Source organism: Shewanella sp. Shew256 (assembly GCF_002196695.1).
GTDB classification, from domain to species: Bacteria; Pseudomonadota; Gammaproteobacteria; order Enterobacterales; family Shewanellaceae; genus Shewanella; species Shewanella mangrovisoli.
Window position 1 is genome coordinate 461,371 of record NZ_NAJR01000002.1, and the last position, 57,671, is coordinate 519,041.

At 49.3% G+C, this 57,671-nt stretch carries 49 protein-coding genes (1 of these 49 running past the window's edge); 33 read left to right on the forward strand and 16 right to left on the reverse strand.

What is annotated here, in order from left to right:
- The first annotated feature begins 45 nt into the window (after positions 1-45).
- The 6 genes from B5P39_RS04835 to B5P39_RS04860 all read left to right on the forward strand — a co-directional run bounded on the left by B5P39_RS04835 (position 46) and on the right by B5P39_RS04860 (position 5,629).
- Entirely contained in the window at positions 46-804 is a 759-nt protein-coding gene (locus tag B5P39_RS04835; protein WP_088210657.1) for a phosphatase, read from the forward strand.
- 37 nt (positions 805-841) lie between these two features.
- Positions 842-1,951, forward strand: a complete 1,110-nt coding sequence (locus B5P39_RS04840) for a sugar nucleotide-binding protein (protein ID WP_088210778.1) — start codon at positions 842-844, stop codon at positions 1,949-1,951.
- A gap of 346 nt (positions 1,952-2,297) precedes the next feature.
- A complete protein-coding gene (gene cysQ / locus B5P39_RS04845; RefSeq protein WP_088210658.1) occupies positions 2,298-3,104 on the forward strand; it encodes a 3'(2'),5'-bisphosphate nucleotidase CysQ in 807 nt (268 codons plus the stop codon).
- Positions 3,105-3,166: 62 nt separating this feature from the next.
- A complete protein-coding gene (gene mak / locus B5P39_RS04850) occupies positions 3,167-4,087 on the forward strand; it encodes a fructokinase (protein WP_088210659.1) in 921 nt (306 codons plus the stop codon).
- A 107-nt stretch (positions 4,088-4,194) separates the two neighbouring features.
- A complete protein-coding gene (locus tag B5P39_RS04855) occupies positions 4,195-4,929 on the forward strand; it encodes a YdcF family protein (RefSeq protein WP_088210660.1) in 735 nt (244 codons plus the stop codon).
- A 4-nt stretch (positions 4,930-4,933) separates the two neighbouring features.
- Positions 4,934-5,629 (forward strand): DUF2982 domain-containing protein, encoded by a 696-nt coding sequence (locus B5P39_RS04860; RefSeq protein ID WP_088210661.1) that lies wholly within the window; start codon positions 4,934-4,936, stop codon positions 5,627-5,629.
- A gap of 93 nt (positions 5,630-5,722) precedes the next feature.
- Here the strand turns inward: B5P39_RS04860 and B5P39_RS04865 are convergent, their stop codons facing one another.
- From B5P39_RS04865 to galU, 6 genes are all read right to left on the reverse strand, one after another.
- Positions 5,723-8,011: an OmcA/MtrC family decaheme c-type cytochrome gene (locus B5P39_RS04865; RefSeq protein ID WP_088210662.1), complete on the reverse strand. Its 2,289-nt coding sequence runs from the start codon at positions 8,009-8,011 to the stop codon at positions 5,723-5,725.
- 424 nt (positions 8,012-8,435) lie between these two features.
- Positions 8,436-9,413, reverse strand: a complete 978-nt coding sequence (locus tag B5P39_RS04870; protein ID WP_088210663.1) for a LysR family transcriptional regulator — start codon at positions 9,411-9,413, stop codon at positions 8,436-8,438.
- Positions 9,414-9,568: 155 nt separating this feature from the next.
- Complete coding sequence (locus B5P39_RS04875) at positions 9,569-10,012, reverse strand: bactofilin family protein (RefSeq protein WP_088210664.1); 444 nt, start codon at positions 10,010-10,012, stop codon at positions 9,569-9,571.
- 93 nt (positions 10,013-10,105) lie between these two features.
- Complete coding sequence (gene napF / locus B5P39_RS04880) at positions 10,106-10,591, reverse strand: ferredoxin-type protein NapF (protein ID WP_088210665.1); 486 nt, start codon at positions 10,589-10,591, stop codon at positions 10,106-10,108.
- 73 nt (positions 10,592-10,664) lie between these two features.
- The gene (gene galE, locus B5P39_RS04885; RefSeq protein ID WP_088210666.1) at positions 10,665-11,678 is read right to left on the reverse strand and encodes a UDP-glucose 4-epimerase GalE; all 1,014 of its coding nucleotides are present in this window, start codon (positions 11,676-11,678) and stop codon (positions 10,665-10,667) included.
- Positions 11,678-12,586, reverse strand: a complete 909-nt coding sequence (galU, locus tag B5P39_RS04890) for a UTP--glucose-1-phosphate uridylyltransferase GalU (protein ID WP_011717661.1) — start codon at positions 12,584-12,586, stop codon at positions 11,678-11,680. Before galU ends, galE begins: the two co-directional genes overlap by 1 nt.
- A 323-nt stretch (positions 12,587-12,909) precedes the next feature.
- Here galU and phhA point away from each other — a divergent pair, with 323 nt between their 5' ends.
- From phhA to ompW, 7 genes are all read left to right on the forward strand, one after another.
- A complete protein-coding gene (gene phhA, locus B5P39_RS04895) occupies positions 12,910-13,725 on the forward strand; it encodes a phenylalanine 4-monooxygenase (RefSeq protein WP_088210667.1) in 816 nt (271 codons plus the stop codon).
- An 82-nt stretch (positions 13,726-13,807) separates the two neighbouring features.
- Positions 13,808-14,146 (forward strand): 4a-hydroxytetrahydrobiopterin dehydratase, encoded by a 339-nt coding sequence (locus tag B5P39_RS04900; protein WP_069454624.1) that lies wholly within the window; start codon positions 13,808-13,810, stop codon positions 14,144-14,146.
- 274 nt (positions 14,147-14,420) lie between these two features.
- A complete protein-coding gene (gene tyrR, locus B5P39_RS04905; protein WP_011717658.1) occupies positions 14,421-15,959 on the forward strand; it encodes a transcriptional regulator TyrR in 1,539 nt (512 codons plus the stop codon).
- A gap of 337 nt (positions 15,960-16,296) precedes the next feature.
- Positions 16,297-17,283 (forward strand): fumarylacetoacetate hydrolase family protein, encoded by a 987-nt coding sequence (locus tag B5P39_RS04910; RefSeq protein WP_011717657.1) that lies wholly within the window; start codon positions 16,297-16,299, stop codon positions 17,281-17,283.
- 84 nt (positions 17,284-17,367) lie between these two features.
- Positions 17,368-18,018, forward strand: coding sequence for a maleylacetoacetate isomerase (gene maiA, locus B5P39_RS04915; RefSeq protein ID WP_088210668.1), 651 nt, complete (start codon positions 17,368-17,370; stop codon positions 18,016-18,018).
- Between the two features lie 98 nt (positions 18,019-18,116).
- The gene (locus B5P39_RS04920) at positions 18,117-18,713 is read left to right on the forward strand and encodes a nucleotidyltransferase family protein (protein ID WP_088210669.1); all 597 of its coding nucleotides are present in this window, start codon (positions 18,117-18,119) and stop codon (positions 18,711-18,713) included.
- A 466-nt stretch (positions 18,714-19,179) separates the two neighbouring features.
- Positions 19,180-19,842, forward strand: coding sequence for an outer membrane protein OmpW (gene ompW / locus B5P39_RS04925; protein WP_176399862.1), 663 nt, complete (start codon positions 19,180-19,182; stop codon positions 19,840-19,842).
- Positions 19,843-19,926: 84 nt separating this feature from the next.
- On the opposite strand, the gene B5P39_RS04930 is transcribed toward ompW, so the two are convergent.
- On the reverse strand, positions 19,927-20,670 hold the full coding sequence (locus B5P39_RS04930) for an SDR family NAD(P)-dependent oxidoreductase (RefSeq protein WP_088210779.1): 744 nt from the start codon (positions 20,668-20,670) through the stop codon (positions 19,927-19,929).
- 117 nt (positions 20,671-20,787) lie between these two features.
- Between B5P39_RS04930 and B5P39_RS04935 the strand changes: the two genes are divergently transcribed.
- The 11 genes from B5P39_RS04935 (at position 20,788) to B5P39_RS04985 (ending at position 33,082) form a co-directional block, all read left to right on the forward strand.
- Complete coding sequence (locus B5P39_RS04935; RefSeq protein WP_088210671.1) at positions 20,788-21,222, forward strand: YbaY family lipoprotein; 435 nt, start codon at positions 20,788-20,790, stop codon at positions 21,220-21,222.
- 69 nt (positions 21,223-21,291) lie between these two features.
- Positions 21,292-22,233, forward strand: a complete 942-nt coding sequence (metA, locus tag B5P39_RS04940) for a homoserine O-acetyltransferase MetA (RefSeq protein ID WP_088210672.1) — start codon at positions 21,292-21,294, stop codon at positions 22,231-22,233.
- Positions 22,234-22,626: 393 nt separating this feature from the next.
- The gene (locus B5P39_RS04945; RefSeq protein WP_088210673.1) at positions 22,627-23,817 is read left to right on the forward strand and encodes a thiolase family protein; all 1,191 of its coding nucleotides are present in this window, start codon (positions 22,627-22,629) and stop codon (positions 23,815-23,817) included.
- 132 nt (positions 23,818-23,949) lie between these two features.
- The gene (locus B5P39_RS04950; protein WP_088210674.1) at positions 23,950-25,449 is read left to right on the forward strand and encodes a CoA-acylating methylmalonate-semialdehyde dehydrogenase; all 1,500 of its coding nucleotides are present in this window, start codon (positions 23,950-23,952) and stop codon (positions 25,447-25,449) included.
- 163 nt (positions 25,450-25,612) lie between these two features.
- Entirely contained in the window at positions 25,613-26,770 is a 1,158-nt protein-coding gene (locus B5P39_RS04955) for an acyl-CoA dehydrogenase family protein (RefSeq protein ID WP_011717648.1), read from the forward strand.
- A 64-nt stretch (positions 26,771-26,834) separates the two neighbouring features.
- A complete protein-coding gene (locus B5P39_RS04960; protein ID WP_088210675.1) occupies positions 26,835-27,608 on the forward strand; it encodes an enoyl-CoA hydratase in 774 nt (257 codons plus the stop codon).
- Positions 27,608-28,759, forward strand: a complete 1,152-nt coding sequence (locus B5P39_RS04965; RefSeq protein ID WP_088210676.1) for an enoyl-CoA hydratase/isomerase family protein — start codon at positions 27,608-27,610, stop codon at positions 28,757-28,759. Before B5P39_RS04960 ends, B5P39_RS04965 begins: the two co-directional genes overlap by 1 nt.
- Positions 28,760-28,859: 100 nt before the next feature.
- Complete coding sequence (mmsB, locus tag B5P39_RS04970) at positions 28,860-29,762, forward strand: 3-hydroxyisobutyrate dehydrogenase (protein WP_088210677.1); 903 nt, start codon at positions 28,860-28,862, stop codon at positions 29,760-29,762.
- A gap of 19 nt (positions 29,763-29,781) precedes the next feature.
- Positions 29,782-30,540 carry an SDR family oxidoreductase gene (locus tag B5P39_RS04975; protein ID WP_011717645.1) on the forward strand — a complete coding sequence of 253 codons (759 nt, stop codon included), beginning with the start codon at positions 29,782-29,784 and terminating at the stop codon, positions 30,538-30,540.
- 207 nt (positions 30,541-30,747) lie between these two features.
- Positions 30,748-30,990: a hypothetical protein gene (locus B5P39_RS04980; RefSeq protein ID WP_088210678.1), complete on the forward strand. Its 243-nt coding sequence runs from the start codon at positions 30,748-30,750 to the stop codon at positions 30,988-30,990.
- A 58-nt stretch (positions 30,991-31,048) separates the two neighbouring features.
- A complete protein-coding gene (locus tag B5P39_RS04985; RefSeq protein ID WP_088210679.1) occupies positions 31,049-33,082 on the forward strand; it encodes a S9 family peptidase in 2,034 nt (677 codons plus the stop codon).
- 102 nt (positions 33,083-33,184) lie between these two features.
- On the opposite strand, the gene B5P39_RS04990 is transcribed toward B5P39_RS04985, so the two are convergent.
- Entirely contained in the window at positions 33,185-33,574 is a 390-nt protein-coding gene (locus B5P39_RS04990) for a MerR family DNA-binding protein (RefSeq protein WP_011717642.1), read from the reverse strand.
- A gap of 137 nt (positions 33,575-33,711) precedes the next feature.
- Here B5P39_RS04990 and B5P39_RS04995 point away from each other — a divergent pair, with 137 nt between their 5' ends.
- Positions 33,712-35,973 carry a heavy metal translocating P-type ATPase gene (locus B5P39_RS04995; protein ID WP_088210680.1) on the forward strand — a complete coding sequence of 754 codons (2,262 nt, stop codon included), beginning with the start codon at positions 33,712-33,714 and terminating at the stop codon, positions 35,971-35,973.
- 474 nt (positions 35,974-36,447) lie between these two features.
- Entirely contained in the window at positions 36,448-38,040 is a 1,593-nt protein-coding gene (locus B5P39_RS05000; protein ID WP_083757913.1) for an ABC-F family ATPase, read from the forward strand.
- 133 nt (positions 38,041-38,173) lie between these two features.
- On the opposite strand, the gene B5P39_RS05005 is transcribed toward B5P39_RS05000, so the two are convergent.
- From B5P39_RS05005 to B5P39_RS05035, 7 genes are all read right to left on the reverse strand, one after another.
- Positions 38,174-39,070, reverse strand: coding sequence for a DMT family transporter (locus B5P39_RS05005; RefSeq protein WP_088210681.1), 897 nt, complete (start codon positions 39,068-39,070; stop codon positions 38,174-38,176).
- 176 nt (positions 39,071-39,246) lie between these two features.
- Positions 39,247-41,937: an FAD-binding protein gene (locus B5P39_RS05010; RefSeq protein ID WP_088210682.1), complete on the reverse strand. Its 2,691-nt coding sequence runs from the start codon at positions 41,935-41,937 to the stop codon at positions 39,247-39,249.
- Between the two features lie 60 nt (positions 41,938-41,997).
- On the reverse strand, positions 41,998-43,017 hold the full coding sequence (locus B5P39_RS05015) for a sensor domain-containing diguanylate cyclase (RefSeq protein ID WP_088210683.1): 1,020 nt from the start codon (positions 43,015-43,017) through the stop codon (positions 41,998-42,000).
- Between the two features lie 342 nt (positions 43,018-43,359).
- The gene (locus B5P39_RS05020) at positions 43,360-43,734 is read right to left on the reverse strand and encodes a DP-EP family protein (RefSeq protein WP_088210684.1); all 375 of its coding nucleotides are present in this window, start codon (positions 43,732-43,734) and stop codon (positions 43,360-43,362) included.
- A 17-nt stretch (positions 43,735-43,751) separates the two neighbouring features.
- Positions 43,752-47,012: an nSTAND1 domain-containing NTPase gene (locus tag B5P39_RS05025; protein WP_088210685.1), complete on the reverse strand. Its 3,261-nt coding sequence runs from the start codon at positions 47,010-47,012 to the stop codon at positions 43,752-43,754.
- A gap of 418 nt (positions 47,013-47,430) precedes the next feature.
- Positions 47,431-48,759 carry a DUF4785 domain-containing protein gene (locus B5P39_RS05030; protein ID WP_088210686.1) on the reverse strand — a complete coding sequence of 443 codons (1,329 nt, stop codon included), beginning with the start codon at positions 48,757-48,759 and terminating at the stop codon, positions 47,431-47,433.
- A 10-nt stretch (positions 48,760-48,769) separates the two neighbouring features.
- The gene (locus tag B5P39_RS05035; RefSeq protein WP_088210687.1) at positions 48,770-49,627 is read right to left on the reverse strand and encodes a hypothetical protein; all 858 of its coding nucleotides are present in this window, start codon (positions 49,625-49,627) and stop codon (positions 48,770-48,772) included.
- Positions 49,628-50,126: 499 nt separating this feature from the next.
- Here B5P39_RS05035 and B5P39_RS05040 point away from each other — a divergent pair, with 499 nt between their 5' ends.
- The 7 genes from B5P39_RS05040 to B5P39_RS05070 all read left to right on the forward strand — a co-directional run bounded on the left by B5P39_RS05040 (position 50,127) and on the right by B5P39_RS05070 (position 57,091).
- Entirely contained in the window at positions 50,127-50,474 is a 348-nt protein-coding gene (locus B5P39_RS05040) for a hypothetical protein (protein WP_088210688.1), read from the forward strand.
- A gap of 167 nt (positions 50,475-50,641) precedes the next feature.
- Entirely contained in the window at positions 50,642-51,340 is a 699-nt protein-coding gene (locus B5P39_RS05045; protein ID WP_088210689.1) for a TetR/AcrR family transcriptional regulator, read from the forward strand.
- Positions 51,340-52,353, forward strand: coding sequence for an HlyD family secretion protein (locus B5P39_RS05050; protein WP_088210690.1), 1,014 nt, complete (start codon positions 51,340-51,342; stop codon positions 52,351-52,353). The genes B5P39_RS05045 and B5P39_RS05050 overlap by 1 nt, the downstream gene beginning before the upstream one ends.
- Positions 52,354-52,448: 95 nt before the next feature.
- Entirely contained in the window at positions 52,449-53,390 is a 942-nt protein-coding gene (locus B5P39_RS05055; protein ID WP_088210780.1) for an ABC transporter ATP-binding protein, read from the forward strand.
- Positions 53,380-54,501 carry an ABC transporter permease gene (locus tag B5P39_RS05060; RefSeq protein ID WP_088210691.1) on the forward strand — a complete coding sequence of 374 codons (1,122 nt, stop codon included), beginning with the start codon at positions 53,380-53,382 and terminating at the stop codon, positions 54,499-54,501. The genes B5P39_RS05055 and B5P39_RS05060 overlap by 11 nt, the downstream gene beginning before the upstream one ends.
- Positions 54,502-54,743: 242 nt before the next feature.
- Positions 54,744-56,030, forward strand: coding sequence for an acetyl-CoA hydrolase/transferase family protein (locus tag B5P39_RS05065; RefSeq protein WP_088210692.1), 1,287 nt, complete (start codon positions 54,744-54,746; stop codon positions 56,028-56,030).
- 230 nt (positions 56,031-56,260) lie between these two features.
- Positions 56,261-57,091, forward strand: a complete 831-nt coding sequence (locus B5P39_RS05070; protein ID WP_011717627.1) for an SseB family protein — start codon at positions 56,261-56,263, stop codon at positions 57,089-57,091.
- Between the two features lie 69 nt (positions 57,092-57,160).
- Here B5P39_RS05070 and B5P39_RS05075 read toward each other — a convergent pair whose 3' ends face one another.
- Positions 57,161-57,671: the 3' end of a S8 family serine peptidase gene (locus B5P39_RS05075; RefSeq protein ID WP_088210693.1), read on the reverse strand. The gene runs 1,055 nt beyond the window's last position; 511 of the gene's 1,566 nt are visible here — the last part of the coding sequence; its start codon lies beyond the right edge, outside the window; its stop codon occupies positions 57,161-57,163.

Sequence of the window (57,671 nt, forward strand, 5' to 3'; positions counted from 1 at the left end):
AGAACACAATAGTCAGTACGCAATAGTACAAGACAGAGGTGACCCATGCAGTACCCAGTCGATACCCATACCCATACCGTGGCATCAACCCATGCCTATAGCACTATCCACGATTATTTAGCGGTGGCGAAGCAAAAGGGGATCCGTCTGTTTGCCACCACCGACCATGGCCCGGCGATGGCGGATGCACCGCATTTTTGGCATTTTGTGAATTTACGCGTGCTCCCGCGTATGGTCGATGGCGTGGGGATTTTACGCGGCATCGAAGCCAATATTAAAAACCGTGAAGGTGAAATCGATTACTTTGGCGATTATTTGTCTCAGCTCGATATCGTGTTGGCAGGGTTCCATGAGCCGGTATTTCCGCCCTCGGATAAGGCAACCCATACCGAGGCGATGATTAACGCCATTAAAAGCGGCAAGGTCGATATTATTACCCATCCGGGTAATCCTGCTTATCCCATTGATATTGAGGCTGTAGCCGCAGCTGCCGCCGAATATGGAGTGGCGCTTGAAATCAATAATTCCTCCTTTGAAGTCTCTCGCAAGGGCAGCGAAGCTAACTGCACCGCGATTGCTAAAGCGGCAAAAGAATTGGGGGCCACCTTAGTGATGGGCTCGGATTCCCATGTGGCTTTTAGTCTCGGCGGGTTTGACCGTGCCTTAAGTATTATTGAAGCGGTTGATTATCCAAAGGATAAGCTGCTCAATCGCTCACCGATGGCACTGCTTAACTTCTTAACTCAGCGGGAGCATAAAAGCGTTGCCGATTTAATGCCGCTGTTTAGCGATGATATCGCTTGAGGTGCCGACGTTAAGAATGCAAAAAGATAACAAGGCGATGCATGTGCCTAATAGCGAGCCAGAATCAACAGTAACTGTATTGTTAACTGGCGCAGATAGCCAACTGTCTAAGGCTTTATTACGAGTGCTTGCCAAGGCGGCAAATAGATTCGATGGCCGCGTCTTTCGCGTGCACGCGCTTAGCCATTCCCAGTTAGATATCGGTGATAAACAAAGTGTTGCCGCTGCCTTTGCTCGCTTTAAACCTGAGTGTGTGATTAACTGCGCCGCCTACAATGCGGTCGATAGGGCGGAAATGGCGGCCGAAGAGGCTTATCGTGTCAATAGCCTTGGGCCTGAGTTATTGGCAAGCGAATGTGCGCTCTCGGGCGCGCGTTTGGTGCATATCTCCAGCGATTATGTGTTTAGCGGTGAGCCAGTGGGCATTGAGGAACTGGCGTTAAATCAGAACAGCTTAACCGATAGCAGCTTAAGTAATAGCAGCTTAAGTAATAGTGGTTTAACTGAAAGCGGCTTAATTGAACGCGGGTTAACTGAAAGCGCCACACCAGCGCCCTTATCTGTCTATGGCAAGAGTAAACTCGCGGGGGAGCAAGCGGTGCTGCGCATCTTGGCTGAGCGCGGGATGGTTATTCGCACCGCATGGCTGTACGGTGTCGATGGGCATAATTTTGTGAAAACCATGCTGAGGTTGATGACCTCTATGCCCGATAGACAGCCACTCTCAGTGATAAACGACCAAATAGGTTCGCCGACATGGGCAGATGCACTCGCGCATCTTATTTGGCAGTTGATAGCGAGTCCGTTAAACGTCGGTTGCGGATCAGGATTATTCCACTATGCCGGGCAGGGGCAATGCAGTTGGTATGAATTTGCTCTCGAAATCCAGCGCCAAGCCTTGGCACTGAAGTTATTAGATAAAGCCGTGCCGATTAGCGCCATAGATAGCCTAAGTTATGCGGCAAAAGCGCTTGGGAAAGGCAATAAACTGGCACCAAGACCCAGTTACAGTGCGTTAAATAGCGGTAGAGTACGCCAGTGCTTAACTGGGCAAAATTCGGCATTACCCCATAGCTCCGAGCTGTGGCGTGACTGGCGATGGCAGCTTAAGGCCATGCTTGAGGATTATGCCGCGCAAGTTCATTAAGCGTTATCTCTCATAATAAATGGTTGGAGATTAAGCCCTTAGTCTTGGTCTAAGGCTAGTGGTAGCTTCAAGTGGCCTCATCTTACTCTGCCGTTTTCTTTCTCTTCTTTGCAGTGTTTTCAAGGCTGTGAATACGAATGCAGCCTAGGCAATGTCTCTTTTCAGCGTATTCAGCTTGGCTTAGACTCGACTTATTTAGCATTTATGCCCATGGCGTAAGCCTTGCGCCTAAGTGAATTTGTCAGTGCCTTAGTCGATTTTGCTCGATGTATGATGAATTTGTTCTTAATTATCAATTGCTGCCAGTGGCATAATGCCGAAAAGCAAATTGAATACAGGTGGCTAAGTGACAGATAATACAGCGATGGCAGCGCATTTTTCGAAGGCTGATTTACTGCGGGTGGTAAAGATTGCCAATGCGGCAGGCGACGCCATCATGGCGATTTATGCCCAAGAGGATTTTGCCGTTACGCAAAAGCGTGATGAGAGCCCGGTGACGGCGGCCGATTTGGCGGCTCACAAAGTTATTTTAGCCCAGCTTACCGAGCAATTTGCGGGCATTCCCGTGATGTCGGAAGAAGCGGCTGATATTGCCTGGGATGAACGTCAACACTGGCAGACCTATTGGCTGATTGACCCTTTGGATGGCACTAAGGAATTTATTAAGCGAAATGGTGAGTTTACCGTCAACATTGCGCTTATCCACCAAGGTGTTGCTATTGCTGGTGTGGTTTATGCGCCCGTGCTCAATACTGTCTATTTTGGCGCCAGACACTTAGGCGCTTGGCGACAGGATGGGCAACAAGAGCGAGAGCTACAGGGCTGTAACCCGCCAAGACAAGTACCAATTGTTGTCGGCAGTCGTTCGCATCTAAGCCCTGATGTGGCGGAATATTTAAAGGATTTCGGTCAACACGAGATGTTAAGCGTAGGAAGCTCGCTGAAGTTTTGTATGTTGGCTGAGGGCAAGGCCGATCTCTACCCCAGATTAGGGCCTACGAGCGAATGGGACACTGCAGCCGCGCAGGCCGTGTTGGAAAGCGCAGGCGGCAAAGTTGTGTGTTATGACTCAGGTTTACCCTTAACCTACAATCAAAAACCTGACATATTAAACCCTTATTTTATTGCCACGGCGCCAGGCTGGGCAGAATAACGAACAATGCCAAGGACGTCTGTACTGACGCCTTGGTCGAATAACAGTGGAGTAAGTCATTCATGATACGCATGGGCATCGATTTAGGTGGCACAAAAATAGAACTCGTCGCCTTAAGTGAGGAAGGTAATGAACTGTTTCGTAAGCGTATCAATACCCCTCGGGATTATCAGGGCACCCTGAATGCCATCGTCGATTTAGTGAATGAGGCCGAAGCGACCTTAGGTGAAAAGGGCTCGGTTGGCGTGGGGATCCCGGGAGTCATTTCTCCCTATTCAGGATTAGTCAAAAATGCCAACTCGACCTGGATCAACGGTCATCCCCTCGATGTGAATTTAGGGGAACTGCTCGGCCGCGAAGTGCGGGTTGCTAACGATGCCAACTGTTTTGCGGTATCCGAGGCCGTCGATGGTGCTGCTGCGGGTAAATCCGTGGTATTCGGGGTGATCATTGGCACGGGCTGCGGCGCGGGTGTGGCCATTAACGGCAAAGTACACGCTGGCGGCAATGGTATTGGCGGTGAGTGGGGCCATAATCCGCTGCCTTGGATGACCAAGGAAGAGTTTAATACTACCCGTTGTTTCTGCGGTAATCCCGATTGTATCGAAACCTTTATTTCGGGCACTGGCTTTGTTCGCGATTACAACGAGGCCCTAAGCCGTGCGGTGAATGTACAAGCTGCGCCCGCCAAATCTGGTACAGATATTATGGCCTTAGTCGATGCGGGGGATGAAATGGCGATCGCGGCCTTTGATCGTTACATGGACAGACTCGCACGCTCACTCGCCCATGTGATTAATATGCTCGACCCGGATGCGATTGTCCTCGGCGGTGGCATGTCTAATATTGAGGCGATTTATCCAAGATTACCTGCATTATTAACTCGTTATGTTGTGGGAAGAGAGTGTCGAACACCTGTCGTACAGAACCTTTATGGCTGCTCTTCGGGTGTGCGCGGCGCCGCTTGGTTATGGGAAAAATAACCTACTAACGTTACTTTTTCCCTCGTGACAACGCATCGCCTTGGCGATGCGTTTTGCTTTCTTTTGATGTTATGATTGCGCTCCTTTGAATAATTGGGCACTAACGCATGTTTTGGGTTAAGAAAGTTGTCTCTCAGGCAATCATGCCTATTCCATTTATCCTGTTGTTATTACTGCTATCTTTGTTGGTTTGGCGCAAACCTAGGTTAGCAAAATGGGCGATTGGCGGTGCGTTTTCGCTGCTCCTAGTGCTCAGCAGTCAATTGAGTGTCGACTATCTCGTTAAACCGCTCGAGACTCAATATCCCATTAATTCCACGCCTATTGCTGGTACCTGTGTGGTCATGGTGCTGGGGTCAGTACACTCGGATATCCCAGGTGCTACTGCGGTACAATCTTTATCGACGGTCGCCTTAGCGCGGCTAACGGAAGGGCTAAGGCAACTCCAATTAGGTCAAGACTGCACCTTAGTGGTCAGTGGTTGGGAGGGCGAGCTAACGCAGCATCCCCATGCCGAAGTGATGGCAAAGGCGGCGATTGAACTGGGTGTGGATGCATCACGTATCGTTCAATTGCCCCTGCCGCGCGACACGATTGAAGAAGCGCACTATTTTAAAGAACACTTAGGTAATCAAGCTGTGCGATTAGTCACGTCAGCCTCCCATATGCCAAGGTCGATGGCGATTTTTAGCGGTCAAGGATTAACGGCGAGCGCCGCACCGACGGATTTTAGGGCCAGAGACGGTTTCTACTGGCGCTTGACTGCGGATAACTTGCTCGCTTCGCAACGGGCGATACATGAATACATAGGCCGTTTATGGCTCTGGATAAAACAGGGATAAAAATATGACGCAAGAGTCCGATGTTGTCTCGGTTCGCCCGCTCTCAAAACGTAATGGTTTAACTTTAACCATTATAGGAGCCAGTGCCTTTGTCTTAGGTTTTGGGTTATTTGTGCTATTTCCTGAGCTATTTGCCGTGGGCTTAGTGTTTTTCAGCCTAGGTGCGATTGCGTTGATCTTGGGCTTGGCGAAGGTCTATGAACCTGAGACCACCTTGAGCATGGATGAACAGGGACTGACCTATTTTCATCGCCGCGGCAAAGTCGCAATAAACTGGAGCAACATTCAACGGGTAGATATTCCTCGAGTCACTCAGAGTGTTGATACTATTGAGCTTTCCTATATCGGCATTAAGCTCAAACAGTTAAATCCTATCCTCGATAATATTTCATTGCGTCTTGCGGCGGGCTTATTGACTGAGCAGCGGCCATTACTGGTGACAGCAGCCTCACAGCAAGAAGATTTGGCAACCTTAGAAACCTATCTTGGCGCCGAATTTAGCCCTTTAGTGGTCGATGGCGATCGCTACCGTGGGGTATTAGCGATGTTTGGTCATCGCTGCGTGATGCTCAATACTCACCTTGGTTATCATCTTTATATTCCCCACGACAGTTTAGACCGTGACCCGAGAGAATTTATTAAGCTGTTAAGGCAACGCATTGCACAAAGTGCGACTCAAGTTGATACGACAACGAATTAATCTCTATGCATAAAAAAGGGGCTCCGAAGGAGCCCCAATGAGTTGCAGAGAGGAGACTCGGGTTGTGCAGGGGGCAACCCGAAGGTACTAGTACTAGTGTGCTACCTCTGCGTGTACCTTATCTATGCCATAGGTTTTACCTTCAGCATGGCAGGTCGCGCATGATTCTACTGGTAGGTTAGGATCGGTCACAGCATCGGCTTCGACAATCGCACCGTTACTTCTAAAGTGAGCTACGGCTGCTGCATCTGAGTGAGCGTGACAGGTGCGGCATGATTCAGCAACAGGGCTAATGTAGTTGCTGCCCACTTTGATAGAACGTTTGCCAGAAGTTAAACCACCGTCAGCTGCGAACAGGGTTGCACCATCTTTGTGACAGGCTGAACATGCGGTTTCTGGTGATGGATAACCTTCTAATTCGCCTGCTGCATTGCGGAAGATGCCTTCGACAACACCGAAGTTACCACTGTGGAAACGGTGAGCAACGGTGAATAGGTCTTTGTTGTTAAAGGTGACGTCTGGATTCACAACTAACTTGCCATCTTCGCCTTTGTAGCCTGTTGCACCATGGCCTGAAGCACCAGTGGTATCGTTGTGACAGTTCATACATTGATCGAAGGTGTAAACCCCGTGTCTGTAGCCTTTCGCATAGTCTAAGCTACCATGACATGCGTTACATTTCGCTTCTTCAACTGTGATGCGAGCAGGGTCATTCATACGGGCTACCGCAGGTGTACCGCCGCTTAAGTTAAAGAATTTCACTGCTGAAGTGTTACCTACAGGGCTAGTTGGACCATATTCAAGTCCTTCAGTATTACAGCTAACCACTTTACCCGCTTTGGCACAGAAGTTGGCTTCAGAACCGACGTAGATAGTGCCAGTTGCTTGTGCATCAGGGATATCTTTCACGAAGGTTAATACGCCACCTGACAGGGTACCGTTTTCCAGTTTCAGGCTAACGGCAGTAGGTTTAACGTCACGCCATGAGTATACAGTGCCATCGGTGGCCACATTACCCAGTAGCAAACCGTTCGCAGCAAGTATTGCTGTTGGGTTGCTGGTGGCATTGTAGGTTTTCAGGCTAGTGCCATCGGCAATGGCAGCGCCATTGAGTGTGACGTTAGCTTTTAGCGTTAGACTTTGCATGCCCGCAACTGCTGAAGTGCCTAGTGTCGCGCTGGTAAAATCGACAGTCATTAATGACGCATATTCAGCACGTTTACCGACACTGTGGACTGCTTCAGGCGTTAAGCTGCCGCTACCGTGACAGGATTTACATTGAGTGTCATCGGCTTGAGCTAAACCAAACTCAGAGTGGTTTTCACCGGTTGCGAAGTTAACATTGATATGGCAACCCACGCAGGCCTGAGCGTAGATATTGGTGTTATAGCTTGGTTCACCATCGTGACAAGACTTACATTCTTTCAAGTCTGATGGGAAACCAATTTCACCGAAGTATTCTTTGGCTTCGCCAGACAGATAGTCCGCATTATGTTCGCCCGCATGGATACGGTGGATCATAGGTGCAAAGTCGAATACCCAACCTTCAGCAAGTTGCGCATCACTTGGCACTTGGTCTGGGTTGTGGCAGGTTACGCAGTTTTTAACGTCTTGGTAGTTATGGTGGGCTTCAATCTTCGCGATATGGCCATCCACTTCACCGTGACAGTTTTTACAAGCCGCGCTCGATACTGTGTCTTTACCTGATGCCGCTAACTCATCGGTTGCAGGGATAAAGTCTACAGGCACTGAGAGCACCTTATCAGACAAGGCTACGCCGGCAGCGTTGACGATATTGTAAGCGCTTAAAAAGACTCTGTGTACCGCATTAGGATTGTCATTTGGATTGATGATTGGCGCCGCGCCATCATAGGTCCAAGTGGCAGTGTAAGTGCCTGGATTTGCAGTGTCTTCGGTTAATGTACACGCGTTTTTAGTACCGTTAAGGCCATTGAGTGTACAAGTTAAAGAGGTGCCCGCATTGTTTGCCATGGCATTGTTTTGCCATTCAATGGGAGCGCCCGTGCCCGAGGTGTTTTCATTCGCCGTTAACGAATAGAGGGCAATTTTGTCGAGTCCCATAAAGGGCACATCTTTGCCTGAGCTTTTTCCGGTTAAGCTGAACTTAACGCTAAAGCCTTCGCTACTGGTGACTTTAATGTCTGCTGGGCTGAGGGTGAATTTCAGATCAGTAATGGAGTCAGCGGTTTTAGCAAATGAGCCTGCAGGAAGTCCGGGTGTTCCTGGCGTGCCGGGGGTACCTGGTGTGCCAGGGGTTCCTGGTGCACCATCTTGCCCGTCTTTGCCGTCCCCGCAGGCGGTTAGACACAAGGCGCTGGTGAGCGCCAGTGCCAGTAGAGATTTATTGTAGTTTTTCATCATCGCGTCCCTTTTTCTTCTATAAGACTGCGTGTGCAGTGACTCTACTATAGGTCGATTCACCTACTTATAAAGTGGTATTTATAAGTTTGTATCTGATATGTGAACGATGATTTAACACACCAAAACGGCAATTCTAAAATCTGAAAATCAATATTTTAAAAGTTGAAATTCGCTGGGAAATGTATGAAGTATCTCGCAGATTTTTTACTTTGGTTTTAGTGTTTTAAGTGGATTAATTTTCAATTAATTTTATCGGGTGATAGTGGTGAAGCTTATATGCCATTTGTTTTTTGGCCGTAAAAAGGTATGAAAATGACTCTTGCGTTGAGTCAACTTTTATCCCTCTTTAGGTGGGATTTAACATTCAGAAGCAGATTTGCAACAAACCGAATAGCACCTGCATGCCATGGCAATAAGGCTGGATTTAGGCGTAAGTTTGGCTAAGCGCCGTCAGTAAGGAACTGACAACGAGTTCACATTGGGCAGGGCTGTAACGTCGGTGGCTGCGAGGCTTTTCAACTAAATAATATTGTGGCGGCATAATAGTATCGTGCAGGCGATGCAGTTCGGTGAGCGGTAGCGGTGCTAATTTGAGCCCCGGCATATGTTTGACCGTGTGCATATCGATACCTGAGCAGAAGGCCACACTCTGCATGGTCAGTAGATGAGCGTACCATTCTTCTCTATCGAGTACCTTTTCGAGCGAAGGCAATAAGATCCCTTGGCGCTGACAGAAGAGCTCGAGAGGATCGATTCTGCTGTTAAATCCTTTGAGTTCAATGCACAAGAAGGGATGGCGACATATCTGTTCTAGACTAATATGGGTTTGAACTTGCCATATGGGATGCTGCTTAGCGGCGACCACGTAAATCATCGAGATCCCACCCAAGCGACTGACGGTTAACTCTTTGCTCTCTGTATTCTCCAGTGAGATCCCGAAATCTAATTCTCCGGCGTGGATTAATTCGGCACTGTTTTCCTGCCACTTATGTAATCTGACTTGCCCTAACTCATCCACGGCTTCGGGGGAGCTGAGCTGCGGTGCTAAAAAACTCAACAACCCATTACTCACCGCTATTTGTAGCGGCCGCTCAACATGGCTGGTTGCATTTTGAATTTGTAGCGCGGATTGCTCTAAGTGATACACCGAATCGGTAAACTGGCAGATAGCAAAATAGAGGCTCTCGGCTAAAGGGGTGGGTTTGAGCCCCTGTTGACGGCGGTAGAATAGCTCATCGTTAAACGTTAATCGAAGGGCATTCAGGCAACGGCTAATCTTAGGAGCCGATACATTTAACGCTTTAGCCGCACTATTAGCATGGCCTGTATCAAAAATGCTTTTAAAGACGAGCAGGGTAAAGACGTCGAGTTCACAGATCTGTTTTAGTAAGGGATTGATCATGGGGATTGCCTTGCCTGTGCGCCCGAAACGCAGACATTATTGATAGGCAAGGTTAGCAGTTGCCATACGGCTTAACTGTGATCTAACCGTTAAATTAACAAATATGCAACTAATGACATGAATGTAACAAGAGTGAAAGCAGCCAGCGTTGTTACTTAGTCTTGGCTTTCCGGCACAAGAGATACTGAGGTTGACAGTAAAACATTTGCAGAGCCGGGTGAGGGGAGCGGATGGGCATGGATGGTTTGGTGATCTTCCTTAATTCTTAATCCAATAAACTGGCCGCCTTCGCTGATCTGCATCGAGGTACACGCCACATCGCCATCGACAATACCATGACCTTGGATCACTAAGCGCTCGCAAATCAATCGACCTTTAAAGTAGCCATCAATAATCAGTTCACGGCATTTAACTTCACTATGAAGCTTACCTGTCCGCTCTACAATTACATTGGCCTGTGACAGGATTTGTCCTTGCACTTCACCGCCAATCAACACATCACCTGTAAATTCCATATTGCCCGTAAGCTTAGTCCCTTCGGCGATAAAGCTCAGTGCAGGGGAGGCGCTTCGAGTAAAGGTGAACTTTTTGCCAAACATGCTGATGAGAAACCTAGATGATTAGAGGAGATAGTGACCGTGAAATACTAACCTAAATACGCTGTGAAGCCCAGTAACACTCACATTATAGGGTTATTCTACAGGCTTAATACTGATGGCTTGGCTCGGACAAGGGGCGACACAGGCACCGCAGCCAGTGCAAAGCTCGCTATCAATCTTCGGCATCGGCGCGTTCCCCACGCTTAAGGTAAAGCTAATCGCGCGAGGCTCACAGGCATCCTTACAACTTTGGCACCAAATGCCTTGATATGTTAAGCAGTTATCTTGAATAACCGCTTTGTGTTGCCAAGGAGTTTGGGTCAAATCAAACAGCTTTTCTTCCGGGCAGACGGTGGCACATTGGCGACAAAAAGTGCACTCATTGTCCTTAAAGGAGACTTCGGGAAAGCCGCCATCTCCCTTGTAGATAATCTTAGTTTCGCAGGCAGTGATACAGGCCGAGCATCGGGTACAGATGTCAGTAAACTCAATGCCTTCGCGCACCCAAGGCGGTCTAATGGCCAAGGATTTACGGCGGCTAAAGAGATTACGGCGGCTGTGATTGATGCTTTCTGTCATAGGTCTTACTGAGTTTAATTGTGATAAGGGATAATAAAAATGGCTTGGGAGTTACCGCAAGCCATTTAGACGATTAGCCTTTATAACCATTTGGATTGGTAGATTGCCAATGCCAACTGCTGTTCGCCATATCCTCTAGACTGTGAGTCGCCTGCCAGCCCAAATCGGTTTTAGCATGATCTGGGTTTGCATAACAGGCGGCAATGTCACCCGGACGACGCGGCGCAATTTGATAGGCAATCGACTTACCACAGGCCTTTTCGAAGGCCTTGACCATATCGAGCACACTGTAGCCTTGGCCTGTACCTAGGTTATAGGTGACAAGTCCTGGTTTGGTGGCCAGCTTTGCAAGGGCTTTGAGGTGTCCAAGGGCTAAATCTACCACGTGGATATAGTCGCGAACGCCCGTACCATCATGGGTTGGGTAATCATTGCCAAACACACTTAACGCTTCGCGTTTACCGACTGCCACCTGCGCGATAAATGGCATCAAGTTATTTGGAATATCGTTAGGATCTTCGCCAATCAAGCCGCTGGCATGGGCGCCAACAGGGTTGAAGTAACGTAAACGGGCGATATTCCAACTCGAATCGCTATGGTGTAAATCCGCCAGTATATGCTCCACCATCAATTTAGATTGACCGTAGGGGTTAGTGGCCCCCGTGGGGAAATCTTCGGTAATCGGTAGACTAGCTGGGTCGCCATACACAGTAGCTGAAGAACTAAAGACGAGGTTTTTCACCTTAAACTCTGCCATCACTTGGCAAAGAATTAAGGTACCAGTCACGTTATTCTCATAGTATTTCAGTGGCTTAGCGACTGACTCACCAACGGCTTTTAATCCTGCAAAATGGATAACAGCATCGATGTTATGGTCGCTAAAGACTTTCTGCAGTAAGGCCTTGTTGAGAATATCGCCTTGGTAAAAGGTGACCGATTTACCGGTAATGCGCTCGACACGGTTAAGGGCTTCGATGCTTGAATTAGACAGGTTGTCTAAAACAATCACTTCGCTCCCCGCATTGAGTAATTCCACTACGGTATGAGTGCCTATATAACCGGCGCCTCCGGTCACTAAAATCGTCATTATTTAATTCCTTTTACGACTGTTTTTAAATATTGCGCAAAATCCTCACCGATTTCGCTGTGGCGCAGGGCGTATTCCACGTTAGCGCGCATATAGCCTTGCTTGTTACCGCAGTCATGACTCTTACCTTGCATGTAGTAAGCGTTTACGGTTTCTTGTTTCATTAACATCGCAATGGCGTCGGTTAACTGGATTTCATCACCCGCGCCTGCTGGGGTTTTAGCCAGCAGTGGCCAAATTGCAGCGGGCAACACGTAACGACCCACTACGGCTAAGTTAGACGGTGCTTCGTCAACTGGTGGCTTTTCAACGAGTTCGACTAATGGCTCTGACTCACCAGGTTGTAGATCGTGGCCATTCACATCGGCAATACCGTATTGGTTGACTAAATGATGTGGCACGCCTTCCACCATGATTTGGCCCACTTGGGTTTCATCAAACAGGCTCACCATGGCGGCTAGGTTGTCGGTTTTCAGGTTGCAGCTGGCATCATCGATAATCACATCCGGCAGCAACACGGCAAACGGTGCATCACCGACGACGGATTTGGCACATAAAATCGCATGACCTAAGCCTTTAGCTTGGGATTGGCGCACGCTAATCACTGTCACGTCTTTCGGGCAAATGGATTGTACCGCTTCGAGTAATTGACGCTTCACGCGGCGCTCTAATTGCGCTTCTAATTCAAAACTGGTGTCGAAATGGTTTTCGATAGAGTTTTTACTGGCGTGGGTCACGAGGACGATTTCTTTGATCCCCGCATCAATGGCTTCACTAACCACATATTGGATCAAGGGTTTATCAACAACGGGCAGCATTTCCTTAGGAATTGCCTTGGTCGCAGGAAGCATACGAGTGCCAAGTCCAGCGACGGGAATAACGGCTTTACGAATTTGATGTTGTTTCATTGCGAACCTTCAGATTAAGGAGAGGCGGTTATTGGGCAATATTGTAAATGACCCACGCAGAAAAGCTATTTGCAAACACCGAAATTTGTCGGTTTTTCTGCATATTATCAGTCTATCGTCGTCATTTTTGAGCGGCAGTGTCAAGGTTTGCTAGCCGTCAGACTCAGATCCGATTTGGATCCACCAAGGGTTTTAAATGCTTTGTAATATTTGCTTTACGTTTGCGTCACATTATCGCGTAAACAATAAACTGTGAGGGAGTTAACAAAAATCGAGGCTTAGATCACTATGGAGGCATTAGCGTCAGCCATGAAGTGAATTTTATGACTAAAGAGATAGCGCACACCGCGCCCTATGTTGCGCGAAATGCAGATGATTCAGGGTATATCCATTACCCGCAGGAAGAACATGATATTTGGAGCCAATTATATGCTCGCCAAGCGGTGAACCTACCTGGGCGTGCCTGTAAGGAATATCTCCAAGGGCTCGATGCCTTGGCGATGCCGAAGGACCGCATTCCACAATTGGCGGAGATAGACAAAGTATTGCAAGCCACCACAGGATGGAAAACCGCGGCCGTGCCGGCCTTGATTTCCTTTGGCCGCTTCTTTGAGTTATTGGCCAACAAGGAATTTCCGGTTGCGACCTTTATCCGCCGTAAGGAAGAGTTTGATTACCTGCAAGAGCCGGATATTTTCCATGAGATCTTTGGCCATTGCCCCTTGCTGACCAATCCTTCTTTCGCCCATTTTTCCCATATCTATGGTCAATTGGGCTTAAATGCCAGCAAGGAAGACCGCGTCTTTTTAGCGCGTTTGTATTGGTTTACCGTCGAATTTGGCTTACTCAAACCTCAAGATGGCGAATTGTGTATCTACGGCGGCGGTATTTTAAGTTCTCCCGGCGAAACCTTGTATGCCATGGAAAGCCAAGTGCCGGAGCGTAAGCCCTTCGATCTCTTAGATGTGCTGCGCACGCCTTACCGTATCGATATTATGCAACCGATTTATTATGTGATTGAACATATTGATATGCTGGATGAAATTGCCAAGATGGACATCATGGCCTACGTGGCTAAGGCGCGTCAGTTAGGCTTGTTTGCCCCTAAGTATCCGCCCAAGACCAAGAAAGCCAGCTAATGGCTGACCGTTAAAAAACGAATTGAATAAAGCGTAATAAGGGCAACGGATCGATCCCCTAATGTTGCCAAGAGGAGTATGTATGACAGCGTTAACCCAAATGAAATGTGAAGCTTGCCAAGCCGATGCGCCGAAAGTGACCGATGCAGAATTGGCCGAACTTATCCGCATGATCCCCGATTGGGGCGTGCAAGTGCGTGATGGCATCATGCAATTGGAACGGGTTTACAAGTTTAAAAACTTTAAGTTAGCGATGGCGTTTACCAATAAGCTAGCGGATCTGGCCGAAGAGGAATTCCACCACCCAGGCATTTTAACCGAGTGGGGCAAAGTGACTGTGACTTGGTGGTCACACTCAATCAAGGGTCTGCATAAGAATGACTTCATCATGGCAGCCAAGACCGACCAGTTGTTAGATTAAAAAATTCAATTTTAAAATCAGCGCTTTAATTGTATCTAAGCGCTGATTTTTTCTTCCTGTTACAAATACGCTGTAAACTAGACTTGCCACTTTGAGCGTAACCTTCTAACGTATACACGCCCAGCTATTAATCCTGCCTTTTACGTTTGCGTAAACTATAGAGGCTTCGTCAAACGAATGTCTTACGAGGCCAAGCCTGAGGGCTCAAACTCGAGATAATAGCTCTGCACGGTTTATCCCAAAATTCGAATCAAAATAGGGAATATCAGTCATTATGCGCTTGGAAGTTAGCTGTCAAGATCGCGTGGGTTTAGCGAAAGACATCTTAGTCGTGTTAGAACGTTATGGCATTAATCTCATCGCCATCGATGCCAGTAACCAGGGCTTTCTCTACCTGCAATTTGCCGAGGTCAGTTTTGATACCTTAAGTGCCTTGATGCCGCAGATCCGTAAAGTGGAGAGTGTTCACGATGTGCGAACTGTGTCGTTTATGCCTTCGGAGCAGGAACACTACGCCTTAAAAACCCTACTCAAAACTCTCCCTGATTCAGTGTTCTCCATCGACGTGAAGGCGCGCATTCGTATCGTCAACGAGTCGGCGCTGCTCAATATGGGCATGGGGGAGCACGAAGTGCTCGATGAATCCTTAAACCATTGGGTGCAAGGATTTAACTTCAGCCGCTGGCTCAGTGAGAGCCAAGTGTTGCCGCAGGCGGCGCGGGTCAATATCGGTCAAAACGAATATCTGGCCGAAATGTTACCGATTTACTTACCCGATGAGGATGATAAAACCATCCTCGTGGGCGCAGTCGTATCGCTTAAATCGCCGGCGCGGGTCGGTAAGCAATTCAATGCACTGCAAAATCAAACCGCGGGCTTTGAAAATGTGTTAGCCAGCAGCGACAAGATGAAAGAAGTGTTGAAGCAAGCTCGCCGGATGGCGCAGCTCGATGCGCCGCTATTAATCACCGGCGAGACTGGTACGGGCAAAGAGCTAATGGCTAGAGCCAGCCATGATGCTAGCATGCGCCGCGAGAAACCCTTTATCGCTATTAATTGTGCGGCACTGCCCGATAGCGCCGCCGAAGAAGAACTCTTTGGCTACGTCAGCCAAGGCAAAGTGATTAAGCGCGGCTTTTTTGAAGAAGCGAAGGGTGGCACAGTGTTCCTCGATGAAGTGGCCGAAATGTCCAAGGCGGCGCAGGTTAAACTGCTGCGCTTATTACAGGACGGCACCTTTAGACGCATTGGTGGCGACGAAGAAGTTCGCGCCGATGTGCGGATCATCTGCTCGACCCAGAAAAACTTAGCCGAGCTTTGCCAAACCGGTGAGTTTAGGGAAGATTTGTACTATCGCATCCATGTGCTTAGCTATCACATTCCGTCACTGCGCGAGCGCAAGGTCGATATCATTCCGCTGACGGAGATGTTTCTCGAGCATTACAGTCAGCAACTCTCGAGCCCAGTGAGACGGATTTCGGCCCAATGTCGCGATCATCTCTTAACCTACGCTTGGCCGGGTAACGTGCGCCAGCTTAAGAATGCGGTCTTTAGGGCAGTATCTATGTGGGATGGCTCGGGGGAATTGACCGTTGAGCAACTTAAGCTGCCATCCTACGCCGAAGGTTTTGGCTATTTCGATAATGCCTTCGAAGGCAATCTCGATGATGCGATGAAGCAATTTGAGGCCAGCTTACTGCGCCGCTTATATCCGGCTTACCCCAGTACTCGTCAATTGGCGAAAAAATTAGGGGTCTCCCATACGGCCATCGCCAACAAACTCAGGGAATACAAGATAGCCAAGCCAAAGTAATCTTGCTTTAAGCTTAGGATGTAACAGTATCGTTCCACTTTGTTGCCGACTTTTTCACCATATCGTTCTGCGAAATAGTGACAAGCGGCAGCAGGGGATAAAACGTAATGATTAGTTTACAAAATGTGAAATAATAGGGTGAAATGTGATTTTGCTCACGCTATAGGAATCCGCCGTCGCTTCGGGTATTTCTACGCGCAGCAAACCCTATACGGCGAGTCTAAAAAGGCTAGATTGCCCGCACTCGTTGTCACCCATTCCCGTTAGCTGAGCGTATCGGCTAACCATAAATAGATTAAAGCGCAGTACGCCGAGCCGTAGAAGCACAGGAGCAGATATGAAACTTGCCAGTTATAACAATGGTCGCCGTGATGGCCAGCTGATGTTAGTGAGCCGCGATCTTACTCAAACGGTTGCCGTACCCGCGATTGCCCACACTATGCAACAATTACTCGATGGTTGGGATCTGCTCAAGCCACAATTGCAAGAACTGTATGATGCGCTTAACGAAGGCAAATTACCGAACGCGCAAGCCTTCGATGAAGCCAAATGTTTATCACCTTTGCCACGAGCCTATCAGTGGGCCGATGGTAGCGCCTATGTTAACCATGTGGAATTAGTGCGTAAGGCGCGCGGCGCTGAAATGCCAGAAACCTTCTGGACCGATCCGCTGTTTTACCAAGGCGGCTCTGACAGCTTTATTGCACCAAAGGCGGATATCCCTCTAGCGAGCGAAGATTGGGGTATCGATTTCGAATCGGAAATCGCTGTGATCACCGATGATGTGCCTATGGGGGTGAGCGTTGAAAATGCTACAGCGCACATTAAGCTGTTGATGTTAGTGAACGATGTGTCACTGCGTAACCTGATCCCCGCAGAGCTGGCGAAAGGCTTTGGTTTCTTCCAATCCAAACCTTCGAGCAGCTTCTCACCAGTTGCCATCACGCCAGATGAGTTAGGCCACCGCTGGGAAGATTCAAAGGTGCACTTGCCGCTTATCACCCATCTAAATGGCGAACTATTCGGTCGCCCGAATGCGGGTGTGGATATGACCTTTAACTTTAGTCAGTTAGTTTCTCATGTTGCTAAAACCCGCCCATTAGGCGCAGGTGCGATTATTGGCTCGGGTACGATTTCTAACTATGACCGCAGTGCTGGTTCGAGCTGCTTAGCTGAAAAACGTATGCTCGAAGTGATCGCTGACGGCAAAGCTAGCACGCCGTTTATGCGTTTTGGCGACACAGTGCGCATAGAAATGCTCGATGATAACGGCGCCTCTATTTTTGGCTCTATCGATCAAAAAGTCGTTGAGTACAAGGCGTAAGGCTTTTGTGCGAACACAGTGACAGATAATATGGACGGGGCTTTTAGCCCCGTTTTTTTCAGGAAGACATAAGGACAGAGTGAGATGAAACTATACGGTTATTGGCGATCTAGCGCCGCCTATCGTGTGCGTATTGCCCTCAATCTTAAAGGCGTGAGCGCCGAACAGCTGTCGGTGCATTTAGTGCGTGATGGTGGCGAGCAGCACAAGGCGGATTATATCGCCCTTAATCCGCAGGAGCTGGTGCCAACATTGGTTTTAGGTGATGCAGAAGAGGGTGATGCCTTATCCCAATCCTTAGCCATTATCGAGTATCTGGATGAGCTTTATCCAAAGACGCCGCTATTACCCGCATCGGCGCTTGAACGCGCCCACGTGCGCGCCATGGCGTTAACCATCGCCTGTGAAATTCATCCACTCAATAACCTGCGGGTATTGCAGTATTTAACTCAGAAGCTGAATGTCGACGAAGAAGCTAAAACCGCTTGGTATCACCATTGGGTGGCGAGCGGTTTTGCGGCGCTCGAAACCCAACTTGCGCGCCACAGTGGCCGTTATTGCTTTGGCGACAATGTGACGCTGGCGGATTTGTGTTTAGTACCGCAGGTGTACAACGCCCAGCGTTTTAATGTGGATTTAACGTCGTACCCCAATATCATGCGGGTATGGGCTGAGTGTAATCAGTTGCCAGCTTTTGCGGATGCGGCGCCAGAGCGCCAAGCGGACGCGGTGTAACCCGTGATTAACTGTAAATAAGTGCTCTGAAACCGATTACAAAGTAGTTTGAGTCGCTATCATTTTTTATGTGTTTGATATTAAAGTAGACTTTAGGCATGACTGAAACGGAATTAGCTGCACTATTACGCACCTGGCTAAGCCAAGATCGGGGGCGGATGAGGGCGCTTGAATTGGCGCAGCAATGCGCCCAAGCGCATACCTTGCCGCAGTGGTGCTTGGCGGCGGGGGTTGTCCGCAATCTGGTGTGGGACAAATTGCATGATATTAAGCAGCGTCCGTTAAACGATATCGATCTGATTTACTATTGCCCCTTGGATACTCGTACTGAGCGAGATAGGGCGATAGAAGCATACCTACATACACTGGCGCCAGACTTACCTTGGTCGGTAAAAAACCAAGCGCGTATGCACCTTAATAATCAGGATAATCCCTATCAATCGACACACGATGCGATGTGTTATTGGCCTGAGCAGGAAACGGCTGTCGCTGTGTATCTTGAACATATGCCTAACACAGAATCTTCCGTCGTCGATAATTTACAACTCATCGCTCCCTTCGGTTTAAGCTCATTATTTGCCTTGCAGTTAACCCATAATCCCAAGCGTGCGTTGGCGGTATTTGAGCAGCGAATTACCACAAAGAATTGGCTTAAACAATATCCGCGATTGACTTTGGCTAATGACCTTGGCTAATTAAGTTACTTCATCAATATGAGTGTTGATATTTATTCTCTGGTTAGTAGATAAGTATCGGATTCTTAATTAACACCGTCTCCATCGTTTCCTCATTATTTTCTTTACCGACTGTATTTCATTCTTCAGCTTTTTTGCTGTCAAACGACACCAATTCCAGCGTGTTTTGATTTCAATCCATGTAACTGAAATGTAAATGGCGAACCAAACTATTTATTCTTTATTACTCCTTGCGGAGGTTATTAGTGATGGCTAATTAATGCGACGAGTCACAAAAAATAAACTGGTATTGTCAATAAATGTTTAGATAGCGTGACTCAGATCCCATGGCTTATACCTCAAAATAAGTATCGCCACTTAATCTTGATTTGGATCAATAAGGTAAACGAATTTATCTGGCAGTGTAGGCGTCAATTGTTAAGGATGTAATGTAAAACAAAAACCTATGTTGTACATATGGAGTATGATGATGAATAAAACTACTGTTTCTACACTGATTGCCGCCACCCTGTTAGCCGCTGGTTTCTCTGCTTCTGTTGCTGCCCATCAAGCGGGTGATATTATTGTTCGTGCTGGTGCTGTCGTTGTTGCACCAAATGAATCAAGTGATGATGTTGTAATTCCTGGTGTAGGTAATTTAGGTGAGTTTAAAGTCAGTAACGATACTCAACTTGGTTTGAATTTCGGTTATATGCTGACTGATAACATTGGTATTGAGCTATTAGCTGCAACGCCATTTAGCCATGATGTGTCTCTAGCTGGTGTTGGTAAAATTGCAGAAACTAAGCATTTACCACCAACTTTAGTTGCTCAATATTATTTCGGTGATGCTCAGTCTAAATTACGTCCCTATGTGGGCGTTGGTGTGAACTACACTAATTTCTTCGACAATGACTTCACCAACGACTTAGGTGGTTCATTAACCGATCTAAGTATGAGCACTTCTTGGGGTTTAGCGGCGCAAGTGGGTTTAGATTACCAATTTGATAAAAACTGGTTAGTGAACGCCTCTGTGTGGTACGCACAAATTGATAGCGATGTTAAATTTAAATACCAAGGCACTCCCGTTACAATCAGCACAGATATTAACCCATGGGTTTATATGGTCAGCGTGGGTTACACTTTCTAATCATCTGATTTTAAAGTAACAAAAAGGAGCCTGTGGCTCCTTTTTTGTTTTTCGCCGTTTTATAAAGCTAAACGCGGCATAACACTACTTTTTGGCCTTTTTCGGCTTCCAGTGGCGAGTATTATAGATAAACTCCGGCAGTAACTTCGTTAGCCAAGCCACTAAGCGCCATCGCTTGGTCACATAGACTCGGCGTTTACCCTGCTGCATGGCCTTAATGATCTGCGCCGCCACTTGCGGCAGCGGGGCAAGCCATAACGCACTTTGTTGCATGGCGGCCTTATCCAGTAAACCGAGTTGGATATCGGTAATGGTAATGGGCAACTTAAGCCGCTGGGCATGCATGCTTAAGCCTTCTAAATAATTTTGCGCAAAGGCTTTAGAGGCATGATAAGCCACACTTGGGCCGCCGCGCAGACCGGCAATCGAGTTGATGGCGGCAAGCTGGCCATAACCCTGCTCGCGAAATAATCTAAATGCCGTATTGCAGATAGCGGCAAAGCCTCGCACATTGACATCGATAATGTCCTGCTCAGGTAGCCATGGCAGCTCAGGATCGTAGCTATTGAGTCCGGTATTCACTACGACTAAGTGGGCGCCGCCTAAGTCGTGCCAAACGCTTTCGAGTTGCTTGATGATGGCGCTTGGCTGTTCAATTTGCAGTGAAAAGACCTGAACTTTCGTAGGCAGGGTCGAGGCAAATTCGCGGAGTGATTCGACATCTTGGGCAAAAAGGGCTAATTCAACCTGCTGATCGGCCAATTGTTTGGCAAGTTCGCGGCTTAAATGTGAGCTAGCGCCCACAATTATCGCAGTTGCTTGGGTCATAAATTTTTCGGCAACGAAATGGTGGCTTATCATAGGAAGATATGCCCAGCATGACAAGATTTATAGCGTGGGCGTATAGACATCCAGAAGTCTTTATGTATGATTAGGAGAAATGAAATGAGACAAGGGTTAAGGATTAGCGGACTGACATCTGCATGGCAAAAATTAGCGGCTATGGTGTTACTCGCCGTCACCACGGTGATTTCAGGTTGTGCCATACCTAATGCGATTGTCGAGATTAAAGGTGAGGCCATGTACCGCGAGCGTATCGCATTGCCCGCCGATGCCAAGTTGATAGTGCAGTTGCTTGATGTCTCTAAGATGGATGTGCCCGCCGTAGTCATGGCAGAGCGCGTTTCCCAAGGGGCGAAAACCCCAACGCCGTTTAGTTTTTCGATGGGGCGTGATCAGTTTGAAGCGGGGCATACCTATGCCATTGGGGCAAGGATAATGCTCGGTGATAAGTTATTGTTTATTAATACTCAAGCCTATCATGTCGACCTCAATTCGACTGAGCCTATGACGATACTGCTTGAGAAAGTCGGTCGCTAATTTGTTTGCTCTTTGCTGAGTGGCATACGCGCGCCGGAACCTTTGATTGTTGAATAGAAGAGGCGCGGTATGCCAGTTAAAATTCCAGATCATCTGCCTGCTGCAGGGATTTTAGAATCTGAAAATATTTTCGTCATGTCCGAGACCCGGGCTGCCAATCAGGACATCAGACCGATGAAGGTGCTGATCCTGAATCTGATGCCCAATAAAATCGAGACAGAAACCCAGCTTCTACGCCTATTAGGTAACACGCCTTTGCAGGTTGATGTCGATTTACTGCGTATTCATGATAAAGAGTCGAAGCACACCTCAATCGATCATATGAACACCTTCTACCGTGATTTTGAGGACGTGCGCCATAAAAACTACGACGGCCTGATCATCACGGGCGCGCCCCTTGGGCAAATCGATTTCGAAGAGGTCACTTACTGGGACCATATCCGCGAGATTATCGATTGGTCACAGCAACATGTGACGTCAGTGCTCTTCCTCTGCTGGGCGGCGCACGCTGGGCTTTATCATCTCTACGGTTTAAATCGGAAAATCCTGCAGCAAAAGCGTTCTGGGGTGTTTGTGCATCGCCGCACTTGCCAACATTTCCCGCTGCTGCGCGGATTCGATGATGAGTTCTTTGCGCCGCATTCCCGCTTTGCCGAGATGGATATCGAGGAACTCAAACAACACTCTGAGTTGCAGGTGCTGGCACAATCCGATGAGGCTGGGGCTTACTTAGTCCTCAGTCGTAACAATCGCAACCTGTTTGTGATGGGGCACCCCGAATACCAAAAATCTACCTTAAACGATGAATATCATCGGGATTTAGCGCAGGGATTAAATCCCAATGTGCCGCAAAACTATTATCGTAATGACGACCCTAAGGCCGATGCCATTGCCCGTTGGCACAGTCATGGCAGTTTGTTAGTAAGCAACTGGCTTAACTATTACGTTTACCAATTAACACCCTATGACTTAAGCGATATGTCGGCCGTCACGCCGTGGGAATCGCAATAATTCCCTCTTAGTATTCGGCTTAGTGCATGTTTTAGCGTTTGTTTTGGCGTTTATTTTAATGCTCTATTAAATCGAGTGGCTTTGGCTAACCAAGGTCACTTTGCTTATTTAAGCGATGCTCGCCATATTGCTTTGTAAGCCTCTTTTATCCCGCCTCTTTTTCTTCGGTTTAAATTGATTACGGGCTTAGCAACTTCAGCCTCACCGCGTTAACGCTGTATTCCACTCCCTTGACTGTAAATCCTGACTGACAATTTTTGTGGTTTTTTCTCGACACATTAGACCAAGGAATACTTGCTTTACGTTCGCGTAAACGTCAGAGTGGTTTCATTGTCACTATTTATCCGCCGCTGGCGAGTGTTACCGCCAAGGCACATTTAGCTTGGAGTCCCCATGAGTACTGAACAATTTAACCAAGAGATCGTTATTGTTGCCGCTAAACGCACCCCAATGGGTGGCTTTCAAGGCAGTTTGTCTGGCGTAACGTCTCCGAGCTTAGCGGCCACCGCCATCAAAGCCCTGTTAGCCGATACCCAAGTTGCGCATGATAAGGTCGATGAAGTGTTAATGGGCTGCGTATTGCCTGCGGGTCTGGGCCAAGCGCCAGCGCGTCAAGCGACTTTAGGTGCCGGTTTACCCCTGTCTGTGGGTGCCACGACCGTAAACAAAGTCTGTGGCTCTGGGATGAAAACCGTGATGCTTGCCCACGATTTACTTAAAGCAGGGAGTACTAAGTTGGTGGTTGCTGGCGGCATGGAAAGCATGAGCCAAGCTCCTTACTTGCTAGATAAAGCCCGCTCTGGCATGCGTATGGGCCATGGCAAGGTTTTAGATCATATGTTCCTCGACGGTTTAGAAGATGCCTACACTGGCGGAGCCATGGGCACATTCGCCCAGAAAACCGCCGATGAATACGGCTTAACCCGCGAGCAAATGGACGCCTTCGCCCTAAGCTCACTGGAAAAAGCCAACGCGGCCATTAATTCTGGCGCCTTCAAGGCGGAGATTGTGCCTGTCACGGTAAGCGATCGCCGTGGTGATGTGACTATCGATACCGATGAGCAACCAGGCAATGCCCGCCCTGAAAAAATCCCCGCACTGCGCCCCGCCTTTGCCAAAGACGGCACTATTACGGCGGCAAACTCAAGCTCGATTTCCGATGGTGCGGCGGCGCTGATGTTAACCACGCGCGCCAATGCCGAGCAGTTAGGCTTAACAGTGCTTGCTACCATCAAGGGCCACACAACCCATGCCCAGGAGCCATCACTCTTTACCACGGCGCCCGTTGGCGCTATGGCAAAACTGCTGAGCAATGTGGGCTGGTCTAAGGATGAGGTTGATCTGTTCGAAATCAACGAAGCCTTTGCCATGGTGACTATGCTGGCGGTTTCTGAATTAGGTTTAGATATGGCCAAAGTGAACGTGAACGGTGGCGCCTGCGCCTTAGGTCATCCTATCGGTTGCTCGGGTGCACGTTTGCTGGTGACCTTAATCCATGCACTTAAAGCCCGTGGGCTTAAGCGCGGCGTAGCCTCACTCTGTATCGGTGGCGGTGAAGCGACTGCTATGGCTATCGAAGTTTAATCAAAGGCTTAATTGCGAATAACTGCTAAATCAACAAGACCAAGACTGAGCTGGCAAGGGCAAACATCCCGCTGAGGATAAACATAATATCGCACCGCCAGCTCGACCCTAAACAAGGAAAAGGATTGCAACATGACCACACAAGTTAAGCATTACATTGATGGCGAATTCATCACAGGCACAGGTACATCACAAATCGTGGTGACCAATCCCGCTAATAACGAGTCAATCGCCCTTATCAACAGCGCTACGGCCGATGAAGTGCACGCGGCCATTGCCAGTGCCAAGGCGGCTTTTAAGACGTGGAAAGAAGTGCCCGTGTCTGAGCGTGCCCGTGTCATGTTGCGCTACCAACACTTACTTAAAGAACACCACGACGAACTAGCGACTATTCTTGCCAAAGAAACTGGCAAAACCTTTGAAGATGCCAAGGGTGATGTATGGCGTGGAATTGAAGTGGCGGAACATGCCTGCAACATTGCCTCATTATTGATGGGCGAAACCGTTGAGAACGTCGCGCGTTCAATCGATACCTACAGTTACACTCAGCCTCTGGGTGTATGTGCGGGTATCACGCCGTTTAACTTCCCGGCGATGATCCCACTGTGGATGTTCCCACTGGCGATTGCCTGCGGTAACACTTTTATCCTTAAGCCATCTGAGCAAGACCCAATGACGCCGCAGCGCTTAGTTGAGCTGTTTGTCGAAGCGGGCGCGCCAAAGGGCGTATTACAACTGGTGCATGGTGATAAAACCGCGGTCGATATCCTGCTGGCCGATCCTGCGGTGAAAGCCATTTCCTTCGTCGGCTCTGTGGCAGTCGGTCAATACATCTACAAAACTGGTACCGATAACTTAAAACGCGTGCAAGCCTTTGCTGGGGCGAAAAACCACTGCGTGATCATGCCTGATGCGAATAAGCAGCAAGTGATCAACAACCTAGTTGGCGCATCAGTTGGCGCAGCGGGTCAACGCTGTATGGCGATTTCGGTCGCGGTATTTGTCGGCGCGGCCAAAGAGTGGATCCCAGAGCTCAAAGAAGCGCTGGCGAAGGTTCGCCCAGGTTTATGGGACGATAAAGAAGCCGGTTACGGCCCGCTGATAAGCCCTGCCGCTAAAGCGCGCGTGCTCAAACTTATTGCCCAAGGTAAGAAAGAAGGTGCTGAGTGTTTGCTCGATGGCAGCGACTTTAGCGTGGCAGGTTTTGAGTCGGGTAACTGGGTCGGGCCAACCATGTTCACTAAGGTCACGACCGATATGAGCATCTACAAAGAAGAAATCTTTGGACCTGTACTCTGCTGTATGGAGTCCGATTCATTAGAAGATGCCATCGAACTGGTTAACGCCAGTCCCTACGGCAATGGTACCTCTATCTTTACCGCAAGCGGCGCCGCCGCCCGTAAATATCAACACGAAATCGAAGTTGGCCAAGTCGGCATTAACGTGCCAATCCCTGTGCCATTACCTTTCTTCTCATTCACGGGTTGGAAGGGCAGTTTCTACGGCGACCAACACGCTTACGGTAAGCAAGCGGTACGTTTCTACACTGAAACTAAGACCATTACTTCCCGCTGGTTCGAGTCGGACATTGCCGTGGCCGCAGGTCCAAATATGAGCATTAACTTGCGCTAAGCGGTTTTAAGAACAGTTTCAACGCATTGTGAAACAGCAGGTTTTTCAGTCTAAACGTGGCGCCAGTTGGCGCCCATTGATGATAAGCCTGCCGATAAATTCACTGTGTATTACGCAAAAGATATTGACGAAAGAAATGGCCAAAGAGTCATAGGAGAGCCAAATGGATTTTAATTTCAACGAAGACCAACGCCAATTTGCCGATCTGGCCCGCCAGTTCGCGGCGGATGAACTCGCCCCCTTCGCCGCCAAATGGGACGAAGAACATCATTTCCCTAAGGATGTGATCCAAAAAGCCGGTGAGCTGGGTTTCTGCTCCCTGTATTCCCCCGAATCGGAAGGTGGCATGGGCCTGTCGCGTTTAGATGCCTCGATTATTTTCGAAGAGCTATCGAAAGGTTGTACAGCCACAACAGCCATGCTGACGATTCACAATATGGCCACTTGGATGGTTACCACTTGGGGCACAGATACTCTGCGTCAAGCTTGGTCTGAGCCTTTGACCACGGGCCAAATGCTGGCGTCTTACTGCTTAACTGAACCAGGTGCGGGCTCTGATGCGGCATCACTGCAAACCAAAGCGGTGCGTGAGGGTGATGAATATGTGGTATCTGGCTCTAAGATGTTTATCTCGGGCGCAGGTTCAACTGAGCTTTTAGTCGTAATGTGCCGCACTGGCCAAGCCGGGCCAAAGGGTATTTCGGCCATTGCCATTCCTGCCGACAGTGAAGGCATTATCTATGGCAAGGCCGAAGACAAGATGGGCTGGAACGCGCAGCCGACGCGTTTAGTCACCTTCGATAACGTGCGTGTACCCGTTGCGAACCTGCTCGGCGAAGAAGGCCAAGGCTTTACCTTTGCGATGAAAGGCTTAGATGGTGGCCGTATCAATATCGCCACTTGCTCTGTCGGTACGGCGCAGGCGGCTCTTGAGCGTGCGACTCAGTACATGAACGAGCGTCAGCAATTTGGTAAGCCGCTGGCAGCCTTCCAAGCCCTGCAATTTAAGCTTGCCGATATGGCGACCGAATTAGTGGCCGCGCGGCAAATGGTGCGTCTGGCCGCCTTTAAACTCGACAGTGGCGACCCTGAAGCCACCGCCTATTGCGCGATGGCGAAGCGTTTTGCCACCGATGTGGGCTTCCAAGTTTGTGATGCCGCGCTGCAAATTCATGGCGGATATGGTTATATCAGGGAGTACCCCTTAGAGCGTCACTTCCGTGATGTTCGTGTACACCAGATTTTAGAGGGCACTAACGAGATTATGCGCCTCATTATCGCCCGTCGTTTACTCGACGAAAATGCCGGACAAATCCTCTAAGCTGCCCAGATGGGACTGTAGGATTTGGCGATAACAGATTGGAAATATAAGGGAGCCGAAACAGATGGAATATTTAGTTGAGCGTATCGAAGGCCACACGGCCATTCTGACGATGAACAATCCGCCGGCCAACACTTGGACCGCCCAGAGTTTGCAGGCGCTCAAGGCCAAAGTGCTGGAGCTTAATGCCAATAAGGACATTTATGCGCTGGTGTTAACTGGCGAGGGCAACAAGTTTTTCTCCGCCGGCGCCGATTTAAAACTCTTTAGCGACGGTGATAAGGGCAATGCGGCGAGCATGGCAAAACACTTTGGCGAGGCATTTGAAACCTTAAGCCAGTTCCGCGGCGTGTCGATTGCCGCCATTAACGGTTATGCCATGGGCGGTGGCTTAGAAGTCGCGCTGGCCTGTGATATTCGTATCGCCGAAACCCAAGCCGTGATGGCACTGCCTGAGGCCACCGTTGGCCTGCTGCCCTGTGCGGGCGGTACCCAAAACCTGACCGCTTTAGTGGGCGAAGGTTGGGCGAAGCGGATGATCCTCTGCGGTGAGCGGGTGAATGCCGCCCAAGCGCTGAATTTGCGTTTAGTCGAGGAAGTGGTCGAAACGGGTGAAGCCTTAAATGCGGCGATTGCACTGGCCGCTAAAGTGGCGAATCAGAGCCCAAGCAGCGTCACCGCCTGTAAGAAGCTTATCCAAGCTGGGCGTCATATGCCGCGCAGCCAAGCTTTACCGATAGAGCGTGAACTGTTTGTCGGATTGTTCGATACTGAAGATCAGGCCGAAGGCGTGAACGCGTTTTTGGAAAAACGTAAAGCTGATTGGAAGAACCGCTAATGACACATTTAGTAGATAAGGCTGCACACACGTCCACCACACAAAATGTGGTTTTTCAAACCTTAGCCACCGCCTCGGGTACATTAGTTGGGGTGGTGACGCTCAATGTTGAAAAAGCCCTCAACGCCTTGGATCTCGATATGGTTCGAGCCATGACGGTGCAGCTCAATTTGTGGAAAAAAGATCCGTTAATCGCCTGTGTGGTACTCGATGGCAGCGGAGAAAAGGCGTTTTGTGCGGGTGGCGATGTGCGGGCGTTATATCACGCATCTGTTGCTGCTAAGGGACAAGTGACTGAGGTCGCTAAAGTCTTCTTCGAAGAAGAATATCGTCTCGATTATCTACTGCATACCTATGGTAAACCTGTGCTGGTATGGGGCGATGGTATAGTGATGGGTGGCGGTCTGGGCCTGATGGCGGGCGCGAGTCATAGAGTCGTGACTGAAACCTCCCGTATCGCCATGCCTGAAGTCACCATCGGGCTTTATCCCGATGTGGGCGGCAGCTATTTCCTCAACCGCATGCCGGGCAAAATGGGGCTGTTTTTAGGGCTAACGGCCTATCAAATGAACGCCGCCGATGCCTGTTACGTTGGCCTTGCCGATCATTATCTAAATCGTGACGACAAAGAACTGATGTTCGATGCCATGGCGACCCTAGACTGGAGCGACACGCCAGCGCTGAACCATCAACGACTCGACTCGATGATCAACGAGCTGTCGAACCAAGTGGACATCCCTAAGGGCGATAGTTTACTGGCCGAGAGCCAAGAGATGATCGACCGACTGATGGCGGGCAGTTTGACGGATATCGTCAGCCGTATGTCAACCTTAAGCACCGAAGAAGCCTGGTTAAATAAAGCCTGTGCGACTATGCTCGCGGGCAGTCCTATCAGTTGGCATTTGGCCTATATCCAAACGCAACTCGGCACCAAACTCAGCCTAGCACAATGTTTTAAATGGGAATTAACCGTCAGCGTTAACACCTGCGCTAAGGGGGATTTCTGTGAAGGCGTACGGGCACTGCTGATTGATAAAGACAGACAGCCAAAATGGCAATTTGCCGATGTGCAATCCGTGCCAAATAGCGTTATCGAGGACATTTTGACCTCACCTTGGGGAGAAGAACATCCCTTAAGCCAATTAAGCTAAGCCAATCGATGGCAGGCAAAACGAGCGCTTTGCCTGCCATTTTTGTCTGGAATAACAACTATCTGGAATAATAAAGACACCAGAACACAGGAGTGATGGCATGAGTACAGTAGCATTTATCGGTTTAGGTAATATGGGCGGCCCAATGGCGGCCAATTTATTAAAAGCGGGCATGACGGTACGTGTCTTCGACTTAGTACCAGCCGCCATGCAAGCCTTGGCCGACCAAGGCGCCTTAGTGTCGAGCACGGCATGCGGCGCAGCGGCAGGGGCCAATGTGGTGATCACTATGCTGCCCGCGGGCAAGCATGTTAGAAACTTATACTTAGGCAATGGTAGCGAGAAAGGCCTACTCGACGTAGTCGCTGGCGATACCTTGCTGATTGATTGCTCGACCATTGATGCCCAAAGCGCCCAATTGGTGGCGGCCGAAGCGGCTAAGAGTGGTATCGAATTTATCGATGCGCCAGTTTCGGGTGGTACCGCGGGCGCGGCGGCAGGCACCTTGACCTTTATCTGTGGTGGCTCGGATATCGCCTTTGAGCGGGCACAACCTGTACTTAACGCTATGGGCAAGAATATCTTCCACGCGGGCGGCGCAGGAGCTGGGCAGATCGCTAAAATCTGCAACAACATGCTGTTATCTGTGTTGATGGTGGGTACTTCTGAGGCATTGCAAATGGGGATTGACCATGGTCTCGACCCTAAAGTGCTGTCGGATATTATGAAGGTCAGCAGCGGCGGTAACTGGACGTTAGAGAAGTACAATCCTTGCCCGGGCGTAATGGAGAATGTGCCTTCTTCTAAGGGCTATCAGGACGGCTTTATGGTAGATTTGATGGTTAAAGATCTCGGCCTTTCTCAAGAAGCTGCATTATTGAGCAATTCGAGTACACCCATGGGCTCACTCGCGCGCAGCTTGTATGTGAATCATGCAAGACAAGGCAATGGTCGTCGAGACTTCTCCAGTATTTTTGAACAATTTGCACCACTTAAAAAATAGATAAACAAGGGATAACCAGATGGATTTAAAAGATAAGGTTGTCGTCATCACTGGCGGCGCGGGTGGTTTAGGCTTAGCAATGGCGCACAATTTTGCGCAGGCGGGCGCTAAGTTAGCGCTGATCGATGTTGATCAAGAAAAACTCGAGCGCGCCTGTGCCGATTTAGGCTCAGCCACCGAAGTCCAAGGTTATGCGTTAGATATTACCGACGAAGAAGATGTGGTCGCAGGTTTTGCTTACATATTGGAAGATTTCGGCAAAATCAACGTATTAGTGAATAACGCCGGCATCCTACGCGATGGCATGTTAGTTAAAGCTAAAGACGGCAAAGTGACTGACCGTATGTCATTCGACCAATTCCAATCGGTGATCAATGTTAACCTCACTGGCACCTTCCTCTGTGGCCGTGAGGCGGCTGCGGCGATGATCGAATCGGGTCAAGCTGGGGTGATTGTCAACATTTCTAGCCTCGCCAAAGCGGGTAACGTAGGCCAATCTAACTACGCGGCCTCTAAAGCGGGTGTGGCGGCCATGTCTGTGGGTTGGGCAAAAGAGTTAGCCCGTTACAATATCCGTAGCGCAGCGGTAGCCCCTGGGGTGATTGCAACTGAAATGACGGCAGCGATGAAGCCAGAAGCGCTTGAGCGTTTAGAGAAGCTTGTGCCCGTTGGTCGTTTAGGCCAAGCGGAGGAGATAGCCTCTACCGTACGCTTTATCATTGAAAACGATTATGTAAATGGTCGTGTCTTTGAAGTGGATGGCGGTATCCGTCTGTAATATAGTATCTTATTGATATTAAAGAAAACCGAGCATTTGCTCGGTTTTTTATTGGGTAAAGATAAGCGTATTAAAAGCGATTTTAGCTCAGGGAATTGGTGGAACGGAGTTGACATTTACTGGCTATCCTTCAACAATCGCACTCCACTTTTTTTACATAACTTTACAAATAGGGTTGACATTATAGTGATGGAGTTGATTATCTGAATGTCATGGCAGGATAAGGCCCTTTGGCTTGAAAAAATCACTAAGCGCATGATGTTAATCGTCGGTGTCTTAGGTGTCATAGTGATCTACGGCGGCTTCTTCTTTCTTCTCTTCACAGGTCGTTCGGTCGAGGTGATCCCGTGGTTTTTTCTACTGTCACCTTGGATTTGTATTTACTTTGGTCTCACGCGAGTGCAGCAGGCCAATGTCATCAAGTGGTTTATTAAAAAAGTAAAAAAATAAGCCCGCAAAGGGCAGTGGCATATTTCGGTTTGTTTAGTTGGCAAACTTGGGGAATACAATGGGGTTAGGACGCTATTTACCGTATCTGCTGAGTGCAGTTTTGCTGCTGGGCGGGTGTGAGCGTACGGATACACACGATTTACCCGCCAAGGAAAATGGCGATATTAAAGTGGCACCCTATGGCAGCTGGCAATCACCCTTGTCTGCGGCCGAGGTGTTTGAACAGGCCGATGATATTGCCGAGTTGCAAAGTGTTGGCGACGCAATTTATTTTGCCGAGTCCAGTGGCAGCGCACAGGGCAAAGTTGGCATTAAACGCCTCGATGGCCTTGGCAAAGTGACCGAAGTGGTTCCCCCCGATTTTAATGTCAGATCTACCGTGCATGAGTATGGCGGTGCTGCATTCTTAGGCATAGGTCAGAGCTTGTTTGCCACTAAATTGCAGGATCAGCTGTTTTACCGTTTCGCCCCGAATCAGCCACCATTGCCGTTAACCCCCAATGGCACCCGCCATGCCGATTGTGTGGCGTATCCCAAGGGCTCACGGATTATTTGTGTGCGTGAAGACCACCGTCAGGGCGGCGAACCTAAAGCCAGCCTAGTGACCATCAATCTTAACTTTGCCGGTGAAGGCGATACCTTTGTCACTGGTCATGACTTTATCTCTTCCCCCACAATTTCCCCCGATAACACGCAATTAGCGTGGATCTCTTGGGAACATCCCTATATGCCTTGGGATAACAGTGTGCTTTGGCTTGGGGATCTTGACCGTAAGGGTCAGTTAAAAAATATTCGTCAGGTGAATACGCCCAAGGATTCTTCGGTGACTCAGCCCTTATTCGGCCCCGACGGCAACTTATATGTGGTGTCCGATCTCAGTAACTGGTGGAACATCTACCGCGTGACGCCACAACAAACTTTAGTGCCAGTGCTGAGTAAAAATGCCGAGTTTGCCGTGCCCGATTGGCGCTTAGGCAATCATAACTACGCCTTCGAAAATGCCTCGACCTTGATAGCCAGCTATGTCGAAGGTAATCGAGCGGCATTGCTGCGTATGCACTTAGATACGGGGTTAACCGAATCCCTTGCCGTTGATTTTGCAGAGATTACTCAGGTGGTGAAGGGCGAAGATGGGGTTTATTTTATCGGCGCTAAGGCGACGCCAGAGAAGGGCATTTATCGAGTTGTCGGCCGTGGTACTGAGTTAGTTTATGCCCCTGCGCTGCCGAATCTTGACCCGAATTACGTGTCGCGGGCGAAAAATATCGCCTTCGCGACGGGTAAAAATCAGCAAGCCTATGGTTATTTTTATGGTCCGGTGAATCCCAATTACATCGCGCCCCACGACACCAGGCCGCCGCTTATCGTGATGTTACATGGCGGGCCGACGGCGCGCGCTTCACTTGCCTATCGCAGTGAGATCCAATTCTGGACCAGTCGCGGCTTTGCCGTGTTGGATTTAAACTTCCGTGGCAGCAGTGGTTTTGGCCGCGCCTATCGCCAGAGCCTGTATGGCAAATGGGGAGAAAGCGATGTGGAAGATGCGGTCAATGCGGCCAAGTATTTAGTGGCTAAGGGCTGGGTCGATGCGAATAAATTGGCGATCCGTGGGATTAGTGCTGGTGGCTTAACCGTCATGTCCTCCTTGGCGTTTTATGATGTGTTTCAAGCGGGGGTGAGTTATGAGGGGATCAGCGATTTTGAGCAGCTCGCTAAGGGCACACATAAGTTTGAATCTGGCTATTTAGATCAGCTTATCGGACCCTATCCCGAGATGAAGCAACGCTATCGCGAGTTATCACCACTCAATCACTTAGATGGCTTGAATGAACCCTTGCTGATTTTCCAAGGCTTGAGAAACAAGATTGTACCAACGGCGCAGTCGCGACAAATTTATGAGGCACTGAAGGCCAAAGGCGTGCCGACAGCCTATATCGACTATGGTGATGATTCCGACGAGGGGCGAACACCTGAGCATAAAGCCGCCGGCTTAGAAACCGAGTTAGCCTTTTATGGCAAAGTGTTTCACTTTACCCCTGCGGGTAAATTACCCACATTAGCCCTCGATAATGTGATGGCGCTGAAGCATTAAAGCCTTGCTGATAACGCCTCAGAATTCGCGATAACCCCATAAAAAAACCTGCATCCAAGCAGGCTTTTTTATGGCTGCGTGTTAATGCAGATGATTAAGCATTTAGTGCTGGTGATTAAGGCTATCAATAATCGCGCAGTGGGGCTGCTCACCGCCTTGGCACTCGCTGACCATTTGCTGTAACTGGCTGCGAAGATTTTGCAATTTACCAATTTGCTCCTCGACATAGGCCAAATGGTTACGGGTGAGTTGCTTCACATCTTCGGCATTGCGGCTATCGTTATTGCGAAGGCCAAGCAGGAGTTTGCAATCCTCGAGGCTAAAACCTAAGTCGCGGCACTGGTGCACAAATTTCAGCGATTCGATATCCCGATGGCGATACACCCTGTATCCCGCCTCGTTACGCTCGCCGCAGACAAGGCCGATATCGTGGTAATAGCGTATGCTTTTGACGCTTAATCCTGTGTGTTTCGCGACTTCACCAATTTTCATACTGACCTCGGTTTTTATCTGTTCTAAAGACTCATGCAGACAAGTGTGATACTTGCCACAAAAACACCCTTGACTCTCCCGTGATGGGAGACTTTATCTTAATCCTATAGCAGTTAAGTTCAAGTGAGGGATCTTCCATGTCGCAGATAAAACTCTATGTTGCCACCATGAATTGTGCAGGCTGTGTGGCCAAAATTGAAAAGGCCTTTGCGGCCGAGCCGAATGTGAGTGCCCGTATCAATCTCGCCGATAAACAAGTGACTGTGGATGGCAAGATGAGCAGCGATACGGCGCTGGCAGTGATGGATAAGGCGGGTTATCCCGCCCAGTTGATTGTGGACGCAAAGGCGGCCGCAGAGGAAAAACGGGTCGAAGATGCGGCTGAGTATCGCCTGCGGATGCGTCAGGCCATCGCCGCGCTCGCTGTCGGTATCCCTATGATGTTATGGGGATTACTGGGTGGCGAAATGATGATTAATAGCCCTAGCATGCAGCTTGGCTGGGGCATTATGGGCTTAGTCACCTTAGCACTTTTAGTCGGTACAGGGCGCCATTTCTATCAGGGAATGTGGCGCGCGCTTAAAGCCAAAACCACCAATATGGACACCTTAATCGTGTTAGGCACCAGTACGGCATGGCTCTATTCCATGCTGGTGGTGCTTATCCCGAGTGCGTTTCCCATGGACGCTCGCCACGTGTACTTTGAGGCGAGCGTGATGATTTTAGGCTTGATTAACTTAGGCCACGCCCTAGAACTCAAAGCTCGGGGCAAGACCAGCGAAGCGGTGCAGCGCTTGCTCGGCCTGCAATCTTCTACCGCGATTCGTATTGGCGACAATGGCGATGAAGAGGTGGAAATCGACCAGCTCAAACTGGGGGATAAACTCAGACTTCGCCCCGGCGACAGGGTCGCACTCGATGGCGTGGTAGAGTCCGGCCAGTCATTACTCGATGAGGCCATGCTGACGGGCGAACCTATTCCTGTGCCTAAGCATGTTGGCGATAATCTCAGTGCGGGAACTGTCAATGGTAACGGCAGTTTAGTCTATCGGGTGACCGCAGGGCAGCAGGATACGCGCCTTGCCAAAATCATCGCACTGGTGCAGGAGGCGCAAACCTCAAAGATGCCGATTGGTCGTCTGGCCGATAAAATTTCGGCGGTGTTTGTGCCAACAGTCGTGGTCATCGCCTTAGTCGCGGCAGCGATTTGGTATCTTGTTGGGCCAGAACCCGCGCTCAGTCATGCACTTGTGGTGCTTACCAGCGTGCTGATCATCGCCTGTCCCTGCGCCTTAGGCTTAGCGACACCTATGTCTATCATGGTGTCCGTTGGCCGCGCTGCTCAAATGGGCGTCTTGGTAAAAAATGGTGAAGCACTGCAAAGCGCCAGCAAGGTCGATTGTGTGGTGTTGGATAAAACCGGCACAGTGACTCAGGGTAAACCCCAAGTGACCGATATCCATTGGATTGAGGCTAATGACCAAGCACTCAGTGATGAAGACAAGCGTGCACTGCTTGGCGCTATCGCCAGTCTTGAGCAGCATTCAGAGCATCCGCTAGCCAGCGCAATGGTCAGCTATGTTAAGCAGGCCTCTATTCCCTTGCCTGCAACCGAGATTTTTACCAATCATCAAGGTAAAGGCATCGAAGGACGAGTCGATGGCGCCGACTTTTTAGTGGGTAATCAAGCCTTAATGGCGGCATTTGATGTGCAGTCAGGGGAGGGCGTGACAGGCAGCCACTCAGGCTTTGCGGTAGAAGCCGCCGCGCAATTTGCCAAACAGGGCAAGACGGCGATTTATGTCGCCAAGGCGGGCAAGTTAGTGGCCACTATCGCCATTGCCGATCCGATCAAGGCCGATGCTAAGGACGCGATCAGCGCCATCCGTTCACAGGGGATTCGCGTAGTGCTGCTGACCGGCGATAATCCGCAAACGGCGCAGGCGGTGGCAGCACAAGTGGGGATAGATGAAGTGATTGCGGGCGTGTTACCCGAGCAAAAGCAGCAGCATATTAAAGCCTTACAACAGCAAGGCCATGTGGTTGCCATGGTGGGGGACGGTATCAACGATGCGCCCGCCTTGATGAGCGCCGATGTGGGGATCGCCATGGGATCGGGCACTGAGGTGGCGATCGAAAGCGCGGATATGACTCTGCTGTCCCATCAGCTGGTAGTGATTGCTAACTTATTGGCACTTTCCCGAGCGACCATTCGCAATATTAAACAGAACTTGTTTGGGGCCTTTATCTACAACAGTTTAGGTATTCCAGTGGCGGCGGGCGTCTTGTATCCGCTCACGGGTATGCTGTTAAGCCCTGTGATTGCTGGGGCGGCGATGGCGCTATCTTCCCTAACTGTGGTCACCAATGCGAATCGGTTAAGACAGCAAAAGTTATAACGCTTGCGCTCGCATGAGTGATAACACTTTGCTTCGTTAAATCGTGGGGCAGTGAGTAAGCACTCCCGATACAGCCCGTATTTTGCGGGCTGTATTGCTTAAACATAAATCTACACTTCAGCCTACACACCTGTACAAACCTTACATGTCTCTCACATCTAAATAGCTAATCACTATGCGGATTCATCCTGCTGTCATCCAATTCTATTAGCTTGAATCATTCGGTAAAAATGTTGCTGAAATAAGCCGTTAGCTTAGATTCATATCAGCACTTAAATAAGCCTTCTAGCCCGTTATTTTGCTTGACGATTCGCGGCTAAGTAGGCCTTTTTAGTTGATAATTTAGCCCAAACTGCTATAGTGCCAAGTTTATTTTTACCCCCTCAGGTTAGACAGCTTGGCTTTTGCAAATAGGTTTATACTTAGTTGCCTTGCCAGACGTCCGGCCAACCTAACTCGATTTGGAAGTTCATTTTGATCACTACAGCGAATATCACCATGCAGTTTGGCTCTAAGCCACTGTTTGAAAACATCTCAGTTAAATTCGGCGGCGGTAACCGTTACGGTCTTATCGGTGCGAACGGCTGCGGTAAATCAACCTTCATGAAGATCCTTTGCGGTGATCTAGAGCCGAGCAGCGGTAACGTATCCTTAGACGTCAACGAGCGTCTGGGTAAGTTAAGCCAGAACCAATTCGGTTATGAGGAATTTACCCTCATCGACACAGTGATCATGGGCCACCGTGAACTGTGGAAGGTGAAGCAAGAGCGTGACCGTATTTATTCGCTGCCAGAAATGAGCGAAGAAGACGGCATTGCCGTGGCAAACCTTGAGATGGAATTTGCCGAAATGGACGGTTATACCGCCGAATCTCGCGCGGGTGAACTCTTGCTCGGTGTCGGTATTGGTATCGAAAGCCATTTCGGTCTGATGTCTGAAATCGCTCCAGGTTTAAAACTGCGGGTGTTATTGGCGCAGGCGCTGTTCTCTGACCCAGACGTACTGCTGCTCGACGAACCTACCAACAACTTGGACATCGACACTATCCGCTGGTTACAGGACGTACTGAACCAACGCGACAGCACCATGATCATCATTTCGCACGACCGTTACTTCTTAAACTCAGTCTGTACCCATATGGCAGACTTAGACTACGGTGAACTGCGCGTTTACCCAGGTAACTACGACGAATACATGCAAGCGGCCTCTCAGGCCCGTGAGCGTCTGCTGGCCGACAACGCCAAGAAGAAAGCGCAAATCTCTGAGCTGCAAACCTTCGTGGCGCGCTTCTCTGCAAACGCTTCTAAGGCAAAACAAGCAACTTCGCGCGCACGTCAAATCGATAAGATCAAGCTGGAAGAAGTTAAAGCCTCTAGCCGTGTTAACCCATTCATTCGTTTCGATCAGGAAAAGAAACTGTTCCGTAACGCATTAGTGGTTGAAAACTTAGCCAAAGGTTACGACACGCCGCTGTTTAAAGACTTAAACCTTATCGTCGAAGTGGGTGAGCGTATCGCCATCCTCGGTGAGAACGGTGTGGGTAAAACCACACTACTGCGTACCTTAATCCATGATATTCCACAGGATGAAGGTCTGATCCAGTGGTCTGAAAACAGCAACATCGGCTACTACGCGCAGGACCATGAGTCAGATTTCGAAAACGACATGACCCTCTTCGAGTGGATGAGCCAATGGCGAAAACCAGAGGACGACGACCAAGCGGTACGCGGTATTTTAGGCCGTATGCTGTTTAGCGCCGACGACATCAAAAAGTCAGTCAAAGTGCTGTCGGGTGGTGAAAAGGGTCGTATGTTATTTGGTAAGCTCATCATGCAAAAGCCAAATATCCTGATGCTCGACGAACCAACCAACCACATGGATATGGAATCGATCGAATCATTAAACAACGCGCTGGAAAAATACGAAGGCACATTACTGTTCGTGAGCCACGACCGCGCATTCGTATCGTCACTGGCCAACCGTATCCTTGAAATCACTCCGAACGGCGTGAATGACTTCAAGGGCACCTACGATGAGTTCCTTGTGAGCAAGGGCATTGAAGGCTAATTAATTGTTTTAAATAGCCTTAAGTGATCAGATAAAAACGCCGCTTATTAGCGGCGTTTTTATTGCTGAGGTTTGAATTGTGCGCTTAACTTTGCGTTTAACTTCACCTTTAACTATGGGCTTAACTGTACGTTTAAGTTGGGCAATCCTTTAAGGTCTTGCTGGCCGAGTGGCGCTGGCTTAAGTAGCCCTGTGCCATGCCCGCCAACATAATCAGCGATACCCCCAGCATTTGCTGCGTTGTGAGCGCCTCATCAAATAACCACCAAGCGAGTGCGACCACCACCACAGGTTCGACGTAGGAGAGGGTGCCATAGGTGACCGAAGGCAGTTGTGCGAGGGCTTTTACCGCAAACAGAATGGCTAAAAAGCCCGGAAAGAAGCCAATCGCCAGCAGCCAAGCAAATTGATCCAGACTCGGTACTAAGGGTGTCGTTAACACTAAGGGCAGTAAACAGAGGGCGCCGACACTGAGCTGGACTAAGGTGCTTTGATAGGGCGAGGCGGCGCTCGGTTTACGGTTGATTAAGATAAAGCCGCAATAGGTGAGCAATGCGAGCAGGGCATAAAAATATCCCATAATTTCATTGTTATAGAGTGACTGACTCGAGGTCACGGGCAGCATCAACATAAAGCCTAGCAAGGCGAGCACTACAGTGGCGATGCTAGAGCGCTTAAGCCTTTCGTGAAACACAAAATGGGCAAAGAGTGACGCCAGCACAGGGGCGAGATAGATAATCATGATCACCGTTGCCATTTGGGTATATTCAATGGCCTCGATATAAAAAGCCATAAATCCCGCCAACATAGCGCCATTGACCAAGGTGCGCTTACTCGGTTTGTGGCGAATTTGCCGTCCCTTACCCGTTAACAGCATATAGGCCATTAAAAACAGCGCGCCGAGTAGCAGGCGGTAAAAGGTAATATGTTCGGCGGGCAGGGCGGCAAAACGGGCGAATACGCCAATGGTGCCCATTAGGCTCGCGGCCAGCAGGGCAAGCACTATGGCCAGTGCGGGTGGCGGTGTCATGTATCACCTTTAATGCAAATAATTCAACGACGAAGGAAGCTGAGTTTGCCTTAAAAATGCCGCCTAGGCGAGCGCTATTGCGAACGCCGTGTTGGTGTGGTGTCGCAAAGATGCTGACCGCCCCACACCAGCAGAGATTGATGAGTTGACTGCGCTAGCAAGCCATCAATCCTCTGCTACACAATGGATTTGCGCGAGCGAAAATGATTCAAGGGATCTTGGCAATAACTGGCCTTAACCTGCTGCAACATTTGATAATTTTGCCCAAAGTAGCGTGCGGTAGGGATGGTATTGTCCTTAAAGCTGATAAAGGCGCCTGAGCTATTGGCAATGCTGGCATCGCGGCAGGTGTCTATCCAGTCGAGCGCCTTATTCACTCGCGGATACACAGAGTTAACCTGCATTAAGGCTTGCTCTTGGAGTTCGCTATTCCACCATGCTTGATACTGAATAATGTAGGCCTGCTCCTTGTAAGGGAAGGCGCTCTGGCTTTTTTGTACCTCACCAAGCGTGCGATAAAAATCGCCGGCAATGGCACTTAGGGTGACATAGGTAAACAAGCCTAATTGCCGATTGCCATCAATCAGTTGAGATGTGGTGAGGCTGTCGATAAGCGCGATGTGCCCCTGTTTTAGCCCCTGTTCATGGGCCAAGCGCGATGTCACCCTATGGGGCGCGGGCTTGAGCAAATCCTGCGAATGTTGGCGCTGATTTTTATACAGCTGTATACCCGTATCATTAATCAATTCGGCCATTCTATGGTTTAAGACGGGTTGTAAATCCCGAATCGCCTCACGGTTCCAGCTCTCCATCAATTCATCGCCATAGGATTGGCTTAATCCACCCATGGCCGCCATTTGCACTCTTTTGGGTTTTAAGCCGACCTCACTAAACTGGGTCTTGATAAAGTGCGCAAGGCTCGCAGGATTACCCTCCCAATAGCCGTACATAATGCAGTTATGTTTGGCCTCTTGAGGATCCTGCACGCCAGTGTTTAATGGCGGTTTTACCCCTGGCAAAACGGTGGGTTTGGCTTGGATTTTAAGATTGGTGCCCAGCAAACAAGGCAGATTATCGGCCAAAATAATCTGCTCCCAACGCTCCAATAATCTTAGGGTCGGGGTGGTTTCTCGTAGCTGTTGGCTATCCTGTTGATACGGGTTCCATTCCAGTTCAAATTTCAGCAGGCTTGGGGGCAGGGCAAAAGTTTGAATAAAAAAACGGGTTACAATACCGTAGCTTAAACCGCCTCCGCCCTTGAGCGCCCAGAGGAGTTCGGGCTTATTGGCCGCCGACACCACTTGGGTTTCACCTATGCCCAACACGATTTCTGCCTGCATTAAGCTTTCGCAGCACATGCCGTATTTTCGACACCAAGGTCCCCAGCCGCCGCCCATAATAAAGCCCGCTAAGGCATGGGAGGCGCTGGTGCTGTGGGGCAGCATTAGGCCCTTTTGTGCCAGATAACTGGTTAAGGCTTGCATAGTGCAACCTGGCCCAACGGCGACAATGCCGCTGATGGGGTCGAGTTCGATGCTGTTCATCAAGGAGAGGTCGATCACTATGCTATTGGTCTCGCCACTTTCCCCTTCGTGATCATGGCCGCTGGAACGCACACTAATAGCTAAGTGATAATCGACCGCCGTCTTGTAGACCAGTTTGACCTCTTGGCTGGTGTGGCATTTGATGATGGCGAGGGGCCTTTTTTGCAAGCGGCGATTAAACAGTTGGCAGGCGTTTTCGTAGGCCAGCATCTGTTGTCCCGTGCTTACCCAAAAATCCTGCTCGGCATAATACTGGCCATCGGTAATAATATTCTCACTGGCAATATGGCTGCGCACTTCGTTAATAAAGCGCATAAAATGCTTGGCTTGGCGGGTGACCACATTTTCACTGATACGGATCTCGGCCGTTAATCGGTTCGAAGTCGATTGGCTGATAAAGCAATCAAATTCCAGCTCATTGCTCAGCTGTAAATCAATCTGTGAGCGATGGGGAGTGAGGGACTTTAAAATATCAAAGCTCAGTTTGATATCGGTACTTTCTTTGGCTTGATAGTTGGCCTTGTAAATAAAATGTGGCCAGTTATCACTGCTGGATTCAATCATATATGCGCAGCGTTCATGGGCGGGGATAATACTCGGTAGCTGCTTGTTAAAGTTATTGCTGTTTAAGTTCTGCTTACTAAAATTATATTCGGTATCATTAAAAATAATCAGCATGACTTCCTGTCTTGCTAATTGAGCTGGCATTAAGTTGATAGCCTGCTTTGAATGTTGTTTGGGATAAATATATAAGTTGCTGTCAATCAGCGCCGCTTGCTGCTGTGGATGTAAATAACAATCTAAAATTTCTGTATCTGTTAAACAGGTTTCAATCAAATTAATATTAACGATTTCTCCATCGAAATTCGCAGTAGCCTGTTTTTCGGTTTTTAATTTAGCCTCATCCGTTAAGGGCGTTGTATGCTGTTGTAAATGGATTTGACCGCCATCGATAAAACAGCTTAATTCATGGTATTGATAGGTGATGGATAATAAATGCCAATAACCATCATTTAAGCCGCCTAAGGTGGATATAGTGTCAATCTGTAATAACTGGCTGTTTACTCGAATATCGATATGCCCAAGTGGCGTTATTTGCACCATAAAGCAGGGAGTATTGGCTTGGTCGCAATATTGAAATACCGTCCCGCCCTGTTGAGTATTAACCCAAGCTTGGAAGGTAAACACATCTAGGGTCTGACTGAGAGAAAATGGTGTTAAGGAAAGTGAATTCATTGAGGCTGCTGTCTCTTGACCCTGTGCTTGAGCCACAGTGTTAGTCGAGGTATCCGAAGTGTTATGGGGTGGATTCGGCGTTTTCATGGGCAACATCCTTGTTTAATTTCATTCCCTTACGATTGCTTACGCTGCAATCACCACTGCCTAAAGTGAGGCGTTTATCCGGTCACGACCATCGGCCTTGGCGCGGTAAAGCGCGGTATCGGCGGCGCACACCATGGCGAGTGAAGTACGGAACTGGCCATTAACTTCACTGGCAATCCCTTGGCTGGCACTTACCGAGACATAATCCCTAAGCCCTTGGTCAGTAAAGCGAATATTATTAATCCCTTGCTGAATTTTTTGCGCTATGGTCAGCGCCATTTTGGCATTGTGATTAGGCAGGATCAGCGCAAACTCTTCGCCGCCGTAACGGGCCGCAAGACCGATGTCGATAGGCACAATATTGGCGATCACTTTGGCGATTTTTCTAAGGCATTCATCACCTTGGATATGACCGAACTGGTCATTAAACACCTTAAAATAATCCACATCGATAATGACTACGCTGATGGGACGCAGTTTGGCGGTGCATTCTTCCCATTGCTGTTGCAGCATTTCATCAAAATAGCGACGGTTTGCCAGTTGGGTGAGGGAGTCGGTGGCGGCCAACTTACGCAGCTTAAGGTTTTCCGCCTTATGCTGAGTTAAATCGTGCATCACCATCACAAACACGGGTTCATGGCTGGGAATATAAGAGATAGACAATTCAACATCTTTGGCCTTGCCAGAGGCGCAGATCAGCGTGGTTTCCTGCGCAGGGTGCTGCACGGGGTGACCACAATTAGTGCCTAGTTGCACATCGTGGCTCAGGAGATTGTCATAGCGCGCTTGATGATGTTCGGTCAAAAAATTGCGCCAGTCTTGGCCCTTTAAACTCGCCTGCGGGCAATCGAGCAGCTCGGCACCGCGCTGATTGCACGAACGGATAAAGCCGTTGGCATTCACTAGGATCACTGGCTCGGTTAAATGTTGAATAAAGAGTTCAATGGTCTCTAGGGAAGAATGCTCGAAAAAGTTCAGCGGTAGATCGGCAGCCTTTGCATGCTGAGTTGCGGTCAATGCAGCCTCATCGACAATGGATAAGGCGGGTTGTTGGCGTGCCAGTTTCGGTGAGTTTGTCATTGTTATCTTTCTCCGTGAACTTTAATCATCTGCGCTAGGCGCTTTTCTGAGGATGACTTTATTCTGGCGGATGAAAAGATACCTTCTGCTTACCTTCTGGTTTAACTTATTGTTTATAAATGAATAAAAAGTTAGCTTCCGAATGATTTAGGGCAATCTTCACGTCGACTTGGTGCGATTTATATCGTATGAAGGTGAATTAATGCGCAAGTTTTGTGAAAACAAATTGATGAATTGGGCTAAGTAACTTGCTTTGGAGAGTATTGGGTTATGGCTAAAAAGGAGCTAAAGAAGGAAAAAGGGACAGGGGAAGCTGTCCCTAGTAATTAGAAGCAAATGATCTTAGTCTGGGACATTGATAACTTCAGGATCTGGGCTTAATAGCATTAGAGTATTAGTACTATTTGTTAACACAAATTGAAATTTGGTTGTACCTGGAGTGTGGTCTAAGTCAACCATTTGCAGGAGTTTGCCATCACTGCTTAAGGTAATTGCATCAATAATTTGGTCAAATGGGGTTAAGAATCCTGCGCCTACAAATCTAAGACCTTTTCCTGTTTGGTCATCAAGCAGGTAAGTGATTGTACTTGCGGCTGTAACTGTAACATCGCCTGGGCATTCAGCACCTTCGGAATCGGTATAACTAAAAATAGGCTCACCGTTTTCTAGTGCGACTGTAACTTTTACATAATGAGCTTGTCCATAAGAATTTGTCATTTTTTTTCCTCTGTTTGTTAAAAATTAATATCTTTAATTCCCGATAGTAATAATTTTTCGTAAATCTCTTTGTGTTGAGATTTTTCACCCAGACAATCAATAGCTTTTGTGTATGGGATTGTATAAATTGGATCTTTATTTTTTTCAACAATATTCTCTAATAATTTCTTTGAAGCAAGGCATACTTCTCTAAAACTTTTAGAATTATTCTCATGCTCAGAAATTAACTGTGCCTTCAATATCTGGCTTTCTGCTAAAAATGCTAAGTACTTACTTTCTTGTGGGTACTTTTCTGTAAGATTAAAGTAATTCTCAATAGCACTTTCTACAAATTCATGACTCCTTTGAACATCACCTAAGTTGTGAAATGTTTGCGCTGCTGTCAAATTGAAGTTTGCCCATATTTCTAAACTTTTTGATGAGTTTTTTAAAGTTTTATCATTTTGTAGTTTAGTCTTTATGTCAATAATTTTTTGTTTTTTTAAACTATTGTCTGTTTTGTTGTCAAGCTCTTCAATTTGAAGTTCTGAATAATATTTTAATGCTCTCCATCGTTCGTTTTCAGGATCTTGAATAAGTGCTAATTCAATAGACTTTAAACCTAGTTTAGCAAACATAAGCGCATCATTTTTGTCATTTTTAAGCTTATGTAAATTGGCTGAAAATTGATAGCTAGATGTTAGTCTATGCAATAAATATGGTTGGTTTTCAATGTTTTTAATCCTTAGTTGCTCTTGAATATCATGATGAATGCTCATAGCTGTATTTACATCACCATCAGCAATTACAGCACTAGCTAACCAAGAATGAGCATTTGCGACATCTGAAATAAGTTTGATATTTTCAGGGTCTCTAGTTAGCAAGTTTTGTTTTAACCTTAATGATTTCTCAAAATACTTCCGTGCTTCAGGAAATTTCTGTTGTTTCAACGCTACTGAGCCTAGAGAATTACTCGCATATGATAATTCCATTATCGCATCCTCATTCTCAGGAGACATGCTGTACATAGTTTGGCTGTAGTTTAGATACTGTTTAAAATCCTGTTCAGTTCCAATCCAATCACTTACATCATATTTAAGCTGACCCAACCAAAAGGCGTTGGCGCCTAAGGTTTTTAGCAGGGCTAAGTTTTCGGGCTGCAATTCGAGCAGCGGTAGCATTTTTTCCTGTGCGGCGAGTAGGGCGCTGCGGGCTTCATCGATTTTATTGCGTGAATAGGCGACTTCGCCCATGGCCTCTAAGGTTTGCCCATGCTGGAAGCGGGCGTCGAAGCTTAAGTACTTCTCATCGTCTTGGCTGGAGAAATCCGTGAAATATTCCAATGCCTTATTGCTGATCCCGTCGAGTAAGTCCATTCGGCCGATACCGCGCATCTTATCGGCGAAGTCACCCACCATAAACCCGAGCAAATCTTCGGCGGCGAGGCGTTTTTGCTGGGCCAGCTTTTCGGCTTCGATACTGCGAACACTCATAATGACTGAGGTTAAGGTGAGTACGCACAGCAGGGCAACGGTGATGCGCCTCGTCCAGCGCAGCATAGTGGCGCGTTTGCTGGAGGCGGCAATAAAGTCGGTTTCCCGCTCGTCTAAGTCAAATAAGGGGTTTTGCCTGAGGCTTTGGGCCTCTTTTAAGGGTTTACCCTCGGCCAGCAAATAGGCGCTGTGTTTGGCTTCGCTGAGCCAGCGTTGGGATAAATGCAGTAGTCGGCTCTTAATGCTAAGGCTGTCGTTATGTTCGCTGCTCCACGCCGTCGCCCTTGGCCAGCGGCGCAGCAGGGCTTCGTGGGCGATGCTAAAACAGGGCTCACCATTTTGCAGATGGGACACAAATAAGCGGCTGTCAACCATAGCCTGCACTAGGGCGGTTTCAGCTGCGCTTTGTAACTGCGACCAGCGGGCGGTGCGGCTGGTGATGGATTTTTCATCCTCACGCAGGGTGACTAACAGGGATAAAATCCGTGGCAAACTGGCTTTTTCGGCCTCGGTTAAATGGGAGATGGCCTGCTCGGCATTTTTACCGATAGCGCCTTCGATACCGCCCAAGGTGCGATACACAGAGACCAATAGTTTGTCATCGTCGCTGCGTTGTAAATACAGCGCCTGCAAGGTGTATTGCAGCATAGGCAGCGCATCTGGGTTGCTGGCGGCATCGCTACAGAGCATTTCATCCAGCGGCATGGCGGTGTCGCTATCGATTTCCCAGGTTAAATTGGCGGCAACGGCCGGCAGGCGGATCATCTGCAACAGCTCGGTGCGCGTGGGCTGAGCTAAGTCAAAATGGGCGCCGCGGGCTTTGCCCGCCATCAGACTGGGGTAATTGACTAGCAGCGGATAAAAGTCGTTACGACAGGCACTTAGAATCAATACCGCATGGGAAGTGGCAAGTCGCTCTAACAGCTCGATAAAGGCGCTGCGCTCGGCGTCGCTAAACAGCGGCGATGATAATAAGACTTCTAATCGGTCGATAAATAAGGCAAAGCGTGGTGTAGCATAGGTCTGATTTTTAAGGCTTTTTTTACATATGTCGACAATGCTCTGCGGATCTTGTTCAAGCTTGGCGGCAAGCGTATCGGCGCTCATTCCCTCAAATACTGGGCTGTCATTTAGCTCCCAGTCGAGCATGGCGCTGGCCAGTACGGTGAGCAGTTGTCCCTTGCTGACATCGGCAAAATCGAGGCTGCTGTAGGCCACAACCCCAACACCATTAAAGCCATTGGCGGCCATAAGGTTAGGCAATACACCGGCATTAATTAAGGAGGATTTACCGCTACCACTCGGGCCTAAAATCAAGCAGAAGGCGCGGCCAAACTGGATTTGTTGGCTAATGCGATTCAGCAGCGTACTAATTTGCTCGCTGCGGCCGAAGAATACGTCGGCATAGTTGGCGCTGTAGGCTTGCAAGCCCGGAAACGGCGAGCCGCCTTGCCAAGTCTGTGGTGTGGCGCTGGCCTCATGGCCGACGGGAAAGCGAACCTCGGCTAAGGTGCGATAGCCACGTTTGCGAATGGTCTCAATGTAACGGGATTCGGTGGCGCTATCGCCAAGTGCTCGACGTAACTGGTTGATAATCTTGTGCAGTGGATTGTCGCCCGTGTCGACCCCCGGCCAGCAATGGCTAACAATTTCGTCGCTGCTGACCACTTCACCGGCGTTTTGGCAGAGAAACAACAACACATCCATCGCCTTAGGTTCAAGTTGTTTAACTTGTTTACCAAGGAGTAGGCTGTTGGCGCTGGGATTGACTTGCCATTCACCAAAAAAAAATGTGCTGTCACTCATAGGATTTCCATTGCTTGAGCATCGACTAAGGCGAGGGAATCGCAGTGCCATTAGCCATTGTTATTTTTATAGGTAGCGCGTATTGAACATCGAGTGTCATCAATTTGCATGACGTCAAAACATTGACATTATGCCTAGACACTTTGTTATTTAAAAGGAATAACCTTCGGTAATCAATGTAAATTTTATATCGTCATTGTGACGATATTGCGTCCTGCGGCACCTGCTTTATCACTCATTTGTGATCTCGCGCGGTATTTTGGAAACCTTTGTTAGTAATTTGTCTTGTGCTTTTCTGTCTGGCTTTAACAGAGGCTGATTGCATCAAGCTAAAAAAAGAGTGCCCGGGTGGGCACTCAAAACGGTTGGGAAGGGAGAAGTGAAAAATGAAAAGTGAATTAGCGGCTAAACACAGTCGTTAGCGGCTAAGTACCAGTGCGTTGGCCTGAAAACTTAACCGCGCCATTTGCCCTTGGTCTTGCAACTCAAGCTCGTTGAGTTCAAAGGGTGGTTGCAGACCCGATGCTTGGATAAGTTTGGGATCAAACATCAGCTTGAGTTTGGGGGATTCGGGCGTTAACCAAGTTGCCGCTTGGGTGCGCATAATCGCCACTTTTTGGCCCTCGGCATTGGTGCCCGTGAGCACGCCACTCAAACCAAAGCGTCCCGCCTCGGCGACAGTTAGCTCAAAGTTGACTTGATTCGGTACGCCTTTGTCCCACACGGTCAGCACTTCTGGCTTGATGCTGGCCGAATTGACATAGGACTTAAAGGCGGTTTTCACCGTGCGCTGCACTGGGCGGCCATCGACCTGAGTCTGGACTGTGACTTCAATTTCACTCAGCCCCGCATTGCTGCTGGCAAGGGGCAAGTCTGCGGGTACTAAAGCCTGCCATTCACCCCCCTGTTTCACCATGGCCAGCACTTGCTCTGTGCCATCGGCTTGTTTGAGTTTGGCTTGAGGCGCAAATTGATTATCGCTTTGGCTTAAGGCGAGTTTTACCCCTACCGTTTGGGCATCGGCCGCAATTGCGCTGGGTGCCTTGATGCTCAGTTGATAGGGCGAGCCTTTTTCCTTCACGTTGACCAGATAGTTGGCCTTAGCGACCAAGGGCTGGCTGACTTGTAGGCGATATTCTCCGGCCGTGGCTTTTTCAGACATTTGCAGCGCGCTGGAGTCATCGGCGAGTCCCGCACTGGCTAAGGCTTCGGCGCTTACCAGCGATTTAACTAAAGATTCCGTTGCTTGCGGGCTGGCGTTTTTCCCCTGCGGCGTGTGGCCTATCCGCTGAATTTGCACCCGCTCAGGGGCTACTGCATCGGCATGCATCAAGGCGCCTGTGCTGACATCGCCGCGGGGCGCAATCCGCACTAAGCTGCCCGCTTGGCTCAAGTTGAGCTGCACGCCGGCATTCAGCTCGGCGCCGGTGACATTAAGCCAATACTCATCACTCTGGCTTGCCTGCTCAAGCACGGGCTGACTGGCTTGGTATTCGCCGTAGAGCGGGGTGATAAAGCTGACGTAATCGGTACTGGTGTTAATCGGCGCGAGGGTTGGCGCGGCGATATTGGTATCGACAAGATCGCTATCCGTTGGCGCTGATAAGGTTAAGCCCTTGGCATACAGTGGGCTGGCTTCTTTTTGTGGCTCTGGCGTGGTCGATTCATCCTGACAGGCACCGAGCAGGCCAGCTAAGATGACCAAGCTGACCGCTTTGCTTAAGGTGCGGAGTGTGAAAGGTGGCATAGTTAGCTCCTTAAATATGGTTGCGGATCAGCGTGTCTAAGTTAAAACAGGCACGGCGACTCTGCTGATGGCTTAGCGGTTCTTGGCCTCGGGTCTTTTGTTTATCGGTAAACCAGACTGTGCCTGCGGCTTTTTGGGAGCTGCAATTTAAGAAGCCGTCGGAGCAGCTATCGAGCCAGTTTTGGGTGGTTTCGAGGGCGACCTGATACTGATAGCCTGCGCAGTAGCTGTCGCTATCCCAAATGGCGGAATCCACATCCGAGCCGACAACCACCTCGAAGGGCTTACCTAAACTCGGGCGACCAGCTGTGCCGTAGAGCAAGGTGTTGTTGTAGTTTGCCATCCAGCCGACTTGTTGCTGTTTGACCGCATTGCTGCCATAGCCTAAGAGCCAACCTAGGCTGGTTTCGAACACATTGCCCTGATTGACCGCATCGGCCAGCGGCGTGCCGCCACTCGATGGCGCAAGGGCGATCACTCTGGAGGTGGCGTTGATCACCGCAGGATAGCGGCTGTCCCAGGTGGGGTTGGATAAAATCCAGCGCACCACATTGCCGCCATTGGAGTGGGTGAGCAGGATTAAATCATCAATATTCTTCGCTTGAATAAAGCTATTAAGCTGAGTGGCAAGGCAGCCTGCGGCCGTTTCTTCCCACATATATTGGTCGAAGTCGCAGTTGATGACAGTGTAATTATTGGGGACGGGGATCCCTTGGCGCACTGAGTTAACAAACTCCGATGTCCAATAGTCGGCTAACGCATTGGTTTGATGCCCAGTTCCGTGGACAAAGGCGATACCCGTTGCAGCAAATACCGCGGGGCTGACAGCTAACAGACCCAAGAGCATTAAGGTGTTTTTTATCTTCATGGGTGTTTCTCATCTCTTAGTGATTGAGCACGGCCTTGCAGTCCATTGCTAACGGCCATTGAGTGTCGGGTGAATGGCGTTAAGTCGCAGCGTTCGGCATGGCAATCATTTGTCAGGTTTAAATCAATACGGCGAAACCTTGGGAGTAGTAGCCTAAAACACATCACCGCTTTGGCTTTAGCATCGGGGCTAAACTGGCCCGACTTCCACTCTGGGTTATTAACCTAGTCGCAACATTTTCTGCTGGCAAGCAAAAATTCACCATACAATTTAATGACATAGCGACAATCTTTTGACTGTGTTTTAATAGGGTGGATGGATACGCTAATTACTTGATCAGTAAACGCTAATAAAACGCATGGCGTATTAAGCTGTTTAAATTTGCCTAAAGCTGTGGGAAATTATTTTTATTAACACTGATAGGCTAATCAGTTTATTGTTCTGTATATCAAGATGTTTACACTTTCAGGAGGCACTTTTGGCTATAACACAACAGGAAATGAGCCGCTGTTTAACCGAACTGTATTGCCGCAGCAATTTTTCGGTGAAGAGCATTACCGAATATATGTTGCCAGAGACTAAGGAAGCTTTTTATCTGCATATGGAGGGCAAAACCGCGCAGCTGATTATCCGCCCAGCCTTTGAGGTGTTTTCCAGCGAGTTAGCCACCTTAGCGGGCGTACATGCCAAGTATGATTATTACCACAATGCGGAAATGACGCGTTTTCCTAAGCGCTTACATAAGAGCCTTAACGAAACCCACTACGGATTGGCGTTTAGTTTCGATACCCTTGAAGCTGTGCAGCAATTTATCGCACGTTTAAGCGCCATCGTGAAAGGGGCTTAGGATTTCAAAATACCTCCCTTAAAAATGGTTTTAACCGTCTGATATCTTAGGCTTAAGCCTTTTAGGTTAAATTCCTCAATTTTAATCAAAATGAGGAATTTAACTGCTGCCTTTTCCAGCAGCTTTTCAGTATATTCATCAATAGATGAATTTTGCTGGAGTGGCTTATGTCGCTTATTCCCCGTCGCCCAAGAGGTGTGGTTCCTTTTGCCGCCCAACCTGGGCAGTCCATGACTGCTGGTCGCCCGAAAGGCAACTCTGATGCGCGCCAACGGCTGATCGCCGCCGCGGTGACGCTCTTTAGTGAACGTAGTTATCCCACTGTTTCTACCCGTGAAATTGCCCGTGAAGCCGAAGTGGATGCGGCGCTTATCCGCTATTACTTTGGCTCTAAAGCTGGCTTATTCGAGCAGATGGTACGGGAAACCCTCGAGCCTGTGATTGCGCGTTTGCGTGAAATTTCCAGCGCTCAAGCACCCAATGATATAGGTGAACTGATGCAGACCTATTATCGGGTGATGGCACCTAATCCCGGATTACCCCGATTAATAGTACGTGTGTTGCAGGAAGGCGATGGCACCGAGGCCTATCGAATTATGTTGTCGGTGTTTGAGCAAATTCTGTCCCTCTCGCGCCAATGGGTTGAGTCGGCATTAGTGAACGCGGGATTACTCAAAGAAGGGCTCGACCCCAATTTAGTGCGCCTGAGTTTTATCAGTTTGATGGTGTTTCCGCTGATCGCGCCCCCGGTTTTAATGCGTCAGTTTGGCCTGTTTAGTGCCAATGCTGCGGATTTACAACGCTTAGCGCTGCACAATATACAGGTGTTTACCCAGGGCGTATTACGTGAACCTAGGAGTGAATGATGATTTTAACCAATAGGTTAACAGTGATGTCGGTTATGGCGCGGCGACTTTCTCTTCAAAGATGGGGCAAGTTGGTGACGAGTCTATTGGGCGCGGCATTGTTGCTGCAATTGACGGCTTGCGGTGATGAATCCCCCCGCGTGCTGGGCACAGTCGAGCGCGACAGGTTAACCCTCACCGCACCCGTGGGGGAGCTGATCAACCAGATTAATGTGGTCGAAGGCCAGCAAGTGCAGGCGTGGGAGGTGTTACTCGAGCTGGACAGCACAGCCGCCAAGGCGCGCCTTGGTCAACGTCAAGCCGAGCTTAAGCAAGCGCAGGCCAAGTTGGAAGAAGCCGTGACGGGGGCCCGCTCGGAAGATATAGATAAAGCCCGCGCCGCCCTCGACGGCGCCAATGCCAGTGTGAAAGAGGCGCAGCAGAATTTTGAGCGTACGCAGCGGTTATTTAAGACTAAGGTGCTTAGCCAAGCGGACTTAGATGCGGCGCGCGCGGCGCGTGATACCAGCCTTGCCAAGCAGGCCGAAGCCGAGCAGAGCCTAAGATTGCTGCAAAACGGCACCCGTAGCGAGCAACTCGAACAGGCCAGAGCCGCAGTCGAGGCGGCCATGGCTGGCGTGGCGCAGGAGCAAAAGGCCCTCAAGGATTTAAGCCTAGTGGCGGCAAGATCCGCAGTAGTGGATACCTTACCTTGGCGGGTGGGCGACAGGGTGGCCGCAGGCAGTCAACTTATTGGTTTATTGGCGATTGAGCATCCCTATGTGCGGGTATATCTGCCAGCAACTTGGCTCGATAGGGTCAAGTCGGGTAGCCAAGTGAAGATCCTTGTCGATGGCCGCGCGCAGCCTATTGCAGGAACAGTGCGTAATATTCGCAGTCAACCGGCTTACACTCCTTTTTATGCGTTAAATGAACGCGATATGGCGAGATTAATGTATCTCACCGATATTGATATTGCGCCAGAGGGGCAGGATTTACCCACGGGAATGGCCCTTGAGGTACTGCTGCCATGAGTGCTCAACAGGCTTCAGTAGGGAGATTAGTCGCTGGAACATCAGCGGCAGAAACATCAAGCACGGCTCCTGAGTTTGCTATCGAAACCCGCGGTATGACCCGTGCCTTTGGCGGCATCAATGCGGTCGAAGATCTTGATTTGGCGATCCCTAAGGGCACGATTTATGGTTTTTTAGGTCCTAATGGCTGCGGCAAGTCGACCTCCATTCGGATGTTGACTGGGCTGCTTAGTCCGACCTCGGGGGATATTCGGGTGCTGGGGGAAACCTTGCCCTGCGCCGAGGAAAAACTGCGCCGCCGCATTGGCTATATGACGCAAAAATTCTCCCTCTACGACAATCTGTCGGTGCGGGAAAACCTTGAGTTTGTGGCGCAAATTTATGGGCTGAATCGTCGCCAAACCAAGGCGCGTTTGGCCGAGTTATTAAGTCTGTACGATTTGGCGGGGCGCGAGAAGCAAATGGCGGGCTCCATGAGTGGCGGGCAAAAGCAGCGTTTAGCTTTGGCCGCCGCGACCTTGCATCACCCCGAGCTGTTATTTCTCGATGAGCCAACATCGGCGGTCGACCCTGAAAATCGCCGCGAGTTTTGGGAGCGGCTGTTCGATCTCTGCGCCCAAGGCACCACGATTTTAGTCTCGACCCACTATATGGATGAGGCTGAGCGTTGCCATGGTCTTGCTATTTTAGAGCGCGGGATAAAACGCGCCGACGGCTCGCCGCAACAATTAATGGCGGCCATGGGCGCGCGGGTCATTGAAGTGTCGGGTGAGGATTTACGCAAGCTTAAACAGTCGCTTATCAGCGACGCCAACGTGTTATCGGCGGCGCAGATTGGCAGTCGTTTACGGGTATTAGTGCAAAGTTCGATTGCAGACCCACTGGCTTGGTTAAGCCCAAGGGTTGCGGGACGAGCACTGACCGAAGTGCGTCCAAGCCTTGAGGATGTGTTTGTCACCTGCACGGGCGGGCGTGCCCAGCTAACGCCGCCAAATGGCAGTCAGGCCACGACAGTGGAGGCTCAAGATGCTACGTAGAATTTGGGCCGTGGTGGTCAAAGAACTCAGGCAGTTATCGCGTGATCGCATGACCTTCGGCATGATAGTGATGATCCCCTTAGTGCAGTTGATGTTGTTTGGTTATGCCATCAATACCGATGCGCGCCATTTGCCCGCAGGTTTAGTGAATTTAAGCGATTCTGCCTATAGCCGCGCCTTGGTTAAGGCAGTAGAAGCGACTCAAGTCGTTGATTTTAAACACCACTACTTGAGTGCCGCCGAGGCGGATGCGGCCATCACTCGGGGCGAAGTGAAAGCCGTGCTGTATTTAGGCGCCGACCTCGACGAGCGTTTAGTGAGACATCCCGCCTTTGCGGGGCAGGCCTATTTTTCCGAGCCCGTGGGGCAATGGTTAGTGGATGGTTCGGATACCGTGGTCGCCTCTACCATTCGCAGTTTAAGGCAAATGCCATTGGATGAAATTGCGGGGAGGGCGGTTAAATCGAATCCCCCCAGTTTTGAGGTGGTGCAATACTTTAACCCTGAGCAGCGTTCTGTGGTGAATATCGTCCCTGGCCTCTTGGGGGTGATTTTGACTATGACCATGGTGATGTTTACCTCGGCCGCGATTGTGCGCGAGCGAGAGCAGGGCAATATGGAGTTTTTAATCACTACACCAGTGCGGCCGCTCGAGCTAATGCTAGGTAAAATCACCCCTTATGTATTAGTGGGTTTTGTGCAACTGGCCATTATTCTTACCGCCGGACATTTACTGTTTGCCGTGCCAATCCGTGGCGGTTTGGACTCGATTGCGCTGGCGGCCATGTTGTTTATCTGCGCAAGTTTGACCTTAGGCCTAGTGATTTCGACCATAGCGAAAACCCAGTTGCAGTCGATGCAGATGACGGTGTTTATCCTGCTGCCGTCGATTCTGTTGTCGGGCTTTATGTTCCCCTACGAGGCCATGCCCGTGGCGGCGCAGTGGATTGCCGAGGCGTTACCCGCGACGCACTTTATGCGTATGTCCCGCGCGATTGTGTTGAGAGATGCCCTGGTGAGTGACTTGCAATTTGATGCGCTGTGGATGATTGGCTTTACCTGCCTAGGCCTGCTGGTGGCCAGTCTGCGATTCTCCAAACGTTTGGATTAAGTACGGGCTCTCGCTTTGGGCGCGAGTTTTGACTTAACGCAAAGTATTGGTAAAGAATCGTACTAAGTCGTTGAAATGGATGTTAGTTACTTTAGAACTCGCTTACACTGCTGCTATTAAAATGTTCCTTTGCTGTATTGGCTTTGCGTAACCCTTGGGGGAGCGGAGACGCAAAGCGTGTGGCGCATCCTCGCCACAAGATGCGCAAAGGAATGGGGATTAGCTAAGCGAAGGAATTCTGTATGCCTGCGATTGTGTGTCAAAGTGCCCTCGAAGCGGTATCGCTCATTCAAAGTGGCGAAACCCTGTGGACCCATTCCATGGGGGCGACCCCCAGAGTCTTATTGGATGCGCTGGCAAAACATGCGCTCACCCTTGAAAATCTCACCTTATTACAGCTACATACCGAAGGCGCCGAGTCCTTAAGTCATCCCGATTTGCGTGGTCATCTGCGCCATCGCTGTTTCTTTGGCGGAGTGCCGACTCGGCCATTATTGCAAAGTGGTGATGCCGACTATGTGCCGATTTTCCTCTCGGAAGTGCCTAAACTGTTCCGCAGCGGCGAGCAAAAAATCGATACCGCGATTATCCAAGTGTCGCCGCCCGATAAACACGGCATGTGTTCCTTAGGGATTTCGGTGGAGGCCACCTTAGCCGCCTGCCAAGTGGCGGGTAAAGTCATCGCCCATATCAACCCGCAAATGCCCCGCACCCACGGCGATGGTTTTATTCATATCGACCGTTTCGCCGCCGTGTATGAACAGAGCGCCAGTTTGCCCATTCATGCCTTTGCCACCGGCGATGCCGTGAGTTTGGCGATAGGTAAAAATGTGGCCGAGTTAGTGCGCGATGGCGATTGTTTGCAGATGGGCATTGGCGCGATTCCCGATGCGGTACTGTCCTGCCTCACCGAGCACAAAGACTTAGGCGTGCATACCGAGCTATTTTCCGACGGGATTTTGCAGCTGGTCGAAAAGGGTGTGATTAACAACAGCAAGAAACGTTTTTACCCCGGAAAACTGGTCACAGGTTTCGCCTTAGGTAGCCAGAAGTTATACGACTATGTGGATGATAATCCAGCGGTCATTTTTATGGATATCGAGCAGGTAAACGATACTGCTATCATTCGTAAAAACCCCAATGTAATGGCGATTAACTCGGCATTGCAGGTCGACCTTTCAGGCCAAGTTTGCGCCGATTCGATAGGCACTAAGATTTATTCGGGTGTTGGCGGGCAGATGGACTTTATTCGCGGCGCGGGGTTATCCGAAGGCGGCCGCTCTGTGATTGCCTTGCCAAGTACCGCCTCGGGCGGCAAGGTTTCCCGCATTGCTCCTGTGTTATCGCCCGGCGCAGGGGTGGTAACGACCCGTGCCCATGTGCATTACATAGTGACCGAGTATGGCGCGGCAAACCTACGTGGCCGCTCCCTACGCGAGCGGGCGCAGGCGCTGATCAATATCGCTCATCCGGATTTTCGTGAGCAGCTTTGCCGCGATGCCTTCGAGGTGTGGGGATTAAGTCTCTAATTCTATCAGTCAGTTACTCATGAGTGCCGAGTTTGCGACTGCGCAGGCTCGGTACTGTGCTAAGTGCCTGCTTTGATGCCAATTGTGGGATGTTTTACTCGATTCGACGCCCTCAATGTTTTACCATGCCCACGCGATTTAATCTGGTCAGTGTGAATCGAATGGTTAAAAATTATTTTTAACTCTTTGATAGTAAAGGACTGAACCGCTTAATAACAGGAAGTTTGCCAATGTTGTACACCCTAGAAGCGACAACCCCACTCGAACAAATTTTTGTGAAGGCCCTCCAAGACAATCTGTATGCGGCCGAGTTTTATCAACAACTTAGCCAATCAACCCTGTTTATCTTGAGTGAGAGTAGCACTGAGGCGCCCGAGGCGGGTGAAGGTGCGATGGCTATCGGCATCACCCAGTGGTATGTCCCCCTCGAGGATGGCAGTGATCATCCTTTTACGCCGATTTTCACATCTCAAACCGCCGTCGATAAGGCCATTGAATTGATGAAGAGCGAAGGCACTGCGCACCATGGGGTGATGACGCTCGATGCCGAGACGCTGTTCCAAGTGTTGCTGCAATCGGGGAGCGATATGGCGCTGAATCCTAACAGCAATATGTCGAAATCCTTGGATGCACACGAAGTACGCTTGATGTTGTCATCGCAGCTTGAGTTGGTTGAACATAGAGGCGCGCTCTCGTTATTTGGCAATATCGAGCCCCATGAGTATCCCCATTTCGCCCAGCTCAAAGGGTTATTGTCGAACTATAAAACCGTCGAGAAGGCCTATCTGCTGGAATCGTCACGCTTGGACTTTATTCGTAGTACTTCGGACCACGCCTTAAGCTTAGTGATCCAGTTACCCACTGAAAACTCAGAGGATATTAATCGTATTCGTGGCGATGTGAAGTTGCTCGAGCGTCAATTAGAGCAGGACAGCTGGCCCATTAAGGTGCACCATTTACATGGCGACAGCGTCGAGCCTATTGCGACATTTTGCCAAGCCAAGAGCGCGCCTTTTTACAGCCGCTCACTGCTGAGCAGTATCAAAGGTTGGTTTAAGTAATCTTCCGATAGACAGTAAAAAAACCAGCACAAGTGCTGGTTTTTTTACTGGGATTATCTTGGCTAAATACTATTTACCAGAGCAGCCATAGGTAGTGAGGTAAGCATCGGCCGCTTTCGCGTTGACGATACCATAACCGAAGTAGTTATCCTTACCTACAGTACCCGCATCCATTGCCGTTGCTTTGAGTGCGTTACGGATTTGTGTGCCGGTACATTGTGAATGGTTAGACCATACCAATGCCGCCATACCCGATACTGCTGGTGTGGCCATTGAAGTACCGCTCATAAAGCCGTAGTCAACCGAATCGATTGAAACCGTTGCGTTTTGGGCTGCAAGTAGGCTCGCTCTATCTTCAAACGCTGCGCCAACAGCAGGAATAGTTGTGGCGTTGGTATCACCCAAAGTGCCGTAGAGCATGCCCGCCACGTTGTTGATAACGATTGCGCCCACACCGCCTGAGTTTTCACAGTTAAGCACTTTATCGTGGAAGGAAATCACACCGCGATCGATAACACAAATCTTACCGTTCGCGCCCGAATCCACTGCCTGAGCCGTGCCCATAAAATAGGTGTTACCC

Coding starts and splice junctions, on each gene's coding strand:
- B5P39_RS04835 (WP_088210657.1), top strand. CDS start 46: ATGCAGTACCCAGTCGATACCCATACCCATACCGTGGCATCAACCCAT.
- B5P39_RS04840 (WP_088210778.1), top strand. CDS start 842: ATGCATGTGCCTAATAGCGAGCCAGAATCAACAGTAACTGTATTGTTA.
- mak (WP_088210659.1), top strand. CDS start 3,167: ATGATACGCATGGGCATCGATTTAGGTGGCACAAAAATAGAACTCGTC.
- B5P39_RS04855 (WP_088210660.1), top strand. CDS start 4,195: ATGTTTTGGGTTAAGAAAGTTGTCTCTCAGGCAATCATGCCTATTCCA.
- B5P39_RS04860 (WP_088210661.1), top strand. CDS start 4,934: ATGACGCAAGAGTCCGATGTTGTCTCGGTTCGCCCGCTCTCAAAACGT.
- B5P39_RS04865 (WP_088210662.1), bottom strand. CDS start 8,011: ATGATGAAAAACTACAATAAATCTCTACTGGCACTGGCGCTCACCAGC.
- B5P39_RS04870 (WP_088210663.1), bottom strand. CDS start 9,413: ATGATCAATCCCTTACTAAAACAGATCTGTGAACTCGACGTCTTTACC.
- B5P39_RS04875 (WP_088210664.1), bottom strand. CDS start 10,012: ATGTTTGGCAAAAAGTTCACCTTTACTCGAAGCGCCTCCCCTGCACTG.
- napF (WP_088210665.1), bottom strand. CDS start 10,591: ATGACAGAAAGCATCAATCACAGCCGCCGTAATCTCTTTAGCCGCCGT.
- galE (WP_088210666.1), bottom strand. CDS start 11,678: ATGACGATTTTAGTGACCGGAGGCGCCGGTTATATAGGCACTCATACC.
- galU (WP_011717661.1), bottom strand. CDS start 12,586: ATGAAACAACATCAAATTCGTAAAGCCGTTATTCCCGTCGCTGGACTT.
- phhA (WP_088210667.1), top strand. CDS start 12,910: ATGACTAAAGAGATAGCGCACACCGCGCCCTATGTTGCGCGAAATGCA.
- B5P39_RS04900 (WP_069454624.1), top strand. CDS start 13,808: ATGACAGCGTTAACCCAAATGAAATGTGAAGCTTGCCAAGCCGATGCG.
- tyrR (WP_011717658.1), top strand. CDS start 14,421: ATGCGCTTGGAAGTTAGCTGTCAAGATCGCGTGGGTTTAGCGAAAGAC.
- B5P39_RS04910 (WP_011717657.1), top strand. CDS start 16,297: ATGAAACTTGCCAGTTATAACAATGGTCGCCGTGATGGCCAGCTGATG.
- maiA (WP_088210668.1), top strand. CDS start 17,368: ATGAAACTATACGGTTATTGGCGATCTAGCGCCGCCTATCGTGTGCGT.
- B5P39_RS04920 (WP_088210669.1), top strand. CDS start 18,117: ATGACTGAAACGGAATTAGCTGCACTATTACGCACCTGGCTAAGCCAA.
- ompW (WP_176399862.1), top strand. CDS start 19,180: ATGATGAATAAAACTACTGTTTCTACACTGATTGCCGCCACCCTGTTA.
- B5P39_RS04930 (WP_088210779.1), bottom strand. CDS start 20,670: ATGACCCAAGCAACTGCGATAATTGTGGGCGCTAGCTCACATTTAAGC.
- B5P39_RS04935 (WP_088210671.1), top strand. CDS start 20,788: ATGAGACAAGGGTTAAGGATTAGCGGACTGACATCTGCATGGCAAAAA.
- metA (WP_088210672.1), top strand. CDS start 21,292: ATGCCAGTTAAAATTCCAGATCATCTGCCTGCTGCAGGGATTTTAGAA.
- B5P39_RS04945 (WP_088210673.1), top strand. CDS start 22,627: ATGAGTACTGAACAATTTAACCAAGAGATCGTTATTGTTGCCGCTAAA.
- B5P39_RS04950 (WP_088210674.1), top strand. CDS start 23,950: ATGACCACACAAGTTAAGCATTACATTGATGGCGAATTCATCACAGGC.
- B5P39_RS04955 (WP_011717648.1), top strand. CDS start 25,613: ATGGATTTTAATTTCAACGAAGACCAACGCCAATTTGCCGATCTGGCC.
- B5P39_RS04960 (WP_088210675.1), top strand. CDS start 26,835: ATGGAATATTTAGTTGAGCGTATCGAAGGCCACACGGCCATTCTGACG.
- B5P39_RS04965 (WP_088210676.1), top strand. CDS start 27,608: ATGACACATTTAGTAGATAAGGCTGCACACACGTCCACCACACAAAAT.
- mmsB (WP_088210677.1), top strand. CDS start 28,860: ATGAGTACAGTAGCATTTATCGGTTTAGGTAATATGGGCGGCCCAATG.
- B5P39_RS04975 (WP_011717645.1), top strand. CDS start 29,782: ATGGATTTAAAAGATAAGGTTGTCGTCATCACTGGCGGCGCGGGTGGT.
- B5P39_RS04980 (WP_088210678.1), top strand. CDS start 30,748: ATGTCATGGCAGGATAAGGCCCTTTGGCTTGAAAAAATCACTAAGCGC.
- B5P39_RS04985 (WP_088210679.1), top strand. CDS start 31,049: ATGGGGTTAGGACGCTATTTACCGTATCTGCTGAGTGCAGTTTTGCTG.
- B5P39_RS04990 (WP_011717642.1), bottom strand. CDS start 33,574: ATGAAAATTGGTGAAGTCGCGAAACACACAGGATTAAGCGTCAAAAGC.
- B5P39_RS04995 (WP_088210680.1), top strand. CDS start 33,712: ATGTCGCAGATAAAACTCTATGTTGCCACCATGAATTGTGCAGGCTGT.
- B5P39_RS05005 (WP_088210681.1), bottom strand. CDS start 39,070: ATGACACCGCCACCCGCACTGGCCATAGTGCTTGCCCTGCTGGCCGCG.
- B5P39_RS05010 (WP_088210682.1), bottom strand. CDS start 41,937: ATGAAAACGCCGAATCCACCCCATAACACTTCGGATACCTCGACTAAC.
- B5P39_RS05015 (WP_088210683.1), bottom strand. CDS start 43,017: ATGACAAACTCACCGAAACTGGCACGCCAACAACCCGCCTTATCCATT.
- B5P39_RS05020 (WP_088210684.1), bottom strand. CDS start 43,734: ATGACAAATTCTTATGGACAAGCTCATTATGTAAAAGTTACAGTCGCA.
- B5P39_RS05025 (WP_088210685.1), bottom strand. CDS start 47,012: ATGAGTGACAGCACATTTTTTTTTGGTGAATGGCAAGTCAATCCCAGC.
- B5P39_RS05030 (WP_088210686.1), bottom strand. CDS start 48,759: ATGCCACCTTTCACACTCCGCACCTTAAGCAAAGCGGTCAGCTTGGTC.
- B5P39_RS05035 (WP_088210687.1), bottom strand. CDS start 49,627: ATGAAGATAAAAAACACCTTAATGCTCTTGGGTCTGTTAGCTGTCAGC.
- B5P39_RS05040 (WP_088210688.1), top strand. CDS start 50,127: ATGAGCCGCTGTTTAACCGAACTGTATTGCCGCAGCAATTTTTCGGTG.
- B5P39_RS05045 (WP_088210689.1), top strand. CDS start 50,642: ATGTCGCTTATTCCCCGTCGCCCAAGAGGTGTGGTTCCTTTTGCCGCC.
- B5P39_RS05050 (WP_088210690.1), top strand. CDS start 51,340: ATGATTTTAACCAATAGGTTAACAGTGATGTCGGTTATGGCGCGGCGA.
- B5P39_RS05055 (WP_088210780.1), top strand. CDS start 52,449: ATGACCCGTGCCTTTGGCGGCATCAATGCGGTCGAAGATCTTGATTTG.
- B5P39_RS05060 (WP_088210691.1), top strand. CDS start 53,380: ATGCTACGTAGAATTTGGGCCGTGGTGGTCAAAGAACTCAGGCAGTTA.
- B5P39_RS05065 (WP_088210692.1), top strand. CDS start 54,744: ATGCCTGCGATTGTGTGTCAAAGTGCCCTCGAAGCGGTATCGCTCATT.
- B5P39_RS05070 (WP_011717627.1), top strand. CDS start 56,261: ATGTTGTACACCCTAGAAGCGACAACCCCACTCGAACAAATTTTTGTG.